Source organism: Mesorhizobium sp. M0514 (genome assembly GCF_040321145.1).
Classification (GTDB): Bacteria; Pseudomonadota; Alphaproteobacteria; order Rhizobiales; family Rhizobiaceae; genus Mesorhizobium.
Genome location: NZ_JAMYQZ010000035.1, coordinates 1 through 54670, shown reverse-complemented (window position 1 = coordinate 54670; position 54670 = coordinate 1). Strand labels below are relative to the sequence as shown.

Here is a 54670-nt window from a genome sequence, read left to right as displayed (position 1 = left end):
TGTCGATCACTTGATAGCCGCCAATATGGAAATTCCACACCGCCTCCGGCACAGGCGCAAAACTCTGTGTTTTATTAATTGAAATGCGCTCATCTTCCGCCGACCAACGCACATGCTCAACCTCGTTAGCCCCTTTGCCGTGATAGTTTGCTAGGCTCCGCCGAGGCAGATCATGAAGCAGATGTGCCTGCACCAAGGCCCACCCAAGCAGAGACAGCACCTCGAAATCTTTTGCCTTCTCGGCAAAAGGAATGCGTGGGAAATCAATGCGAAGAAACGCCGCATAATGCGACCGGTAAGCTGGCGCGTGCAGAACCGCATAGATGTAGCCGAGAATTTCTTCCGGCGAATAGTGGTGGTCGTACCCCCTGTCGAGGAAAGCGCGGAAATCGGGGGAGAGGTTCTCTGACTTGGTTCCAGTTACATCATACAGCCATAGCGGAAACGCGTAGTTCGCCTCGCTTGAGGCATCCGAGACGGTGCAATCATTCGCGGGCGTTTCGACGACGAGCGAGTGTCGCCAGCTGCCGGTTCCAATTTGACGAGAAACCAGCAATTGAAGATTTTGCTGCCAAGCCACATGGTCGAGCAGTTCCCTTCGGGGATAGTCCATGAACTCTGGACCAAAATAACATGGTCGGTCATCAAAGGGTCGAAAGGCGCAATCGATGATGGGACGTTCCGGATTTTCCGCTTTCTGTAATGATTCGCGTGCGTTTTTGAGCTGCCAGTCCCGGTTGTCTTTGAGGAAATACAGATCCCTGAGAACCTGATCTGATTTGCTTCTGTCGCACATATCTCGGACGCGAGACAGCATCTCTTGGCGATCAAACGCCACGGCGAAATGGTCCCTATGAGTTTGAAATCCTAGCACATTCCAGAGAAGATTTGCCTTTTATCGGATGCAGCGCTCAGGCTATCCGCGATCTGCCACCATTGCCCGTATTCTTCCCATCCAGTCCAGTCGACCGCTGAGAGCATGAAGTAGGAAGAGAACGGTTTAGGTCGCGACCATTCGATCGTGGAGATCTCTGCCTCGGCACACTCCTGATATTTGGACAGCCGGCTTCCCCAGATGTCCGTATGCCATACCCCTTGCTCAGCATCCTTCTTTTTAACTAACAGCGCGATCGCCACGCCTTCTGAATATCAAAGACGTTTTCATTCTCTTTGCCCTCTGGCACCAGCTCCTTGGGCTTAGTACTGCCGTGGAGATCGACCAAATATATCTGGTCGAAGCTGCGCAACAGACTTTGGCGCATACCGCGAAATGTCGGATTGTCCAACCATGAGTTATTGGTGATAATTCCGACGACCCCTTCTTCGACCTCGTCCATTTTCAACTGAGCAAACCGAATGAATTTGACATAGTCGTCATTCAGCCATTTCGGATTCTTTTCCCCCAGCGGCTTTTTCACATCACTAAAGACCGGATTTCCGTCCGCGTCCGTCTCCGTTTGCACACGACCGAAGGTGTATTTATAGCCGTCAATAGCAGTTGTGATCCACTTTCCCTTATTCTTTGAATGGCCTGCATAAGGCGGGTTGCCAAGGATCACGAGGATCGGCTTCTCCTTAACGGTCTGCGCTTCCCTCACCTCGTTCGACAGCTCCGGTAAGAAGGCGCTTTTTTGCGGCTCAACAGGCTCCAACGTGTTGGTTAAGAACACCTGTAGCCGTTCATTTTCTGTCAGCGGATGGCCTTTGTCCTTGAGATACTGCGAAAGCTTCAAATGGGCGATCGTATAGGGCGCGATTAGGTACTCAAATCCGTAGAGATTCTTGAGCATGTGCTCGCGCACCACAGCATCCGCCTTGCCTGTCTCCGGCCCGCCTATGTTGTCGAAGATGCGTTGCATCACTTCGAGCAGGAAAGTGCCCGTTCCTGCCGCAAAATCTAACACCGTCACCTTCTTGTGGTCGGCAAGTCCGTCGGCGATTTGAAACTGATTTTTTAGGATGTCGTCTACAGCCCGCACAATGAAGTTAACCACCGGTGGTGGCGTATAGTAAACGCCACGTGCCTTGCGTGTCTCCTTGTCATAGGCTCTCAGAAAGTCTTCATAGATGAACGGATCGCGCTCGAAGAGCCGGTGCTCTTCTTCGTCCCCGGCACGGATCTTGCGACTGATCGCCTTGCGCTGGCGGAACGACAGGTCTTCGCGAATGTTAGCTATGGCGAGGCCGTTGACGATCGATAGAATCTCGTCGACCACCCATTTCGCCTCATCATATTCGGTCTCCTGCATCTCCTCCAAGAATCGGACTAATTCGCGGATCAGTCGAAAAGATCCGGGAATGAAGCGGCGCACGTTGTCGAGCCGGATGATTTCGTCGTCGCTCGCGTTCAACTTTGCGAGAAGGAGACCGTAAGCAAGCATCTGCGCGAACGCGTCGGCGAACTCGGTAACTGTTAGCTCATGGAAGACCTGCTCGCGAAAAACGTCGTAGAGTCCATGTAGTCTCCCTTCTTTGTGCACTTTTGTCTGTCGAACCAGTTCCTCTGTCAGGTAGTCGCGAAGCAGCTTCGATCGGGTCGCTAGAGCGACCGCCAGTTGCTGTGCCCTTTGCAAACCCTGCGGGGGAGAGGAGAAGAATGCCGCGAGCAGCTTTGACACCGCTTCGGCCTTGTCCGGGTTAACTTGGATCGTGCGGCTTTCGATGTCGTTAGGAAAGGCCAGCGACTGGCGGTCTAGTATCTTGCCGGCACCGTCAATGCGGATGAAATGGAAATAGTCGGTGACGACGATATTGTCCGATAGCTTGCGATACTTGACGATTTGGTCGGACTTCAAAATCTTGTCCAGGTTTGCGCCAATCTCTTTCACCTCGACATATCCAAGGATCATGCCTTGCCGCTTCACTTTGAAATCTGGTGCGCCCTTGTCGGCGTCTCGTTTCGGCTCGTGTTGCACTTCAATGCCGGGCGCCATCGCGTCCACAGCGAATGTATTAAGAAAGTTTCAAGCGCGGCTCGCCCGGTATGTTCCGTTCCGCCATCGCGGTAGTTGGCCGCCAGCGCCTTTAAATACCTATCGAAACGAATGTCCATGCGCTCCCCCTATTCTAGCAATGAACCCGTAACTGATGTTCTAAGCAAGCGTCGACAAGAAATCGTTGGCCTTTCGTCCGCTCCGGCGGACCGCCTCTCCGCCCACCCTTTCTTAATGTGTCTCCGCTACATCGAAACCTTGAAAAGAGGCGGAAAACGGAGAGACATCGGGGTGCGCTTTTCCGCGGCGACGACGGCCGGGCGGTTCTTGCCGCAGCGCTTGGCGCTGCGCATGAGGCCGTTGCTTGGCCGCATCGATGCGGTGCTGTTCACCGCCGACGAACGCGGCGAAGCCGGCCGCATGTCGCTGATCGCCTTTGCCATCCGCATCGTCAGCGCCGTCATCGCCTTCATCAGCCAGGTGCTGATGGCGCGCTGGATGGGCTCGTTCGAATACGGCATCTTCGTCCTCGTCTGGGTGACGATGGTCATCGTCGGCAACCTCGCCTGCCTCGGCTTCCACACCTCGGTCATCCGCTTCATCCCCGAATATCGCGAACGCAACATGCTGGCCGAGCTGCGCGGCATCGTGGTCGCCAGCCGCCTGTTCGTGCTGATTGCCTCGACGGCGATCGCCGGGCTTGGCGCACTGGGCGTCTGGCTGTGCGCGAACTGGATCGAGAGCTACTATGTGATGCCCTTCATCCTCGGCCTGTTCTGCCTGCCGATGATCGCCATGGGCGATCTGCTGCAAGGCCAGTCACGCGCCAATTCCTGGGCGTTGTTTGCGTTGTCGCCGACATATCTGGTGCGGCCGGTGCTGATCCTGGCGCTGATGGCGCTGATGCTGGCAATGGGCTATGCGCCCGACGCCAGGACAGCGATCTTCGCCTCGATCGCCGCCACCTACGCCACCACGCTCGGCCAGCTCATCGGCGTGACCACGCGCATGGGCAGGAATATCCCGGCCGGGCCGATGAAGGTGCATTTCGCCGAGTGGTTCATCGTCTCGCTGCCGATCTTCCTGGTCGAGAGCTTCTTCTTCCTGCTCACCAACGCCGACGTGCTGATGGTCGGCGCCTATCTCCAGCCCAATGACGTCGCCGTCTATTTCGCCACCGTCAAGACGCTGGCGCTGGTGCATTTCGTCTATTTCTCCGTCAAGGCCGGCGTTGCCCAGCGCTATGCGCAGTTCACCCATGGCGAGCCGGAAAAGCTCGCCGCCTTCGCCCGCGAGACCGTGTCGTGGACGTTCTGGCCGTCGCTGCTGATGGCGCTGCTGGTGCTGGCGCTCGGCGAACCGATGCTGGTGCTGTTCGGCCCCGAATTCACCGCCGGCTATCCGCTGCTGTTCCTGCTGGTGTTCGGCGTCGTGGCGCGCGCCGCCGTCGGCCCGTGCGAAAGCCTGTTGACGATGAGCGGCAACCAGAACATCTGCGCCGCCGTCTATGCCATGACGCTGGCCTTCAACATCGGCCTCAACGTGGTGCTGATCCCGCTCTTTGGCCTGTGGGGGGCGGCGATCGCCACCAGCCTCGCCATGGTCTTCGAGGCCAGCGCCCTGTCCTTCACCGTCTGGCGCAAGCTCGGCATCGTCATGCTGATCTTCGTGCCCGCTGCCGAGGGAGCCGCCTGATGGCCGCCATCCCGCTGATCGAGGAAACCAGCGGCGGTCCGGCCGGCGCCATGGTGTCCGGCCTTGCCGGCCTGGCGCGCGACGCCGATCCGGCGCATCTCGAGATCCTCGCCAACAACCGGCCGCTGCGCAAGCTGGCGATCTATCCGGCTTCGGCCGGCTTCGAACTGGTCGAGGAACTCGACTATCTGTGCACCCGCACGATCGAGCCCAACGTCTTCTTCAACCCGCGCTTTCTGGCGCCGGCCATGCCCCGGCTGGAAGATCGCGAGGTCAAGCTGGCGGTGATCCGCGACGGCGACGAATACCGCAACCGGCTGCGCCTGCTGGTGCCGTTCTCGGTCGAAAGGCCGGCCGTGCCGCTCGGCGTTCCGGTGATGCGCACCTGGTCGAGCCCGTTCGGCCCGATCGGCACACCGCTGGTCGACCACGACGACCCGATCGGCGTCGTCGAGGATTTCTTCGGCATGCTGTCGCGGCCGCATCTCAAGCTGCCGAAGGTCTTCGTGCTGCCCGACATGCCCCTCGACGGCCCATTGGCCAGCGTGCTGGCCACCGTTGCCGAGACGCGCGGCCTGACAATGGTCACCACCGGCAAGGCGGACCGGCCGGTGCTCGAAAGCACCCTCGACGGCGAGGCCTATTTGAAAGCATCGCTGCGCGCGCACCACTACCGCGAATTCCGCCGCCTGAAACGGCGCCTGGGGGATCTCGGCAGGCTGGAGCATGTCGTGGCGCGGGGACCGGACGAAATCCGCCACGCCATCGAAAGTTTCCTGACGCTGGAGGCGGCCGGCTGGAAGGGCCGCGAGCGCACCGCCATGGCCATCGACCGCTACCGCGCCGCCTTTGCCCGCGAAGCCGTGCACCGGCTGGCCGAGCACGACATGTGCCGCATCCATTCGCTGACGCTGGACGGCCGCACAATCGCCTGCCTGGTCGTCTTCGTCGAGGCCGGCGTCGCCTACACCTGGAAGACCGCCTATGACGAGACGCTGGCGACCTATTCGCCGGGCACGCTGCTGATGATCGAGGTGACCAGGCAGCATCTCGACGACCCCAACATCATGATGACCGATTCCTGCGCCGTGCCCGACCACCCGGTGATGAGCCGGCTGTGGAGCGAGCGCAAGCCGATGGGCTCGCTGGTGATCGGGCTGACGCCGGATGCCGACCGCCTCGCCCGCCAGGCCGCCTCGCAGCTGCATCTCTACCGCGAGACCCGCAACATGGCCCGCCTGCTGCGCAACCGCGTGAAGAGTTTGCTGGGACGGCGATAGCCACTGGATCAACGGCAAGACACCAGCTATGGGTCGGCGCGGCAATTTCGGCCGGCCTTCACGACAAGCCATCCTGATGATCAGAACCTTTTTGCGTCACGCCGGTCCCCGTGCGGCCTTTTCGCTGCTTGCACTGCTGCCTGTCCGCGCCTGGGCCGATAGCTGTCCCGAGGATTGCAGCGAGCCCGCGCCGTCCATCAACATCTACAGCCACACCGCCGCCAGCTATCTCAGCCCGGCCACGCTGGGTGCACTGCCGCGCGTCTATGTGCCGAACCGCTCCTCCAACAGCGTCACGGTGATCGACACCATGACACTCAAGGAAGTCGACAGGTTCCCGGTCGGCAGCAAACCGCAGCACGTCGTGCCGTCCTGGGACCTGAAGACGCTCTGGGTCGCCAACAATGGCACCGGCAAGAACGGCAGCCTGACGCCGATCGACCCGATGACCGGCAAGCCCGGCCCGCAGATCGCCGTGGACGATCCCTACAATTTGTATTTCATGCCGGGCGCGGCCATCGTCGTCGACGAAGCCCTGGAGCGGCTCGATTTCCGCGATCCTCACACCATGGCGCTGAAGTCGAGCCTGCCGACGCCCACTTGCCCCGGCATCAACCACGCCGAATTCTCGGCCGACGGCGCCTACGCGATTTTCACCTGCGAATACGGCAATGGCGGGTTGGCCAAGATCGACCTGAAGAACCAGAAGGTGCTTGGCCATCTCGACTTTTCGAAAATGGGCATGCCGCAGGACATCCGCCTCTCGCCCGACGGCAAGGTTTTTTACGTCGCCGACATGATGAATGACGGCGTGTTCCTCGTCGATGGCGACAGTTTCAAGGAAATCGGCTTCATCCCGACCGGCATCGGCGCCCATGGCTTCGTCGTCAGCCGCGACGGCAAGCGGCTCTATGTCTCGAACCGGGGCTCGCACAAGATGGAGCAGGGCCAGGCAAAGGGACCGGGCAGCGTGACGGTGATCGACTTCGCTACCCGCGCGGTCGTCACGCAATGGCCGATCCCCGGCGGCGGCAGCCCCGACATGGGCAATGTCAGCGCCGACGGCAAACAACTATGGCTGTCCGGCCGCTTCGACAGTGCCGCCTACATGATCGACACGACATCGGGCGCCGTGACCAAGTTTCGGGTTGGCTCAGAACCCCACGGCCTGACGGTCTGGCCGCAGCCGGGACGCTATTCGCAGGGCCATACGGGGAATATGCGCTAAGTCCGCGTTCGAGGCGCGCTCGAACGCAAGAGGTCGCAAAGGGCGACCGCTCGTCGGCCCGGAACGAGCAGGGGCTTTCCTTGGACACCGCGAAGCTGTAGCTCCACACACTGGTTTCGGATACCGCCAGAAGATGAACCTTCGCCGCATCGTCCTCATCGTCGCGCTTCTCAATCTTGCCTATTTCGGGATCGAGTTCGCTGTGGCGCTCGCCATTGGATCAGTGTCCCTGTTCGCCGACAGCATCGACTTTCTTGAAGATGCTTCCGTGAACCTCCTTATCCTGCTCGCACTTGGGTGGTCTGTGCGCTCCCGTGCGCGGGTGGGGATGGCATTGGCGCTCATCCTTCTCATGCCGGGTCTGGCAACGCTCTGGACGGCTTGGGAGAAGTTCAACGTGCCGGTGCCGCCGCAGCCCATCGCCTTGACCTTGGCGGGACTTGGCGCTCTCGCCGTCAACCTGTCCTGTGCCTACATGCTGGCCGCGCACCGGCATCGTGGCGGCAGCCTCACAAAGGCGGCCTTCCTGTCGGCCCGCAACGACGCCTTGGCCAACATCGCCATTATTGCCGCAGGGTTGGTCACGGCCTTGCTCTGGCATTCCGCGTGGCCCGATTTGGCGGTGGGATTGGGGATCGCGGTCATGAACGCCGACGCGGCCCGCGAAGTGTGGGAAGCTGCCCGTGAAGAACACCGTGCGGCGGCCTGAGAGCACGTAGAGCGGGGCTACCGGCCGCCGCTGATTGGCGCTATCGCTGTCATTCGCAGCAGCCGCCGCTGGGTCTTTGTCGAGGCACTGTTCGAACCCGGAGGGTTCGCAAGGGCGACCGCCCGTCGGCCGGTCAGGCCGCCCCATCGGAGCCCGTGAGCGAAGCGAACTGGCGTGAGATAAAAAATGGTGCCCCTAGCCGGAATCGAACCAGCACTCCTTGCGGAACTCGATTTTGAGTCGAGCGCGTCTACCAATTCCGCCATAGGGGCTCAGGCCCAAAGGCCTGGATGGGCGCGGACTATACGGTTGGAGGCGTGTTCGTCAACTGGCCAAATGCGCCGCCGTGCCCTGCTTGCGGCAAAAGCCCGCCTTTCTGTTTCGTGAAGCTCCTGCCATTGTGCGGCGCGGAAAATCTTTCTAGACAGACGCGCATCAAAGCGCGTTGCGTCTGGGCAACCTGCATCCAGGAGAGCCGATGCTTCGCGGACTTTACGACTGGACCTTGTCGCTGGCGGCCCGCAAATCCGCCGAATGGTGGCTGGCTTTCATCGCTTTCGTCGAAAGCTCGGTGTTTTTCATACCGGCCGACGTCTTGTACCTGCCCATGGCTTTGGCGCGGCCCGAACGCGCCTATCGCTACGCGCTGATCGCTACTGTCGCGTCGGTGCTGGGCGGCATTGCCGGCTGGCTGATCGGTTACTATGCCTACGACACGATAGCACGGCCGATGCTGGAGCACTTTGGCGGCCTTGACGCGTTCGAGAGGTGGCAGTCGGCCGGCACCGGGCTGATGCTGGTGCTGCTTGTCACATCGGGTGCCGCCCACCTGCCGCCGATCAAGGTGGTCACCATTCTGGCAGGCGCCCTCCACGTCAATCTTGTCGTCTTCATCGTCTCCGCCATCCTGGCGCGTGGCGCTCGTTTCCTGCTTCTGGCCTGGCTGCTGCGCCGCTATGGCGAGGAGATCAAGGAATTCATCGAGAAGCGTTTGGGATTGATCGTCGGCGCCCCCGCCGCCCTGATTTTGCTCTATATCGTCGTCAAATACGCCTTCTGACCGCCCAAGGCGGGCGGTGGGTCAGGACTATGCCGGCGGACGGCGAATTCAACGGACGAAACATGACAGCCACGATGACAGCCGATACCGGACGCCAGCGGACGCGCACCGCTTTGTTTCTCGCCGTGGCCATGGCCGCCACGGTCGGCTCCGCGCTCGCCTTCCAGCACATAGGCGGCTACATCCCCTGCCATCTCTGCCTGGAACAGCGCACGCCCTATTATATCGGCGCCCCGCTGATGCTCTTGGCAGTGATCGCCTCCATGCTCAGCGCACCGGCATGGCTGACGCGGGGGCTGCTTGCCGTCGGCGGCCTGCTGATGCTCTACGGGCTCTATCTCGGCGTCTATCATTCGGGCGTCGAATGGGCCTGGTGGCAGGGTCCGGCCGATTGCACGGCCGGCGCCGGCCCGGTCGATACCGGCGGCAAAGGCGTGCTCGACGCGCTCGACAAATTCGTGCCGCCATCCTGCGACAAGGCAGCCCTTCGTATCCTCGGCCTGTCGCTGGCCGGCTGGAACGCCATCGCCAGCTTCATCCTCGCCGCCGTCGCCTTCCGCGGCGCGCTGGCGCGCGAATAATCAAGTGCGAGGTCGCGCCATGCGGCCAGTCTCTTAAGTTGGCACCGCCCCTCATTGCCCTGCCGGGCATTTCTCCCCGTATAGTGACGGGGAGAAAGACGCAGTCATCAATGGTTTCGCCAATCCCGAACGCTGAAAGAAGGGCGCCAAATTTGCAGCCAATTCCCTTCTCCCCGTCACTATACGGGGAGAAGGTGGCGGCAGCCGGATGAGGGGCAGCACCTGACATCGGCGATTGCCCTGGCAAGGCCGATCGGGCCAATCCCTACGGCTCCAACTCCACATCCCAGTAGAGATAATCCATCCAGCTTTCATGCAGATGGTTGGGCGGGAACAGCCGGCCATTGTTGTGCAGGTCGTGCACGGTCGGCTGGTAGGGCTTCTGCAGCGGCCACATCTTGGCGTGCGCCGGCATCATGCCGCCCTTCCTCAGATTGCAGGGTGAACAGGCGGCCACGACATTCTCCCACGTCGTCGCCCCGCCGCGATGGCGCGGGATGACGTGGTCGAAGGTCAGATCCTCGGGCGTGCCGCAATATTGGCACTGGAAGCGGTCGCGCAGGAACACGTTGAAGCGGGTGAATGCCGGGTGCCTCGACGGCTTCACATAGGCCTTCAGGCTGACGACGCTGGGCAGCTTCATCGAAAAGGTCGGCGAAGACACCGCATGCTCGTATTCGGCGACGATGTTGACCCGGTCGAGGAACACCGCCTTGATGGCGTCCTGCCAGGACCAGAGCGACAAGGGGTAATAGCTGAGCGGACGGTAATCCGCATTCAGCACCAGCGCAGGAAGCCCATCCGGAGATACGGCAACCGTCACCTTGTTGACCTCCTCGTTCTAGAACCGATCGGCGCGGATACTGTAAGCCCGACATGACAGGGATGTGAAGCGGATTGTCACTCGTCAAAAGCGGCAAAAATGCAGGATTTTAACGCTTTTTTGCCGATTCAGGCCGGGGGTGCTGCGTCCCTGCCCCTGGTTTCGCGATAATAGGACCAGAAAAGCCGCGATGCGACACCTCGCCACGGGCTCCATGATTCGGCCAGAGCGATCAGTGTTTTCTCCGGCGGACGCGGCTCTATGCCGAGCGCGTGGCCAACCGCGCTCTGCAGCGCGACGTCGCGCGCGGGGAAAATATCGGGGTGGCCGGCGGCAAACAGGAGATAGACTTCCGCCGTCCACGGGCCGATGCCCGGCACCGCGATCATAGCCGCGATCGCCTCTTCGGCGTCGAGCGAACAGAGGTGATGCAGGTCGAGCCCGTCAACCACGGCCTGCGCAACCGCGATCAGACCGCGCTGCTTCGGCCGCGACAGCCCGGCCTCGCGAAACATGTCCTCGCCGGCGGCAAGGATCGCCTGCGGCGTCAGCGGAGCGACCAGTTTCACCAGCCGGCCGAAAATTGCATCGGCGCTCGCACGGGATACTTGTTGCGAAACGATAATGGAGGCCAGGCTTCGAAAGCCGGGCTCCGACAGCCGCAGCGGCACCTCTCCGGCCATGCCGCGCACCTTTTCCAGGCGCGGATCGATTGCGCAAAGCGCATCCAGCCCGCGCGCAATATCGTCCAGTGTCGCGATGCGTTGCATGTTTTCTTGTTCCTGAACCGGCCGCACGGTAGCAATTGGCAAAACCGCTGCACAACCCGATTGCCGCTTGTGAGATGACGCTCCTGACATTCCGCTTCGCGCCGAGCCCGAATGGCGAACTGCATCTCGGCCATGCCTATTCGGCACTGCTCAACCAGCAACTGGCGCGTGCGGCCGGCGGCCGCCTGCTGCTGCGCATCGAGGACATCGACACGATCCGCTGCACGCCTGAATTCGAGGCCGGCATCTTTCGCGACCTCGAATGGTTAGGTCTCGAATGGGAACAGCCGGTGCGGCGCCAGGCCGAGCATTTCACCGACTACCAGGCCGTGCTCGACCGGCTGGTCCGCGAAGAACTCGTCTACCCTGCCTTCATGAGCCGTGGCGAGATCAGGGCCTTCATCGCCGACAGCGAAAAGCGCGGCCGCGACTGGCCGCGCGACCCGGACGGCGTGCCGCTTTATCCCGGCGCCGACAAGGCGCTGCCGATCAGCGAACGCAACCGCCGCATCGCCGAAAATGCGCCCTTCGCCTGGCGCCTCGACGTTAAGGCGGCGCTGGCGCGCGTCGGCACGGATTTGTCCTGGCGCGAATTCACCAACGAGACGCTTTCGGCGACGCAGCGCGTCGAGGCGCGTCCGCAGGACTGGGGCGACGTCATTCTGGCGCGCCGCGACATACCGACCAGCTATCACCTGGCCGTCGTCGTCGACGACGCCCTGCAAGGTGTGAGCCATGTCGTGCGTGGCCGCGACCTCTATTCCGCGACCGGCATCCAGCGCCTGCTGCAGGAATTGCTCGGCCTCGGCCAGCCGCAGTATTTCCACCACCGTCTCATACTCGGACCGGATGGGCGCAAACTGTCGAAGAGTTTTGCTGATACCGGCCTTGCCGCGCTGAGGCAGGCAGGCATGTCGCCGGACGATGTCAGGCGGCTGGTCGGGCTATGACTAAAGCCGGGCCAGCCCCGCCTTGAGCAGCGCCAACGCGCCGATAAACGCGAAGGCGCCGCCCAGTCCCCAGGCAACCGCGAGCTTCAGATCTCTCAGGACGATGCCATGTTCGTTCGCGGCCATGACCGCGGCGAAAAAGCCGAGCGTGAACAGCAATGTGTTGCCGGTCGACCCAAAACCGTCCTCCTGCATGATGGCGTCGAGCGCTGAACCGAAGAAGAAGCCGAACACGGCCACACTGGCCACCGTCATCAACAGCCAGCTTGTATCGAGATGCAACAGCATGCGCGCTCCCTGTCGAAGCCAAAACGCCATGTCGCCGGATCGATCGACAGAAGTCGATTGCCCTGACGCCGCCCTTTGGATTCGGCCACCTCCTACATCAGGATGAGCTTATGTACCAATTGTTTCGCTTTGCTTGCCGGATTGAACCGCATTAGAGCAATTGCCGTATTTGTCTCTTCACCCAATCGAACCTCTCCACCGGAAACGGCTTCCCCGAAAATGCACAGTCTCAAGCGGTTCATCCCCGCCTCGTTTGTCGTCCTGTGGGCGACAGGTTTCATCGGCGCGCGCTACGCCATGCCCTGGGCGGAGCCCTTCACCTTTCTGGCGGCCCGCTTTGTCATCGCCGCCTTGCTGCTCGCCGGCCTGATGCTCGTGCTTGGCTCGAAGCGAGCCACAAGGGCAGAAGCGCTTCACGCCACGGTCGCCGGCATCCTCATGCATGGCATCTATCTCGGCGCGGTGTTCTGGGCGATCCACAGGGGCATGCCCGCCGGGCTTTCGGCGCTGATCGTCGGCCTGCAGCCACTGATCACCGCCGTGCTTGCCGGCCGATTCCTCGGCGAGGCCATCCTGCCGCGCCACTGGGCCGGCCTTGCCGTCGGCCTTGTGGGAGTGATCATCGTGCTGTGGCCGAAGCTCGGCGCTCTCGGCGGCGGCGTTACGCCCGAAACCCTGACGGCGTCGCTGGTCTCGGTGCTGGGCATGAGCGCCGGGACCATCTGGCAGAAGCGCTATGCCTCGGGTGGCGACCTGGTGGCGGCGACGATGTGGCAATATATCGGCGGCGGCTCGCTGATGATCCTGGCCTCGCTGGCCCTTGAGACCCACACGGTGATCATCAACGGCGAACTGATCTTCGCCATGGCCTGGCTGGTCCTGGTGCTGTCGATCGGCGCCATCTTCTTGCTGATGGTGATGATCCGCGACGGCGAGATGTCGAAGGTCGCGTCGCTGTTCTACCTGGTGCCGGCCGTCACCGCTGTCATCGCCTGGGCGCTGTTCGGCGAACAGCTCAGCCTCGTGCAGATCGTCGGCATGGCAATCGCGACGCTCGGCGTCGGGCTGGCCACGGCTCGGCCAGCCAAAGCCTAGCTGCCGACACGTGCGCGCGCTTCGAGAAAGCGGCTGATCGCCGCGTTGAGTTCGCCGCCGAGGATGAAGATCGCCGACAGCATATAGAGGAAAACCACGGCGATCATGATCGAGGCGAGGCCGGCATAGGTCGTCACATAGGACGAGAAATGGTCGAGGTAGGTCGCGAACATCGTCGAGCCGACAAGCCACGCAGCCAGAGTGAAGATGATGCCAGGCACCAGCGAGACAAAGCGGCGCTTGCCCGCCGGCAGCCAGTAGTGGACGGCAAACAAGCCACCGATAATGACAGTTGAGGCGATGACGTAACGCCACAGCGTGATTGTGCCCGTATAGGGTTTGATCCACTCGAAATGAGCTTCCGCCAGCCGCGCCAGCAAAGGCGCAAAGACCAGGAGCACGCTGATCGCCAGGAAACCGGCCGTCGCGATCAGCACGAAGAAAATGCTCTGCACCCGGCGGTAGATGATGCCGCGCGTTTCGGCGACGCGGTAGGCGCGGTTGAGCGAGGTGCGCAGCGCCTCGATGCCGTTGGAGGCGAAATAGGCCGCCAGAAGCACGCCGTAGGTCAAAAGATCGGTGCGCCGCACGGTCAGCACGTTGAGCACCTCGCGCGCGATAGGCTTGGCGATCTGTTCGGGCCAGGTGTCGAAGACCAGGTGCACGGCAGTATCGGCGAACGCCTGCGCACCGAGGAAGCTCGCCAGCGTGGTGGCGAAGATCAGGAACGGGAACAGCGCCATGAGCGAAGTGATCGCCAGATGGCTGGCCATGGCCCAGCCGTCATCGGTGTTGAAATGGCCAAGCGCGTCATAGAGCACGCGGCGCAGCACGACGACATTCCGCATCAAGAGCCGCGTTCCCTTCGATTGTCTCGACGCCGCGAATATGGGAAGGGATTGTGGCAAATGGCAACCCTTGCTCAAACCACGATGCCGCCTGCCAAAGAGTTGCGCACCATCATCGTCACCGGCGCCTCGTCCGGGATAGGCGCCCACTGCGCCCGTGCACTGAAGGCGGATGGCTGGCGCGTGTTTGCAACGGCGCGCAAGCCGGATGACATAGCCGCACTTGAAGCCGACGGCATCGAGGCCTTTTATCTCGACTACCGTGAGCCGGATTCCATCGCAGCACTTGCGGCATCGGTGCTGGAGCGGACAGGCGGACGCCTCGACGCCCTGTTCAACAACGGCGCCCATGCACAGCCCGGCGCCGTGGAAGACCTGCCGGTTGCGGCATTGCGCGAGCAGTTCGAGGCCAATTTCTTCGGCTGGCACGACCTCACCCGACGCATCGTACCGGTAATGCGTCGCCAGGGACATGGCCGCCTCGTTCATTGTTCCTCGATCCTTGGGCTAGCGCCGGTGCCTTTTCGCGGCGCCTACTCAGCCTCCAAGCACGCGCTCGAAGGCCTGATGCTGTGCATGCAGCAGGAACTCAGGGGCAGCGGCATCCATGTCTCGCTGATCGAACCGGGGCCGGTGACCTCGAAAATCGCCAGCAACGGGCTGTTCTGGTTCCTGAAGAACATCGACCACGAGAATTCCGTCCACCACCTCGCCTATGCCACGCAGCTGGCGCGGCTTCGGGCCGGCGGCAGCTCATCGCGGCTGAAAAAGGGGCCGGAGGTGGTCTATGCGGCCTTGCGCCATGCACTTCTGTCGCGGCGCCCGCGCCCGCACTATGTGGTAACAGTGCCGGCCAGGATTGGCGTGATGCTCAAGCGCATCCTGCCGGCATCGATGCTCTACCGCGTTCTGGCCAGATGCGCCTGACCGCAACAGAACTGGGAACAGATCATGGCAACCGTCATCAAAGTCCTCCTCGTCCTCGTCATGGTCGCCGTGGTGATCGTGCTTGTCCGCGGCCTCATCAACATGATGCGCGGCGGCTCCGGTGTGAGCTCGAACAAGCTGATGCAGGCGCGTGTGCTGTTGCAGGCGCTGGCGTTGGCACTGATCCTGCTGGTGGTGTACTTCACCCGCAAGTGACGGCCGTTCGGGAGGCGACGTGGTCAAGCTCAACAAGATCTACACCCGCACCGGCGATGACGGCACCACTGGCCTCGGCACCGGTGAACGCAGGCTGAAATCCGACCTGCGCGTCGATGCGTACGGCACCGTCGATGAAGCCAATGCCTGCATCGGCATCGCCCGCCTGCACACAGCGGCAAGTTATCCCGCCATCGACGCCATGCTGTCCCGCATCCAGAACGATTTGTTCGACCTCGGCGCCGATCTCGCCGTGCCCGACGACGGCAAGCCGCTTGGCTACGAGCCGCTGCGCATCATCGCCTCGCAGACCGACCGCGTCGAAAAGGATATCGACCATCTCAACAAGGATCTGCAGCCGCTCAAATCCTTCGTGCTCAATGGCGGCACGCCGGCGGCGGCAGCACTTCATCTTGCCCGCACCGTGGCGCGACGTGCCGAGCGGATCATGGTGGCGCTGGCGCAGGACCCGGCCGAACATGTCAATCGCGAGGGGCTGAAATACATAAACCGCGTCTCGGACTTTCTGTTCGTCGCCGCTCGTGCGGTCAATGACAACGGAAATGCCGACGTGTTATGGGTGCCCGGCAAGAACCGCTGAATTTTCGAAGGCGGGAAAGGGCTTGGGGCATGTTCATCCCGCTTTACGACTCCAACAGGTTGCGCCACATCCGGCTGCAATATGTGACGATCGGCCTGATCGCGGCCAACGTGTTGGTCTTTCTCATCACCACGATCGGCGGCGAAAATTTCAACAACGCAGCCGTGCTCGGCTTCGGCTTCATTCCTTCGGTTGTCCACGACACGGCAGAACTCTCGCCCCAATTCGTCGTCATTCCGGAGAGCCTGAGTTACCTCACCTATGCCTTCCTGCATGCCGATATCTTTCATCTCGGCGGCAATATGCTGTTCCTGTGGGTGTTCGGCGATAATGTCGAGGACGCACTCGGCCACATCCGCTACCTCATCTTCTACCTGCTTTGCGCCATCGCCGGCGCCTTCTTCCAGGGGCTCGTCGCCTGGAGTTCAGAGGTGCCGCTGATCGGCGCCTCCGGCGCCATTGCCGGCGTCGTCGCCGCCTATCTGGTCCTCTACCCCCGGGTGAAAGTGTGGGTGCTGGTCTTTGCCCGCATTCCGCTGCGTATCCCGGCCTTCATCCCGCTGATCCTGTGGATCGGCTTCCAAGTGGTGATGTTTGCCGCCGGCGGCGAAAACCAGATATCCTGGGCCTGCCATATTGGCGGCATCATTGCCGGTGGCGTGCTGGTGCTCATCATGCGCAGCCGCGGCGTGCCGCTGCTCGCCGGTGACGACGGCGAGCCGGAACCCGCCGATCAGCCAGCCGCTTCTACTGGCCCGGCGCCAGCCGGTCCCGCTCCCGTGCAACCTGAGACGCGTTGGGGCCGGGGTGGCGCTTCCGGTCACAAGTGAACCGATTTGGGTGGTTTGGCCGCTGCCGTGGCATATTGACGTGTTGCGTCGCCACAACTACGGAGAGCGCCACCGCTAGGCGGCAGAAGACCAGAATTCGTCCGGCCAGGATTCCGTTTGGCCGCAATTCAGTCAGGAATGTCGGCTTTCGACAACTCTGCGGAGGCGCACGCTGCTATAGCGCGCCCGGATATCTCAGGAGAGGTGACAGGCAAATGAAGATCCTTGTGCCCGTGAAGCGGGTTGTGGATGCGAACGTCAAGGTTCGCGTCAAGGCTGATGGTTCGGCGGTTGAACTCGCCAATGTCAAGATGGCGATGAACCCGTTCGACGAGATCGCGGTGGAAGAGGCACTCCGGCTGAAGGAAGCCGGCAAGGCCGAAGAGATCATCGTCGTTTCGATCGGCCCGCAGCAGGCGCAGGAAACGCTCCGCACCGCGCTCGCCATGGGCGCCGACCGCGCCATCCTGGTCAAGACAGATGAACAGACCGAGCCGCTCGGCGTCGCCAAGGTGCTGAAGGGCGTCGTCGACGCCGAGCAGCCCGGCCTCGTGATCCTCGGCAAGCAGGCGATCGATGATGACTCGAACCAGACCGGCCAGATGCTGGCCGCCCTGCTCGGCTGGGCACAGGGCACCTTCGCCTCCAAGGTCGTGCTCGACGGCGACAAGGCCAAGGTGACGCGCGAAGTCGATGGCGGCCTGCAGACGGTGGAACTGAAGATGCCGGCGATCATCACCGCCGATCTTCGCCTCAACCAGCCGCGCTACGCCTCGCTGCCCAACATCATGAAGGCCAAGAAGAAGCCGCTCGACGAAAAGAGCCCGGCCGATTACGGCGCCGACGTCAAGCCGCGCCTGAAGGTGCTCAAGACCGAGGAGCCCAGCGGCCGCAAGGCGGGCGTGAAGGTCAAGAGCGTCGCCGAACTGGTCGACAAGCTGAAGAACGAAGCCGGCGTGCTCTGAGACTGGAAGGAACAGATAAAATGACCATTCTCCTCATCGCAGAACACGACAACGCAACTCTTTCCGACCAGACCGCCAAAGCGCTCTCGGCGGCGCTGCAGATCGGTTCGGACGTGCATGTGCTGGTCGCCGGCAAAGGCGCCAAAGGCGCTGCCGACGCCGCCGCCAAGCTCAAGGGCGTGAGCAAGGTGCTGCTGGCCGAGGCCGACGAACTGGCCGAGCGCCTCGCCGAACCGCTCGCCGCACTCGTTGTCTCGCTGGCCGGCGCCTACGACACCATAATCGGGCCGGCGACCTCGTCGGGCAAGAACGTCGCGCCGCGCGTGGCGGCCCTGCTCGATGTCGCGCAAGTCTCCGAGATCATCGAAGTGGTTTCACCAGACACGTTCAAGCGGCCGATCTATGCTGGCAATGCGATCCAGACGGTGCAGTCTACCGACGCCAAGAGGGTCATCACTGTGCGCACCGCCTCCTTCCAGGCTGCCCCCGAGGGCGGCTCGGCAGCTGTCGAGACGGTCAAGGCCGCGGCCAATCCCGGCCTCTCCACTTTCGTCGAGAACAAACTCTCGGAAACCGACCGTCCGGAGCTGACCTCGGCAAAGATCATCATTTCGGGCGGCCGCGCGCTCGGCTCCTCGGAAAAGTTCCAGGAAGTCATCCTGCCGGTCGCCGACAAGCTCGGTGCAGCCGTCGGCGCCTCGCGCGCTGCCGTCGACGCCGGCTACGCCCCGAATGACTGGCAGGTCGGCCAGACCGGCAAGGTCGTGGCGCCGGACCTCTATATTGCCGTCGGCATTTCCGGCGCCATCCAGCACCTTGCTGGCATGAAGGATTCGAAGGTCATCGTCGCCATCAACAAGGACGAAGAGGCGCCGATCTTCCAGGTTGCCGATTACGGCCTGGTCGGCGACCTGTTCGTCATCCTGCCGGAACTGCAAAAGGCGCTTTGACGCTCTCTGCCAAAGCGTATTAAATTGTGAAAGGGTGGGGTAGACGAAGCTGCCCCACCCTTTTAGTTTGCACTGCACAAAAAGCAGGCCGCAAAGGCCTTTTCGACGGGATCGCTGCAAATGGCCAAGATCGAGACGATCGGCATCATCGGCGCCGGCCAGATGGGCGGCGGCATCGCGCATGTATCAGCACTTTCGGGTTTCAAGGTGCTGATCTACGACGTCTCGCCCGACCGTATCGAGAAGGGCATTGCCACGGTCAGCGGCAACATGGCCCGTCAGGTCGGCTCCGGCAAGCTTGAGGAAAAGCTGCGTAACGAAGCGATGGCGCGCATTTCCGCAGCCCCCACCATGGCTGATCTCGCCGGTGCCGATCTGGTTATCGAGGCGGCGACCGAGGACGAGACGGTCAAGCGCAAGATTTACGCGCAGCTCTGTCCCCAGCTCAACCCGGAAGCCATTCTGGCGACCAACACCTCGTCGATTTCGATCACCCGGCTTGCGGCGCAGACCGACCGTCCCGAGCGTTTTATCGGCATACATTTCATGAACCCCGTGCCGCTGATGAAGCTGGTCGAACTGGTGCGCGGCATCGCTACCGAGGATCAGACCTTCGAGGCGGCCAAGGCCTATGTGAAACAGCTCGACAAGACCATCACCGTCTCTGAAGATTTTCCGGCCTTCATCGTCAACCGCATTCTGTTGCCGATGATCAACGAGGCGATCTACACGCTCTATGAGGGGGTCGGCTCGGTCGATGCCATCGACACCGCCATGCGGCTCGGCGCCAACCATCCGATGGGACCGCTGCAGCTCGCCGATTTCATCGGCCTCGACACCTGCCTGTCGATTATGCAGGTGCTGCATGACGGCCTGTCGGATTCGAAATATCGCCCCTGCCCGCTGCTGGTGAAATATGTCGAGGCCGGCTGGCTCGGCCGCAAGACCGGGCGCGGCTTCTACGACTATCGCGGCGAGCATCCGGTTCCGACGCGCTAACCACCAGAACGAAAGTTCCGTGCTCCCTCAGGACGCCGCTGCAAGCGGCGGCTCTGCTTGGCCTCTTGACCCGGTATCGTCAGGCGCCACGGAAACACAGCCGCGGCCCGCGGCCTTGGCCGCATAGCAGGCAGCATCGGCCCGGGCGATGATCTCGTCGACTTCACCGCTGTTGCTGTGGATTGGCGCCAGCCCGATGCTGGCATCGATCGCATGCGGCCGGCCGTCCCAGCTGAACTGCAGGCCGCGGATGGCGTCGATGACCGAGCGTGCGGCAATCCTGGCGCCGGCGCTCGGCCCGGCTTTCAGGATGACCGCGAATTCGTCGCCGCCGAGGCGGGCCACGATATCCTCCGGCCCAAGCGCACCGCGAATGGCCTCGGCAACCCGCTTCAGCAAGGCGTCGCCGGCGGCGTGCCCGCCAGTGTCGTTGACCAGCTTGAAATGGTCTAGATCGATGAACATGAAATGATGTTCGCCCGCCGGCCTGGCTGTGCCGGCCTTGCGGCTCCGGTCGACCAGTTCCTCCATGGTGCGGATAAAGCTCGAACGGTTGGCAAGGCCAGTCAGCGCATCATGCGCGGCGGCATAGGCGAGCTGGCGCTGCAAGGCGCGCGCATCGGTGAAGTCCTGGAAGACAATGACAAGACCGCAGAACTCCTGGCGGTCGTTCATGATCGGCGACACCACCTGGCGGATGCTGCAGCGTGTGTCGTCGCGACGGATGAGGACGGCGCGACTGTTCTGGTCGACAGGGCTGGCGCTGCCGAGCGCCGGCCGCGTCATGCCGATCCTTTGCCCGGTTTCTTCGTCCACCGCCCAGTAGACATGGCCAAGCGTCTTGCCGAGCGCCTCTGCGCCAACAACGCCGGTGAGCTTTTCGGCGACAGGGTTCATGAAGGTGATGCGGTTTGCGGCATCGGTGCAGATGACGGCGTCGCCGATCGACTGCAGCGTCACCCTCAGCCGCTCCTTCTCGTCGGCCAGCATTGCCGCCGATACGATGAGGCTTTCCTCGGTTTGCTTGCGCTGGGTGATGTCGGTCAGGCTGCCGATGGCCCTGACCAGCCGTCCGTCCTTGTCGCGTTCGAGCGTCTTGCCGCGGTCGAGGATCCAGACCCAGTGGCCATCCTTGTGGCGCATCCGGAACTCGGCTTCGAAGAACGGTGTCCTGCCCTCCAGATGGGCACGATCGGCTTCGGCGACGTTTTCGCGATCGTCGGGGTGGATCATCGCCAGCCAGCGGTCGGGGTCGCCGTCCAGTTCGCCATCGGCATAGCCCAGCATCTTCACCCAGGTGGCGGAGTAGGTGGTGCCGCCCTTCCGCATATCAAGATCCCAGACGCCTTGTCCGGCGCTGGCCAGGGCAAAATTCCAGCGCGTTTCGGCCTCGGCTATGCGCGCCTCGGATTGCTTGCGCGCATCGATATCCTCGATCTGGGAGACCAGGTAGAGCGGGCTCCCGCTCTTCTCGTCGCGAATGACGGAACCGGCAAGATGGGCCCATACCGGCGTGCCGTCCTTCCTGAGGTAGCGCTTTTCGAAGTGGAAGGCGTTGACGGTGCCCGCCCGCATGCCGTCCATCGTCTCACGGCCGATCTGCACATCGTCGGGATGGGTGATCTGGAAGAAGGTCAGCGCCTCGATCTCCTGCTTGCTATAGCCGAGCATGGCGGCGAAGGCCGGGTTGGTTTCATGGATGCGGCCGTCGAGGCCGACAATGGCGATGCCGATCGCCGAATCCTCCATGGCGCGGCGGAAACGCTGCTCGCTTTCGGCGATCTGCCGGCGGTCGTCCAGTATCCGGTAAATGAACAGGGCGGCGAGAATCAGCGCAACGGCGGCGACCGGCACCGATATCTGCAGGCAGAGTTTCAGCACTTCGGCGCTGACATCGAGCCGCGACAGCAGGAGCGCGACCACGGCAGCGCAAAGCCCTCCGGCCGCAAGCACCAAAGCCACGTGACTGTCAGCCCGCAGGCTTTTTCGCTCTCGTCGCATCACTGTGCATGCCACCCCATGCGCAACACATTTCTGCAAAAAACACTGGATGATCGATTTTAAGGAAAGGTTGCGCCGGAGCCACCGGCAACACGGTGAACCCGCAAACCGGCATGATTAAGGATCGGTGATTATTGGGCGATCTTGAACGGCCCGGTCACCAGCGCACGAAGGACCGTCCCCCGAGCGCGCCCAGACCGGCGAGGACGGCGATGGCGAGCGTATACCAGGTGGCGACGAAAAGCGGCGAATCGTCGAAGCAGTGCGCGGCGTAGAAGGTCGCCGCCAGGCCGCCGGCGAGCAGTCCCGCGACCGCCCCGGCCAACACCGGCCGCGTCGGCGCTCCATAGCGCAGCATCCACAGGAAGACGGCAAGCGGGCCGATTCCGATCAGCGGGATGAAGCCCATGCAGATCATCATGTTGGAGCCGACCATGCGCGTGCTCCACATCGGCTCCGGCACCATGAACAGTTCGAGAGCCACCGCCACGGCCACCAGCAGCGGCGCCGCCAGCATCCAGGCCGCGGCTCTTGCCGTCGAAGCGCCCGGCGTCGACAACGCCCGGACCAGGCCAAAGGCGGTGACGGCGAGCACGATGGTGAACACGAACTTCGCCAGGAACCGCATCGTGTGCATGGCGGTCATGATGTCGGGACGCGGGCCGATGGTGAGAAAGAAGACCAGAGCCGCGATCACCGCCGCGGCTGCCGCCGCCATCAACCAGGCCGAGCGCAGCGGCATCGCCTTGCTGCTTGTGTCGGCGTCGAGTGCCTTGATGAGATCCTCCGTCCTCATGTCACTGCCGCCCGAAGCGCCCCTGCCCAAATCGCTTGGCGATCGCGGCAAGCCCGCGATGCAGCGACACCCGCACCGCCGTCTCGCTGACGCCGAGCCTGGCCGCCGTCTCGCCGATGGAGCGGCCGTCGACCGAGATCGAAGAAACGACGGAACGCTGCGCAGCCGGCAGTCCGTCCAGCGCCCGGTTGATGTCGCGTTCGCTGACGGTCTCGGTTTCCGGCTCGGCAAAGGTCTCGGCGATCTCGTCGATCTCGATTTCGATGCGCCGTCCGCGCCGCCGGAAAGCATCGATCAGCTTGAAGCGGGCTATCGCATAGATCCATGGCAACACCGGCGCGTCCTGGCGCCAGGTATGCCGTTTCACATGAATGGCCAGCAAGGTTTCCTGCACGACATCCTCGGGATCGACCCCGCCCTGTACGATCTTGCGCCTCGCAAAGCCGCGAACCAGCGCGGCGATCCGGTGCAAAAAGTCGGCGTAGGCCCTTTCATCTCCCGCGATCGCGGCCCGCATCAGCCGGGAAAGCTCGGCCTCATCCTTGCCGCTCACAAGAGTTCACTCCCCGATCTTCGCGCCTCGGCACCGATTTGTTACGTGTCCGGCGAAATGATGTCCAAGCCAAAGTGCCGCAAAATCACGAAAGTTTGCGGGAGCGGCGACCGATTGAAGCAGCCGAGCAATGTTGACTACTGCTGTCAGGTATCGATAGGTGCAGCCTGCGAAACCAGAACCACCGAGATTGAGGATGACGCCATGAGATACACGCTCTCCACCCTAGCGGGGGCCACAGCGCTGGCCGTGAGCATGATCGCCGGGCCGGCGATGGCCGCGGATGCCGGCATCATCGTCTACAACGCCCAGCATGAGAGCCTGGCCAAGGAATGGGTCGAAGGTTTCACCAAGGAAACCGGCATCAAGGTCACGCTGCGCAATGGCGGCGACAGCGATTTCTCCAACCAGATCGCCGCCGAGGGCGCTTCTTCGCCGGCCGACGTGTTCCTGACCGAAAACTCGCCGGCCATGACCCTGGTCGAAGCGGCGGGCCTTTTCGCGCCGGTCGACGCCGACACGCTGGCGCAAGTCCCGGCCGAATTCCAGCCGAGCAGCGGCAAATGGGTGGGTGTCGCGGCGCGCAGCACCGTCTTTGCCTACAACAAGACCAAGCTCACGGCCGAAAAGCTGCCCAAATCGATGCTCGATCTCGCCGATCCCGCCTGGAAAGGCCGCTGGGCAGCCTCGCCTTCCGGCGCCGATTTTCAGGCCATCGTCAGCGCGCTGCTCGAGCTCAAGGGCGAAGCCGCAACCGCCGACTGGCTGAAGGCCATGAAGGAGAATTTCACCGCCTACAAGGGCAACGGCACGGTGATGAAGGCGGTCAATGCCGGCGAGATCGAAGGCGGAATCATTTACCACTATTACTATTTCGGCGATCAGGCAAAGACCGGCGAAAACAGCAAGAACGTCGAACTGCATTATTTCAAGAACCAGGATCCCGGCGCTTTCGTCTCGATCTCCGGCGGCGGCGTGCTCGCCTCGAGCAAACACCCGAAGGAAGCTCAGGCGTTCCTCAAATGGGTGACCGGCAAAGGCGGCCAGGACGTGCTGAAGACCGGCACGTCCTTCGAATACGCTATCGGCAAGGACGCGCAGTCCAATCCCAGGCTGGTGCCGCTGGCCGATCTGCAGGCACCGAAGGTCGATCCGGCGACACTGAACTCCAAGAAGGTGACGGACCTGATGACGGCAGCCGGCTTGCTTTAGTCCGCGTTCGTCCTAAAAGGGCAACGATTGCGCTCCTGCCGGACTTTCCGCAGGAGCGCTCTGTTTTCGAGATGGCATTGTCCATGACGACACATTGCGTTTCCGGCCGCGCCTGCGGCGCCCCCGCCCCGGCGGCAGTGGCGCGGGTGAGGTGATGCAGTCTGTCGTCGATCTCGCACGTTCAGGCCAGGCAGCCAAGCGGTCCCGCCGGCAGGCCATGTCCTGGATCGCGCTTGCTGCCATAATCGTCTCGCTGCTGTCGCTGCTACCGCTGGCCTTCATCATCTGGACCGGCGTGCAGACGGGCTGGGACACTGCTTCGGCCCTGGTCTTCCGGCCGCGCGTCGGTGAACTCCTGGTCAACACCGTGCTTCTGGTGGCGCTCACCGTACCGATCGCCACCGTGCTGTCGGTGGCGCTGGCATGGCTGACCGAGCGCAGCGACCTGCCCGGCGCCCGCCTCTGGGCCTGGCTGTCGGTAGCGCCGCTTGCCATCCCCGCCTTCGTGCACTCTTATGCCTGGATTACCCTGGCGCCGGGACTGCATGGCCTGTGGGCCGGCGTGCTGGTGTCGGTACTTGCCTATTTCCCATTCCTCTATTTGCCACTAGCGGCCGCATTGCGCCGGCTGGATCCTGCCCTGGAAGATGCGGCCGCAGCGCTTGGCCTCGGACCATGGCGGGTGTTTTGGCGTGTCGTGCTGCCGCAGCTGAGACTGGCCATTTGCGGCGGAGCGCTGCTGGTCGGCCTGCATCTGCTGGCCGAATACGGCCTCTACGTCTTCATCCGTTTCGACACTTTCACCACGGCGATCGTCGACCAGTTCCAGTCGACCTTCAACGGTCCCGCCGCCAACATGCTGGCTGGCGTCCTGGTGACTTGCTGCTTCGTGCTGCTCGCGCTGGAGGTGCTGGTGCGCGGCGAGGAACGCTATGCCCGCGTAGGCTCGGGTGCCGCGCGCCGCCAGCAGCGCACCAGGCTCGGTCGCGCCACCCTGCCCTGCCTGGCTCTGCCTGCCGTCACCACGCTTCTCGCCATCGGCGTGCCCTTCGTCACCATCGGCCGCTGGCTGGTCGCCGGCGGCGTCGATGTCTGGCGCTTCGACGAGATCGGCCTGGCGCTTGGCCAAACGGTATTCCTGGCGCTCGCCGGCGCCGTGCTCGCCACTATCGCCGCCACACCTATGGCCTGGATCTCGATCCGCGCGCCGGGACCGCTGCAGCGGCTGCTCGAAGGCTGCAACTACATTGTCGGTTCGCTGCCCGGCGTGGTCATCGCGCTGGCCTTGGTCACCATTACCGTGCGCATCGCCATGCCGCTCTACCAGACGCTGTTCACAATCCTGGTCGCCTATGCCCTAATGTTCCTGCCGCGCGCCTTGATCAGCCTCAGAGCCTCGATCGCACAGGCGCCGGTCGAGCTCGAACGCGCCGCCGCCAGCCTTGGCCGGCCGCCGCTGAAGGCGCTTTGGTCGACAACGATTCGCCTGTCGGCGCCGGGGGCTGCGGCCGGCATGGCGCTGGTCGCGCTCGGCATCATGAACGAGCTGACCGCCACCCAGATGCTGGCGCCCAACGGCACGCGCACGCTGGCCATGGCGTTCTGGTCCTATAGCGGCGAGATCGACTATGCCTCCGCCGCCCCTTACGCCTTCATCATGGTGGCGATGTCGCTGCCGCTGACCTGGCTGCTCTATGTCCAGTCGAAACGGATGGCCGGGCGATGAGCTTTCTCGAAATCAGTGGCCTCACCAAGCACTACGGCCCGGTCGCAGCCCTTGCCGGCATCGAGCTCAGCGCCGCAAGCGGCAGTCGCACCGCGATCGTCGGCCCGTCCGGCTGCGGCAAGACCACCTTGCTGCGGCTGATCGCCGGCTTCGAGGCGCCCGACCAGGGCCGCGTCGTGCTTGACGGCGAGGTGCTGGCCAATGGCGGCCATGCGGTGCCGGCGCACCGCCGCGGCATAGGCCTGGTGGCGCAGGACGGCGCCCTGTTCCCGCATCTCAGCATCGCCGACAATATCGGCTTTGGCATGGCCCGCGGCGAGGATCAGCGCGCCGAGCGCATCGCCGAGCTCGCCTATACCGTCGGGCTGGACAAGGCGATCCTCAAGCGCCGCCCGCACCAGCTCTCCGGCGGCCAGCAGCAGCGCGTGGCGCTGGCCCGCGCCATGGCGATGAAGCCCAGGCTGATGCTTCTCGACGAGCCGTTCTCGGCGCTCGACACGGGGCTGCGCGCCTCGATGCGCAAGGCCGTGGCCGAACTGCTCGAAGCCGCCGGCATCACCACCATCCTGGTCACCCACGACCAGGCCGAGGCGCTGTCCTTCGCCAGCCAGGTCGCGGTGATGCGCGACGGAAAGTTCTCGCAGGTCGGCACGCCGCGTGAGCTCTATATGCAGCCGAAGGACCGCATGGTCGCCGAATTTCTTGGCGACGCCATCATCTTGCCGGCAAAGATTTCAGGCGGCTTCGCCACCTCCTCGCTCGGCCGCATCGCCGTCGACTCGAAGGAGCGGCGCGACATCGCCCGCATCATGCTGCGACCGGAGCAGGTGCAGGTAAAGCGCACGTCGCGCGAAGGCATGTCAGGTCCTGCGGGCACGATCTTCGCCGAGGTGACGGACTCGGAATTCGCCGGCTCGATGTGCACCATTGCGGTGCGGTTGTTGAACAACCCCGATCCGCCCGACGCCGCGGCAATAGGCAGCACGCCGCTGATCCTGCGCAAACCGGGTATCGACGCGCCTTCCGTCGGCGAGATCGTGCGCCTGACCGTCTCCGGCAAGGCGCATGTCTTCGCCTGAACTGCCGATGCGTCGGATTGGCGCGAGCGGCTGCGTCAATCGACTCGTTTCCCAGCATTGTCGAACCAATGCAGCTTCTCGGCCCCGGCCACGACGCGCAGTTGATCGCCGGGTTTGGCCGTGGCGCGGCCGGCCACACGCACGACGATGCGGTTGCCGCCGGCGGCACAGTGAAGAAAGCTTTCGGCTCCCACAGGTTCGACCGCCTCGACCGCCGCAGGCAGAATAAGCGCGCCGGACGGTGCCTCGGCACCGAAGGTGACGTCGGCATCCTCGGGACGGAAGCCAAGCGTGGCGGCCTTCGCAGGCGCAAAGTCAATCGCCTTGCCATCAGTCAGCGCTGGACCAGCCGATGCTTGCAAAAGAGGCAGAAGGTTCATCGGCGGTGCGCCGATGAAGGAAGCGACGAAGGTCGAGGCTGGCTTCTCGTAGATGTCGAGCGGCGCGCCCGTCTGCTCGACCAATCCGCCATTCATGACGACGAGAATATCGGCCAGCGTCATCGCCTCAAGCTGATCGTGGGTGACGTAGACCGAGGTGACACCGAGCGAGCGCTGCAAATTCTTGATTTCGACCCGCATCTGGCCGCGCAGTTTGGCGTCGAGGTTGGAAAGCGGCTCGTCGAACAGGAAGACTTTCGGATTGCGCACGATTGCGCGACCCATGGCCACGCGCTGGCGCTGGCCGCCGGAAAGCTCGCGCGGGCGCCGGTCGAGCAGCGCCGTGAGCTCCAGCACCTTGGCGGTCGAGCGAACCCTGCTGTCGATCTCGTCCTTGGGAGTACCCCGGTTGCGCAACCCGTAGGCCATGTTGTCGTAGACCTTCATATGCGGGTAGAGCGCATAGTTCTGGAACACCATGGCAATGTCTCGCTCGGTCGGGCCGATGCTGTTGACGATCTTGCCGTCGATGGCGACCGTACCGGAAGAAATGGTCTCCAGCCCTGCAATCATCCGCAACAGCGTGGACTTGCCGCAGCCGGACGGCCCAACCAGCACGCAAAGCTCCTTGTCGGGAATGGCGATCGAGACCCCCCTCACCGCCTCGACGCCGCCGGGATAGACTTTCTTCACATCCTTCAGATCGACGGTCGCCATCAGCTTCTCACTTTTCGGTATCGACCAGTCCGCGCACGAACCAGCGTTGCATCAGCACCACGATCAGGATCGGCGGCAGGATGGCCAGCATCGCGGTGACCATGACCAGATGCCATTGGGTATCGGCATCGGCGAAGGAAACCATCTTTCTAAGTGCGATGACGATGGTGTTCATGTCGTTGCTGTTGGTGACAAGCAGCGGCCACAGGTACTGCGTCCAGCCATAAATGAAGAGGATGACGAACAGCGCCGCGATGTTGGTGCGCGACAGCGGCAGCAGGATGTCGAAAAAGAAGCGCCATGGTCCGGCGCCGTCAACACGCGCCGCTTCCACCAACTCACCTGGAATGGTCATGAAGAACTGGCGAAACAGAAGCGTGGCGGTGGCCGAGGCGATCAGCGGAATGATCAGGCCGGCATAGGTGTCGATCATGCCAAGATCGACCATCACCTTGTAGGTCGGCAGGATGCGCACCTCGACGGGAAGCATCAGCGTGATGAAGATCAGCCAGAAGAAGACCATCCGAAGCGGAAAACGGAAGAACACGATCGCATAGGCCGAAAGGATCGAGATGAAAATCTTCCCCACCGCAATGCCGAGCGCCATGATCGTGGTGTTGAGCAGCAATCGGCCGACACTGACGCCGCCGATGCGGCCGACACCGCCAAACAGCGCCTCGCTGTAATTGTTCCAGACCTGGTCGCCGGGCAAAAGAGGCAATGGCGGCTTGAGGATGGTCTGCAGCGTCTGCGTGGAGGCAACGAAGGTGTAGTAGATCGGGAAAGCGACGATCAGGATGCCCAGGATGAGCACGGCGTGGGCGATGAGGGCGCGAAGCGGGGACTGACCAATCATCGCTCGCGCTCAACCGTAGTGGACTTTGCGTTCCACATAGCGGAACTGGATGGCCGTGAGTGAGATGACGATGACCATCAGGATGACCGACTGCGCGGCCGAATCGCCGAGGATCAAATTGACGAAACCGTCATTGTAGACCTTGTAGACCAGCGTCTCGGTGGCCTTGCCCGGCCCGCCGCCGGTGACCGCATGGACGATACCGAAAGTGTCGAACAGCGCATAGACCGTGTTGACGACCAGCAGGAAGAAGGTCGTCGGCGCGAGCAGCGGGAAAACGATGGTGCAGAAGCGCTTCGTCTCCCCGGCGCCGTCCATGGCCGCCGCCTCTATCAACGTCTTCGGCACTGCCTGCAGCCCGGCGACGAAGAACAGGAAATTGTAGCTGATCTGCTTCCAGGCAGCCGCAGACACCAGCAGGATCATGGCTTGGTTGCCGTTAAGCAAGGGATCCCAGGCGATGCCGAGACCTCTCAAGGCGTAGGCCAGCGAACCGATCGAGGGGTTGAACAGAAACAGCCACAACATGCCGGCAATCGCCGGCGCCACCGCATATGGCCAGATCAGCAGCGTGCGATAGAGGCCTTTGCCGCGCACCACCTTCTCGGCCATGACGGCAAGCAACAGGGCCACACCCATGGCGACGATCGCGGTCGCCAGAGAGAACACCAGCGTAACTTTGATCGAGTTGAGGTAGGCCGGGTCGGCCAGCACCTTGCGAAAATTGGCGAGCCCGACGAACTTGCTCTTCAGCCCGAACGGGTCTTCCCTGAGCATCGACTGGTAGAGCGCCTGCCCGGTCGGCCAGTAGAAAAAGATCAGCGTAATGGCGAGTTGCGGCGCCACCAGCAGGTAAGGCAGGGTCTTGTTGGGAAAGACGACGCGTGGAGACAGGGTGATTCCCTCGCTATTCAGGAAATCGTCCACGCGGGTCCGCGTGGACGAGGTTCAACTGACAAATCGCTTCAGTTTCCGATCGCTTCCTGAATCGCCTTGTTGCCGCGTGCGACCGCGTTGTCGAGCGCCTGCTGCGCAGTCTGCTGGCCGGCCAGCATCATCTCGAACTCCTCGTTCTCGATGTCGCGCACCTGCGGCAGGTTGACGAGGCGCACGCCCTTCGAGTTCTCGGTCGGCGCCTTGCCCAGCATCTGCAGGATCGGCGTCTCACGGCCCGGATTCTTGTCATAGAAGCCGGACTTCTTGGTCGCCTCATAGGCAGCGAGCGTCACCGGCAGATAACCCGACTTCTGGTGCAGATACTCCTGCACTTCGGTCTTGGACAGGTAGGAGAAGAACGCCGCGACGCCCTTGTATTCCTCGTCCGATTTGTTGCCGAACACCCACAGGCTGGCGCCGCCCGGCGTGGTGTTCTGGGGCGCGCCCTTGGCGTCACTATCATAGGGAAGCTGGCCGATGCCGTAGTTCATGCCCGACTTGACGATGTCACCGAGACCCCCCGACGATTCGGTGAAGATGCCGCATTCTCCGGCAAGAAAGATCTGCTTGGCTTCGGATGTACGGCCGCCATATTTGAAGGTGCCGTCCTTGGCCAGGTCGGCGAGCGCCTGGAAATGATTGACGAAGATCGGCGCATTGATCTTGAGCTCAACGTCGGTTCCGGCAAGTCCGTTCTGGTTGGTGCCATAGGAAACGTCGTTCCAGGCAGCGAAGGCCTCAAGGTGGATCCAGGTCAACCAGGTCGAGGTATAGCCGCAGGAAGCGGCGCCGCTCGCCTTGATCTTCTTGGCGGCTTCCCACACCTCGTTCCAGGTCTTTGGCGGATTGTTCACATCAAGCCCGGCCTTCTGGAAGATTTCCTTGTTGTAGTAGAGGATGGGCGACGAGGAATTATAGGGGAAGGACAGCATGGTCCCGTCCGGCTTCGAATAGTAGCCGACGATGCCGGGCAAATACTGGCTCTTGTCGAAGGTCACGCCGGCGCTGGTCAGCACATCGGCCACCGGCTTGATCGCACCTTCGGCGGCCATCATGACGCCAGTACCCACGTCGAACACCTGGATGATGTCGGGCGCTTGCCCCGCACGAAAGGCAGCGATGCCGGCATTCAGCGTTTCGGGATAGGTGCCCTTGAAAACAGGGAGAATTTCATAGTCGCTCTGGCTGGCATTGAAATCCTTGGCGATCTTGTCGACCACCTCGGCATTGGCGCCGGTCATTGCATGCCACCAACTGATCTGGGTGGCGGCGAAGGCGGAGGTGGTGGAAAGCAGGGTCAAGGTGGCGGCAACACCGGCCGCAAAGCCGAACAACTTCATGTTTCATCTCCCGTTTGTCATTGGCGAAAGGGGCGCTCCCGCGAACGCAATATGTGTCGCTGATGACAATCGGACAACGGATTTGTTGCTGTTTCGTGAATTTCATACCCGGCTAACTTCGCGCCCCCTCGCCTTGCAACGAGGACAGAGAGAAATGCCAAGCCGGCTCAGCGATAGAATGGGGCATGGTGGGCCTGCAAGGATCGCCGACCGCCCAGCGATGCGTGAAGGGCCCGCGTGACAGCGCCACGCACCTGCACCGTGCGGCCGCCAAACCGGCGCTCGGCCAGATCGAGATCGGCCGAGCGGCATCGCGCCAGGCGCTGCTGTAACCGTGCGTCTGGAATGAGACAGGATCGCCGCAACGTACAACCCGAAAAACCCGCTGTAGTTGTAGTTCGCATAACCGATTCTTCGTCAAGCGTGGCATACTAATCAAGTGGACGGCTTGATTGCTGTGGGAGAGCAGGTGGGGCGAGATGCTGACGGTCTATAATTGTATCGTGCATGAGCACGATCTGAGACTGGTCGCACTGGCAGCGCTCATTTGCGGTATTTCTTCCTTCTCGGCGGTCAACCTGCTTCGCCATGTCGACCGCTCGAGCGAGCGCAACCGCTATACCTGGCTGATGATAGCAGCCACTTCCACCGGCTTCGGTATCTGGGCGACGCACTTCATCGCAATGCTTGCCTTTTCTCCCGGAATCCCCAACGCCTACAATACGGAAATGTCGGCGCTTTCGCTCGCCGGTTCCGTCGCCCTGACCGCCGCGGGCATGTGGATCGCCACCTTGCGCCGGGGCATCGACTACCCTCTGGTCGGCGGCGCGGTCCTCGGCGCCGGTATCGCCGCCATGCACTATATCGGCATGGCCGCCTTCGAGGTCGAAGGGCGCATCGTCTGGAACCCGCTGCTGGTCGGCGTCTCGGTGCTGACAGGCGTCACCCTCGCCGCGCTGGCGCTGCTGGTCGTGTTGCGACGGCCGTCCATGCAGGCCACAATCGCCGCCGCCATCCTGTTGACGCTGGCGATCTGCAGCCTGCACTTCATCGCGATGGGCGCGGTGTCGATCTTCCCGGACTCCTCCATCGAGATATCGCAGTTCACGGTCGAACCGATGTCGCAGGCCTTCGCCGCCGCTGCAGTCAGCATGGCTATCCTGGTGCTTTCAGCCGCAGCATTGTGGATCGACCTTCGCTTCCGGCGTCACAAGCTCGAGGCCGAGCGCATGCACGGCCTCGCCAACGCCGCCGTCGAGGGGCTGATCGTCTGCGACGGCGCCCGCATCGTCAGCGCCAATGACAGCATCGCCGCGCTAACCGGCATTGCGCCGGAAGTGCTGAACGCGATGCTGCTTGGCGACCTCTTCGGCGAACGCACCGCGGCCGGCATGTCCGACTGCAGCGGACAGGCACAGGAAGCCGAACTCAGAGCCCATGACGGCGCCACCATCCCCGTCGAACTTATCGCAAGGAGCATCGACTATTGCGGCAAGCGGCACAGCGTTGTCGCCGTGCGCGACATCCGCGAACGCAGGAAGGCCGAGCAGGAGATCCTGCGCCTCGCCCATTTCGACCCGCTGACCGGGCTCCCCAACCGCCGCAGTTTCTCCGGCCGGCTCGAGGCCGAAATTGCCGCAATGGACCGCGGCGGCAAGGGCGGGCATCTTGCGCTGCTGCTGCTCGACCTCGACCGCTTCAAGGAAGTGAACGACCTGTTCGGGCATGGCGCCGGCGATGCCATGCTGCAGAAGGTGGCGCTATGCGCCTCCGCCGTGCTCCGCCACGGACAGATGCTGGCGCGTCTCGGCGGCGACGAGTTCGCCATCATCGCTCCGAACCTTCCCGATCCGCAGGCGGCCGGCCGCATCGCCGAGGCGGTGCTGGCTGCCATGCGCGAGGAAAACCGGCTGTCGGTCGGTGGCGGCCTGGTATCGGCCAGCATCGGCATTGCACTTTATCCGCTCGACGCCGATGAGCCGACAATCCTGGTCAGCCACGCCGACACCGCGCTCTATCGCGCCAAGGCCGAGGGCAAAGACACCTACCGTTACTTCGAGGCCTCGATGGGCGCCGAGGCGCGAGACCGGCGCGTGATGGAGCACGAACTGCGCCAGGCCATGGCGCGCGATGAGTTTCGCCTCGTCTACCAGCCACAAAAGGAGATCAGCAGCGGGCGGATGGTTGGGTTCGAAGCGCTGATCCGCTGGCATCATCCGCAGCGCGGCGACGTGTCGCCGGCGACCTTCATCCCGGTGGCCGAAGACAGCGGCGTCATCATCCAGATCGGCGAATGGGTGCTGGCGACGGCCTGCGCCGAGGCAGCGCGCTGGAAGAACCCTCTCACCGTCGCGGTCAATGTCTCGGCGGTGCAGCTCCACAATCCGAATTTCAGCCGCAAGGTGCATGAAGTCCTGCTCGGCTCCGGCCTGACGCCCGGCAGGCTCGAACTCGAGATCACCGAAACGGCGCTGGTCAAGGACATGCCGCGCGCGCTGGCGACCTTGCGCCAGGTGAAGGCGCTTGGCGTGCGTGTGGCGATGGACGATTTCGGCACCGGCTACTCCTCGCTGTCCAATCTCCGCGCCTTCCCCTTCGACAAGATCAAGATCGACGGCTCATTCATCAAATCAGTCGACAGCAACGGCCAGGTGGCAGCCATCGTGCGCGCCGTTCTGGGGCTTGGCCGCGGTCTCGGCCTGCCGGTTCTGGCCGAGGGCGTCGAGACGCTGGGCGAGCTGAAATTCCTCGACGCCGAGGCCTGCGAGATCGGCCAGGGCTACTATCTAGGCCGGCCGAGCCCGATCGAGGCGTTCAGCGAACTGACCGGCGTCGCGGCGCCGGCGGCACACGACGACGCCAGCGTCAAACAACGCGGCGGCAGCATCTTGATGCTGCCGCCGGCGGCGGCCCTGCGCTCATCCTAAGGGGCGAGTGCGGCCTCGACCAGGCGCTTGGCATCCGGTCCCGACCATTCGGCCGGTCCGTTCATATGCGCGATCAGGCAGCCTTCGCCGTCGATCAGCATGGTGACGGGGAGGCCTAGCGCCAAGCCACGCGTCTTGACGTCGTTGAACAGCGCCAGCGTCGAATCGCGGTAGTAGCCGAGCGACCCGATGCCGATTTCGGCTAGGAACTTCTTCGGCTTCACATCGTCGCCGGCATCGACATTGACCGCGACCACTTCGAAGGCATCGCTGCCCTTTTCCTTCTGCAGCGTATCGAGCGCCGGCATTTCGGCGCGGCAGGGCGCGCACCACGTCGCCCACAGGTTGAGCAGCACGGTCTTGCCGACATGATCGGCGATCGTCATCGGCTTGCCGTCTGGGCCGTTGAAGGCGAGGCTTTTCAGCGATTGCGGCGGATCGGCGGGCAGCAATGCCGCCACCTGGCCGGTGGCCGCGGCGGCAACCTTTTTGGCGCGGTCGCTCTTGGCGGCGCAGGCGACATCGTCCTTGCTGTTGCCCGCGCCGGCCGCAGGTGCGCTGCCGGTGGCTGCGTTGTTGCCAGACCCGCTCTCGCTGACATATACCGCGACCGCGCCGGCCAGCACGCCCGCCAGCAAAGCGGCGAGGATCAGGCGCGGGGCCGGGAAGTATCTGTTACCGTCTGCCATTTTCTAAGACTGCTCCGGAGCACGGGTTATAGCGATGAGCGACAAGAAGGCCAGCAACCAGATGTGGGGCGGACGTTTTGCCTCGGGTCCGGCCGCGATCATGGAAGCGATCAACGCGTCGATCTCGTTCGACCGCAAACTTTATGCGCAAGACATAAGAGGTTCGGTCGCCCACAGCGAGATGCTGGCTGAAACGGGCATTATTTCGGCGGCCGATCAAGAAAAGATCGCTCACGGGCTGAACACGATCCTGAAAGAGATCGAGGCCGGCACGTTCGAGTTCTCGACCCGGCTGGAAGACATTCACATGAACATCGAGGCCCGCCTCGCCGATCTGATCGGCCCGGCCGCCGGCCGCCTGCACACGGCGCGGTCACGCAACGACCAGGTGGCGGTGGATCTCCGGCTCTGGGTCAAGGACGAGTGCTTTCGCGTCGCCGAGGCGCTGAAGGGGCTGATCTCAGCCTTGGTCGACCGCGCCGAGGAGCATGCGGCGACCGTGATGCCCGGCTTCACCCACATGCAGGCGGCGCAGCCGGTGACCTTCGGCCACCATTGCATGGCCTATGTCGAGATGTTTTCGCGCGACCTGTCGCGCGTCCGCGACGCCATCGAGCGGATGGATGAAAGCCCGCTCGGCGCGGCAGCGCTTGCCGGCACCAGTTTTCCGATAGATCGCCACAAGACCGCCAAGGCGCTCGGCTTCCGCGAGCCGATGCGCAATTCCCTGGACAGCGTCTCCGACCGCGATTTCGCGCTGGAGTTTTTGAGCCTGGCGGCGATCTGCGCCACGCATCTATCGCGGCTCGCCGAAGAAATAATCATCTGGTCGACGCCGCAATTCGGCTTCGTAAGGCTGTCGGACAGTTTCTCCACCGGCTCCTCAATCATGCCGCAGAAGAAGAACCCGGACGCCGCCGAACTGGTGCGCGGGAAGACCGGCCGCGTCACCGGTCATCTCGTCGGGCTGCTGACGGTGATGAAGGGCATGCCGCTGACCTATGGCAAGGACATGCAGGAAGACAAGGAATCCGTCTTCGACGCCGCCGAGACGCTCGATCTGATGCTGGCGGCGATGACCGGCATGGTGCGCGACATGACGGTCAATGCCGCCGCCATGAAGAAGGCCGCCAGCTCGGGCCACGCGACCGCGACCGACCTCGCCGACTGGCTGGTGCGAACGCTGGGCCTGCCCTTCCGTGAGGCACACCATGTCACCGGCCGCGCGGTGGCGGTGGCCGAAGAGAAGAAGGTGAGCCTTGAAAAGCTGTCGCTGGAAGATCTGCAGTGGATCAACCCCGGCATCACGGCAGACATCTTCTCGGTTCTGGCGGTGCAGAACTCGGTGATGAGCCGCACCAGTTTCGGCGGCACGGCGCCGTCGGAGGTCAGGAAGCAGATCCGCAGCTGGAAAAAGCGCATCGCCAAGGCATGATGCCGGGGTGCAATGCGCCTAAAACTCGGTTAAAAGCGCAGCACATAAAGTTTCGGACGGATGGATCGATGACCGCAAGCAGGATTTTGGTGACGCTGACGCTGCTGACGGCGATGGCTGCCGTGACCGCTTGCGGCCGTAAGGCCGGTCTCGACACGCCCTATGAAGCGGCCGTCCAGGCCCGCGAGGACGCCGAGCGCGCCAAACAGCCGGTGCCGCCGGAGCCGGAAAAACCGGTCGTGGACAAGAAGTTCATCCTCGACCCGCTGATCTAGAGCCGATGAGACCGGCTTGGTCTTTCTGGCCAGGTCTCGTGCTCCAACTTCCGGAAACACTCTCGTGAACCATTTCGATTACCGCGACGGCGTGCTCCATGCCGAGAACGTGGCGATACCAGACATCGCCGCAAGCGTCGGCACGCCGTTCTATTGTTATTCGACGGCAACCTTGACGAGGCACTACCGGGTGTTCGCCGGGGCCTTTGCCGGGCTCGACACGCTGGTCTGTTACGCCTTGAAGGCGAATTCCAACCAGGCGGTGCTGCGAACGCTGGCAAAGCTCGGCGCCGGCGCCGACACCGTCTCGGAAGGCGAAATGCGCCGCGCGCTCGCCGCCGGCATCCCGGCCAGCAAGATCGTATTCTCGGGCGTCGGCAAGACCGCGCGCGAGATGGATTTTGCGCTCGAGGCCGGCATTCTCTGCTTCAATGTCGAATCCGAGCCGGAGCTGGAGTTGCTGTCGGCCCGCGCCACCGCGCTCGGCAAGGTGGCGCCGGTCTCGCTGCGCATCAACCCGGATGTCGACGCCAGGACGCACAGGAAGATCTCCACCGGAAAGGCCGAGAACAAGTTCGGCATTCCATGGCAAAGGGCGCGCCAGGTCTATGCCCGCGCGGCCGGTTTGCCGGGCACCAAGCCCATCGGCATCGATACCCATATCGGCAGCCAGATCACCGAGTTGCAGCCCTTTGACGATGCTTTCGCGCTTCTGGCGGAACTGGTCGGCGCGCTGCGCGCCGATGGCCACGCCGTCGAGCATGTCGATCTCGGCGGCGGCCTCGGCATCCCCTACCGCACCGACAACAGCCCGCCGCCTCTGCCCGATGCCTATGCCGAGATCGTCAGGAAGCACCTGACAAAGCTTGGAGTGAAGGTGATGTTCGAGCCGGGCCGGCTGATCGTTGGCAATGCCGGCATCCTGGTCTCGGAAGTGATCTTCGTGAAGGAAGGCGACGCCAAGAACTTCCTCGTCGTCGACGCCGCCATGAACGATCTGATCCGGCCGACGCTCTACGATGCCTTCCACGACATCAAGCCGGTGGTGCAGCCGCCGGCCGACACGCCGCGCATGGGGGTCGACGTCGTCGGCCCGGTCTGCGAGACCGGCGACTATCTCGGCCTCGACCGTGACCTGCCCCGGCTCAAGTCTGGCGACCTCATTGCCGTCACCACCGCCGGCGCCTATGGCGCGGTGCAATCCGGCACCTACAACACCCGCCTACTTGTGCCTGAGGTTCTGGTCGACGGCGACCGTTTCCATGTCGTACGCCGGCGCCAGACCTATGACGAGCTTATCGGCCTGGATTCGGTGCCCGACTGGCTTGCATAGGAGCCGCCACGGCGGCTGCGCTACAGCCGGTTTTGGATGAGCATCCTTGTGTCGGCGATCCTGTCCTCGTCGCGGCGGTAGAACGTCCATTGCTTGATGCGCTTGGGCCGCAGCAGGCCGGCCTGGGTAAGCACGCGCATATGTTCGGAGAGCGTCGCCTGCGTAATGCCGAGCTTCTCCGCGATCAGCAGCGCGCAAACGCCGTCCTCGACCAGATCGCCGTCTGCCTGGGCCGGGAAATGCGCCTGCGGATCCTTCAGCCAGTCGAGGATCTGCAGCCTGCGTTCATTGGCGATCGCCTTGAAGACATCAACCTCTTGCATTTAGCCATTTTGCCAAGTTACTAATTGCTGTCAATCCCAAGGAGATGGTCATGACGAACGGCAACACCGTCACGCGCGAACGCATTGCCGCGATGGAACCGCGCATCCGCCGCTATATCAGGCACACGCCGGTGCTGCGCGTCGACATGGCCGATTTCGACCGGCCGCCGCTGGCGGTCGACCTCAAGCTCGAATGCCTGCAGCATTCCGGTTCGTTCAAAGCGCGCGGCGCCTTCACCAATCTGCTCGAACGGCCGGTGCCTGCGGCCGGCGTGGTTGCGGCTTCGGGCGGCAATCATGGCGCCGCGGTCGCCTATGCCGCCATGCGGCTTGGCCACAAGGCGACGATCTTCGTTCCCGAAGTCAGCCCACCGGCCAAGCTGCAGCGCATCCGCGGCTACGGCGCCGAACTGATGGTCGGCGGCGCCCGCTATGCCGAGGCGCTGGCCGCCAGCGAGGCTTTTGCCGAAAAGACCGGCGCGTTGCAGATCCATGCCTTCAACCAGGAGGAAACATTGGTCGGCCAGGGCACGCTCGGCCTCGAAATCGAAACCGATCTGCCAGACATCGACACGCTGCTGGTCGCTGTCGGCGGCGGCGGCCTGATCGGCGGCATCGCCGCCTGGTTTGCCGGCCGCATCAGGATCATCGCCATCGAGCCCGAAGGCGCGCCGACGCTGCATCGCGCCTTCGAGGCCGGCCACCCCGTCGATGCGCCGGCCGAAGGCGTCGCCGCCGATTCGCTGGCGCCCAAACGCGTCGGCGAGATGATGTTCCCGATCGCCGAGGCCTTCGTCGAACGCTCCATCCTGGTCACCGACGACGCCATCATTGCCGCGCAGAAGGCGCTGTGGGAGCGGGTGCGGATCATCGCCGAGCCGGGCGGCGCAGCGGCCTTTGCGGCTCTCTTGTCCGGCCGCTACACACCGGCGCCGGGCGAGCGGATCGCCGTCCTTGTCTGCGGCTCGAATACCGATCCGGCGAAATTCTAAACCTTGCTTCGACTGAGTGGGACGCAAACCCGCCAAAGCTTTTCAAGTTTTCCGGAACCGCCTCGCCTTTGCCGTGTTTGCTGGTAAACTTCTGCTTGTTGAGTCCGGGCTATCCCGCCCGGGAGGAAGGGCCAATGACGGAACGCCCCATTTCCAGTGGCGATCGCAGCCTGGCTGGGCGGCTTGCCCTGAGCCGGCTGGCGACACGGGTCTCGATGACCGTCGAGCGCGGCTGGCCGCTGCTTCTGCCGCTGCTCATTGTCGCCAGCCTGTTTCTCAGCCTCTCCTGGCTCGGCCTTTTCCCCCGGCTGCCTGACATTGCGCGTATTATCCTGGTCACGGCGTTCGGTATTGCCACGCTGGCGGCGCTCTATCCGCTGCGTTTCTTCAAGCTTCCATCCGCCGCTGAAATCGACCGCCGTATCGAGGCCGCCAACCAGCTGCAGCACAGCCCGGTGCTGGTGCAGACCGACCGTCCCAGCGGCAAGGAAAGCATCTTTTCCCAAGCGTTGTGGCGCGAACACCAAAAGCGCATGGCCGACAAGCTCGGCAGCCTTGGCGCCGACCTGCCGCGTACCCGCGTGCCGGAGCGCGATCCGTGGGCATTGCGTGCCGTGGCGGCGCTGCTGTTGGTCACCGCTTTTGCCTTCTCCTTCGGACCGTCCGGCGGCAGGCTGTCCGATGGTTTCAGTGCCCATGCGGCGCGCGACATCGTACCGCCGCGCATCGATGCCTGGGTGACCCCGCCGGCCTATACCGGCAAGCCGCCCATCTTCTTGACCGCGCCAGTCATCGATGGCAACGCCAAGCAGGCGGTTGTCACCTTCACCGTGCCACAAGGCAGCGACGTCTCGCTGCGCGTGACCGGCGGCTCCGGCGAGGAAACGCTAAGCTTTGCCGACAAGGGCGGCAATGCTCGCGCCATCGACCCGTCGGGACCACAGGTGGCGGCCGTCAAAGCAGCGGCGGTCAACCCCGCGCCCCCCAAGCTGCGCCAGTTCACCGGCAAGCTGACCGCCGACGGCACGCTGACGCTGAAGTCGGGCGAAGCCGATCTCGGTCGCTGGGCCTTCGCGGTGATCCCCGACAAGCCGCCGACAATCCGCTTCGTCGGCGAGCCCAAGCGCGCCGTCAACGGCGCCTTCGAGCTCAACTACCAGATCGACGACGACTATGGCGCGGCCACCGCCAAGGCGGTTTTCACCTTGGCTGATCCGGCGGCGCCCGATGCGCATCCGCTCTACGGTCCGCCTGAATTGCCGCTGGCGTTGCCGCGCCGCGGCGGCAAGGCGAATGCCGCCAAGACCACCAAGGACCTCACCGAGCACGTCTGGGCCGGCGCCAGCATAAAACTGTCGCTCGTCGCCACCGACGATGCCGGACATACCGCGACCAGCGAAACCAAGACTATTGTGATGCCGGAGCGACCCTTCGCCAACCCGCTGGCGCGTGCGGTGATCGAGCAGCGCCGCCTGCTGGCGCTCGACGCCAACGCCAAGCCGCGCGTGCTCGACCTGATGGACGCCATCACGCTGCGGCCCGAGGACACGTTCGACAACATGTCGCATTACCTCGCCATCATGAGCGCCCGCAGCCGGCTGAAGATGTCGGACAGCGACGATCAGTTGCGCAACGAGGTTGCCTATCTCTGGGAAATCGCGCTCGGCATCGAGGAAGGCAATCTCTCGTCCGCCGAAAAGCGGCTCCGCCAGGCCCAGCAGGCGCTGCAGGACGCCATCAAGCGCGGCGCCAGCGACGAAGAGATCGAAAAGGCGATGAAGGAACTGCGCGAGGCGATGAACGAATTCCTGCAGGAATTCGCCGAGCGCGCCAAGCAGAACCCGAACGCGCCGCAGATGCAGCAGAATGGTCGCGAGCTGCGTCAGAGTGATATCGACCGCATGATGGACCAGATCGAGAACCTGGCGAAGTCGGGCGACCGCGACAAGGCGCAGGAGCTGCTGTCGCAGCTGGAAAACATGATGAACAACCTGCAGGCCGGCCGTCAGCAGCAGGGCGGCGAGCAGGACAGCGAGATGCGCCAGCAGATGGACAAGCTGGGCGAGATCATGCGCCGCCAGCAGGAGATGATGAACGACACCTACCGCATGGACCAGATGCAGCGCGGAGATAATCAGCAGCCCGGCGAAGGCAATGGCGACGACCCGGACCAGCCGGGCGTCGGCAAGGATCGCGATCCTCTCGCCCGGCCGAAGTCGATGACACCGCAGGAATTCGCCGATGCGATGAAGCAGTTGCAGGAAGGCCAGGGCCAGTTGCAGAGCGAACTCGACAAGCTGAAGAAGGGCCTGGAAGGCATGGGCATGCAACCCAATGAGGGGTTTGGCGACGCTGGCAAATCCATGGGCAATGCCGAAAAGTCGCTTGGCGAAGGCGAAGGCGACCAGGCAGTCGGCCACCAGGGTCGCGCGCTGGAAGCGCTGCGCAAGGGCGCCAAGGAGATGATGAAGCAGCTGCAGGCGATGCAGGGCGACCAGGGCGGCAGCCAGGAAGGCGGCCGCCAACAGGACGCCGGCCGCGATCCGCTGGGCCGACCGCGCGCCAGCCGCGGACCCGATTTCGGCGATTCGGTGAAGGTGCCCGACGAGATCGACGTGCAGCGCGCCCGCCAGATTCTCGAGGCGATTCGCAAGCGGCTCGGCAACGCGCTCAGCCCCGACATCGAGCGCAGCTACCTCGAGCGGCTGCTGGAGCTGAAGTAGCCTCCAAGGCAACATCCGTCGAACTGAATGGTATCAGCGCCATGCCGAAACTCGGTGCCGTCACGCCCATCCTGCGCATCTTCGACATCGCCAAGGCACGCGAATTCTATGTCGACTTTCTCGGCTTCAAGGTCGAGTTCGAGCACCGCTTCGACGACAATGCGCCGCTCTACATGGGTGTAATCCGCGACGGCTGTGTCCTGCATCTGAGCGAACATCATGGCGACGGCGCGCCGGGTATAGCCATGCGCATCAAGGTTGAGGACATCGCGGCATTGCACCGCGAACTGATCGGCAAGAGATACCGCTACGCCCGGCCGGGCCTCGAAACCACGTCGTGGCAGACCCGTGAAGTGTCGGTCGGCGACCCCTTCGGCAATCGCCTGCATTTCTACGAGGATGCAACAGACTAAGCCGGCCGGTTGACGAACGCCTCGCGGATCGCCTCCTGCATGCCGTCGATAGCTTCGCCTGAGGCATTTGGGCTGCGGTGCATCACCACATTCGAGGAATCGATATGGCCGAACCCGTCAGCGGCGGTGAGTTCACGACAGCCATCCGGAATATTGCTGTGCGAGATCGGCGCGATCGCCAGGCCAGAGGTGACGGCGAGCTTCAGGCCGCCGGTGGTGTCGCTGGTATAGGCGACACGGTAGGCCAGCCCACGCTGCTCAAGCGATTTGATGGCAAAGTCCTTGCACCAGCCGGCCCGGTTGTAGAGCGCGATCGGCACCGGCCGCTCCTCATGCATGTGATGCAGGCTCGATGTCACCCACACGGTCGGATCGTGCATCAGCACCTCGCCGCCGGAAGGATCCTGCCATTCGAACACCACGGCGAGGTCGAGTTCACCGGCCGCCAACGCTGCCAGCTGGGCGCCCGAATGTGCATAGCGCACGGTGACCTCGACCTTGGTGTGACGCTTCGAGAAGGCGCCGAGCGCGCGCGACAGGATGGCGTGACCATATTCCTCGGGAATGCCGATGCGCACAGGCCCGCCAAGCGGTGCCGCCGCCATCGATGCCGCCGTCTCGTCGAGCAGAGAGACGATGCGGCGGGCATTGACGATCAGCTCGCCGCCACGGCGCGTCAGCGCCACGCCGCGCGAGCCGCGTTCGAACAGGCTGTCGCCGACCAGCTCCTCGAGCTTCTTCATCTGCATCGACACCGCCGACTGGGTGCGCCCGGCCTGCTCCGCCGCCCGGGTGAAATTGCCCGCTTCGGCAATGGCGACGAAGGTGCGCAGGAGATCGCTGTCGAGGGCTGGCCGCATCGAATCCGTCATAAGCAAATTTGATCGCTGGTATCATTCCAATTCGTTTGCAACATGTCAGACGCCGCAGCATAGTCCGCTCACCCATTGGATGTGCCGCCGCGAAACCGGCTGCGGACCAATCAAAGAGTCCTCACTCATACCCGCTGCCCGAAACGGTGGCGGGTTCTTTTTACCCCATGGCCGGGCGGCTGCGGGCAGTAAGGCAAGGGCCGGCAGAACAACATGCGCAACCGGATCGTTCTCGGCATCATCAGCCTGTGCCTTGGCGTGCTGGTGTTCTCGCTCCAGGACCCGCTGGTCAAGGCGGTGTCGGCCGGCTATCCCGTGACCGAGGTGATGTGGATCCGCTCGATCGTCGCTTTGCCGATCCTGGTCGTTCTCGTTCGCGCCGATGTCGGCCTGCGGGCCATCGCCTCGAAGCGGTTTGGCCTGCTGACGATCCGCGCCTTCATCCAGTTCAGCTCCTATACCGTCTACTATCTGGCGATCGCCGCTCTGCCGCTGGCCGATGCGGTGGCGCTCTACTTCATGGCGCCGCTGTTCATCATGGCGATGGCCGGGCCCTATCTCGGCGAGCGTGTGTCATGGCAGGCGCTGGCCACCGTGCTGATCGGCATGCTGGGCGTGGTCGTGATGCTGCGCCCGGGCGCAGGCCTGTTCGACTGGGCGGCCCTGTTGTCGCTGGGCTCGGCGCTGCTCTACGGCTTTTCGCAGCTGATGGCGCGCAAGATCGGCGACACAGAATCCTCCACCGTCATGGCCTTCTACCAGAACGGCGCCTATCTGGTCGGGGCCGCTATGGTTGCCGGCACGTTCTGGCTTGCCGGCATAACCCACGCGGTCCATCCGAGCCTCGAATTCCTGGTGCGGCCGTGGGTCTGGCCGACGACACCGGATTTCCTCAAGATGGCCGCCTGCGGCTTCGTCGCTTCCGCGGGCATGATCCTTCTGTCGCAGGCCTATCGGCTGGCGCCAGCCAACCGCGTCGCCACCTTCGAATACACAGGGATCATCTGGTCGCCGTTGTGGGGCTTCCTGTTCTTCAACGAGGTGCCGCGCTCGACCACCGCCATCGGTGCGGCGCTGATCATCGGCGCCGGGCTGCTGGCGCTCAACACCGAGCGGCGCAGGAGCGCTGCGCCTGTCCTCGCCGCGTCTCAGGATGCCGCCTGAAGCGTGTCAGGCGAAGCAGGCGAGCGCCTGGTCGACCCGCGAGCGGATTTCGGCCAGCGTGAAAGGCTTTTGCACGACGTCGATAATGATGCCGTTCAATTCCTCGGCGCGCTCGCGCTGGTCGGCATAGCCGGTCATCAGCAGGATCTTCATGTCAGGGAAAAGCCTGGCTGCGGCGATCGCCATCTCGATGCCATCCATTTCCGGCATGCGGATATCGGAGACGACGAGGTCGTAACCGCCGCCTGCAGCACTGACCATCGCCAGCCCCTGCGCGCCGTCGGCGGCGATATCGATAGAGTGCCCGGCGCGTTCGAGCGCGCGGGCGGCGAGGGTGCGGACGGACTCATCGTCCTCGACGATCAGAAGCTTTGCCATGGGCCGGAATTTGGCGGGCAAAAGTTGACTTTTTCTGAAAATTTGAAGCGTCGGGGGCCTTTTCTCAGGCATCGCCTTTGACGACACCGACAAACGGCAGTTCGCGAAAAGCGTGGGCGACGTCCATGCCGTAGCCGACGACGAAGTAATCGGGACAGTCGAAGCCGACATAGTCGGCGTTCAGCTCCGTCTGGCGGCGCATGCGCTTGTCCAACAGCACCGCGATGGCGCAGCTTTTGGCGCCCCGCGACAGCATCAGGTTGCGGGTGAAGGACAGCGTCTTGCCGGATTCCAGGATATCGTCGATCAGCAGCACGTCGCGGCCGGCGACCTCATTGTCGATGTCGCGCAGCACCCTCACCTCGCCGCTGGTGGTGCCGGCGCCATAGCTGGAAATGAAGATGAACTCGACCTCCGGCGACAGCCCGACATCGTGCATGGCGCGGATCAAATCGGCGGCGAAGATGAACGAGCCCTTCAGCACCGAAATCACCAGCAGGTCGTGATAGTCGTGCTCGGCGATCTCCTTGGCGAGTTCGAGATTGCGCCGCGCGATCGCGGACGCCGAAAACAGGACCTCGATGTCCTTGCCGCGCACAACTGGCATCAACAACCTTTCCAGAGAAACCGACTAGCCGGCGAAGGTGACCGCCACGGCCTTGACGCCGTTTCTAGGCACATCGAGGCGGCTGGAAAAGCCGAATCTTTCGCCGGGCGCCAGAGAACGGTTGGATGTCCCCAGAGTATAGCGGGTGATGCGGCTGTCATTGCCGGTGACACGTATCTCCAGCGAAGGCAATTGTCCCGCCTTCAAACCGTCATTGACGGCCTCGCCGTCCACGAACAGCACCGGGGTGGGTCCCGAGGCGTCGACACGCGACGTGACGCCGGCAATGCTGAGTACGGCGCCCTCCGGCTGTTCGACTGACCAGAACGGCGTCTGGCGCACCAGCGCGTGGCCACCCGAGACCCAGAAGGCGGCAAGCGCCGCACCGATGCCGGCAATCCAGAAGATCGGCCCGCCACGCGATGCCGGCCGCCCGGCTGACGCATCTGATTTGCGCAGCATCTCCATGCCTTCCATCGACGGCGTCGCGATGTCGCGCGCCGGCGTCGGCATGGCTTCTACCCTTGGGATCGGCTGCGGCAGCACCTCATAATCCGCATCGACAATGTCGGTCGCCACAGGACGCGATTCCGGTGCGACACTTGTCCCGGTCATGATTTCGCCGGAAACCGGGCGCGCGGTTCGTTGCTCAGCCATCATGGCCCCGCTGTTGCCTGTTCGTTTCTTTTGCGTAAATGGAAATGGTTAACGCTTCCCACCGGAACCCTTGTGACGCACTCAAGAACAGCGAAAATTAACCGACGGTTAACCATGGCGGCCGATGGTCGTCGGACAGAAAGGGCTGGCACGCCGCCGCCCTCAGGTCGTCGCACGTGATCCGCTTCGAAAATGTCGGCCTCCGCTATGGCATGGGTCCGGAAATCCTCCGCGACATCTCCCTGCACATTCCGGAGAGCTCCTTCCAGTTCCTGAGCGGGCCCTCCGGCGCCGGCAAGACGACGCTGCTGCGCCTTCTGTTCATGTCGCTGAAGCCGACACGCGGGCTGATCACCATCTTCGGCAAGGACCGCTCGCGCATCTCGCGCGCTGAACTGCCGCATCTCAGGCGCCGCATCGGCGTGGTGTTCCAGGATTTCCGCCTGCTCGACCACATGACCACCTATGAGAATGTCGCTCTGCCGCTGCGCGTGCGCGGCCGCGAGGAAGCGAGCTACCGCACCGACGTCACCGAACTTTTGAAATGGGTTGGCCTGGGCGAGCGCATGCATGTGCTGCCGCCGGTCCTTTCGGGTGGCGAAAAGCAGCGCGCGGCAATCGCCCGGGCCTTGATCGAACAGCCCGAAATCCTGCTTGCCGACGAGCCGACCGGCAATGTCGACCCGCCACTGGCACGCCGGCTGCTCAGGCTGTTCATCGAGCTCAACCGGCTCGGCACCGCGGTGGTGATCGCCACTCACGATCTCGGCCTGATGGAACAGGTCGACGCGCGCCGCATGATCCTGGCCGGCGGAAGGCTGGATATTTATGACTGAAGTATCGGCCGAACAGCTGCATGAAGACGCCGCCGAACCGGCGACGACGACGCAGCGCGTCCAGCGCCGCATGGCGCCGATCGTGCCGGCGCAGAATATTGCCGGCCGCGCCTTGGTGCTGGTGATCGCCATCATGACCTTCCTGTCCAGCCTGACTTTCGGCGCCGTCACGCTGGTGCGCGACACTGCCTCGGTCTGGGAAAACCAGATCTCGCGCGAGGCGACGATTCAGATCAAACCGGTCGACGGCCTCGACATGGAGGCAGCCCTTGCCCAGGCCTCGCAGATCGTCGGCGAATTCCCCGGCGTGAAGGAAACCCGGATCATCGATCGCGACGCCACCGCGCGTCTGTTGGAGCCATGGCTGGGCTCGGGCCTGAATATCGACGAATTGCCGGTGCCGCGCCTGATCATCGTCACCATCGACGAGACCAGTCCGCCCGACTTTAGCGCCATCCGTGCGGCGCTCACGCCCAAGCTGCCGAGTGCTTCGCTCGACGATCACCGTACATGGGTCGACCGGCTGGTCGCCATGGCCCGCACCACGGTCACCATCGGCATCGCCGTGCTGGTCCTGATGCTGTCGGCGACGGTGCTGACCGTAGTGTTTGCGACGCGCGGCGCTATGGCGGGTAACGGCCATATCATCGAAGTGCTGCATTTCGTCGGCGCCGAGGCGCGCTTCATCGCGCGCGAATTCCGCTGGCATTTCCTGGTCACCGGGATGAAGGGCGCGGCCGCCGGCGGCGCAGCCGCGATCCTGGTTTTCATCGTCTTTTCCTGGTGGTCGTCGCGCAACATGGCAACGCCGCAGGCCGACCAGGCCACTGCTTTGTTCGGGAATTTCGCCATCGGATCGGCAGGCTATCTCGGTGTCGGCCTGATGGTGCTGGTGATCGGCGGACTGACGGCGGCGACCTCGCACGCCACAGTCGTCGCCTATCTCAGCGACATCGATGTCCGCCAGCCGGATGCGGGGTGAACCGTGAGGGCAGAAGCGAAAACAGTTCGGGGGCAAGGACAGGAATGGAAGGGACGATCACGGATCGAAAACCGACGTAACGCAATGTGCGCTTTTTTCCTTACCAAAAAGGCATTTCAGGATTAACCATAGGACGATGAACGCGCGGGAGTCGACCGGAACGGCTGGACAGATGCCAGTGGTGCGTTCGCGTGTGCGCACCGGGCTGGGCCGTTTGCGCACCGCCCTGCGTCTCGCCTCCCTCTGTCTACTGCTGCTGGTGGCCCTGTTTGCCGGTGGCTTCGGCTGGTTCGCCAGCAAGGTCAGCCACATGACGACTCCGGCCAACCCGGCCAAGGCCGATGCGATCATCGTCTTGACCGGCGGTCAGGCCCGCCTCGACGCAGCACTCGATCTGCTTGCCTCCGGCAAGGGCGAGCGGCTGCTGATCTCAGGCGTGCATCCCTCTGCCAGCCGCCGCCAATTGCAGGCTGCTACCGGCGGCGACAAGGCGCTGTTTTCCTGCTGTGTCGACATCGACCGCGCCGCGCTCGACACGATCGGCAATGCCGAGGAAAGCGCTAAATGGATGGAGAGCCACGCCTATGGCAGCGTCATCCTCGTCACCAACAATTACCACATGCCGCGCAGCCTGCTCGAGATGGGCCGCCTGCTGCATGGCGCCAGGCTTGAACCCTATCCGGTGGTCAACACTAATCTGGACAATGGCGACTGGCTGACCAAGCCAGAAGCGCTGCGCGTGCTTCTGACCGAATACAGCAAATACCTGCTGGCGCTGGCGCGCGGCGTCGTCCCGGTCCGCCAGACCGCCGACAGCGTCGCACTGGCCGAGGTTTCGACCGCCAAGGACTAAAGCAATTCCAGGAAAAGTGTGTAGCGGTTTTCCCGGGAAAAACACGTACGCTTTCCCTTGGGAATTGCGTCCAAACAGACGACTCTGACGGCGCTCGATTACCCCTTGGCCGTGCCGTCTTCCGCGCCACGCAGCCGCGCAATCTCCTGTTCGAGGCTTTCAATCCGCTTGTCGCGTTCGGCGAGTGCGGCCGCGACATCGGCGGCCTCGAATCGCTGCGGAATGTGTTGCGGGCAATTGGCATCCCAGGCCGAGACGGTGAACAGGATGACCTGCTCGGAGCGCGCCTTGTAGTCCTGCGGCATCAGCCTTGCCAGAAGCTCGGCATCGTCCTCGACGACCCGCGCCGTGCCCCAGATCTTGACGCGCTGGCGATGCGCATAGTCGATCAGGAACAGGAATGCTTGGTTGTTGTCGGCGAGATTCCCCTGCGTGATGAACTGCCTGTTCCCGGAGAAATCGGCAAAGCCGATGGTCTTCTCGTCCAGCACCTTGAGGAAGCCGGCTGGCCCGCCGCGATGCTGGATATAGGGCTGACCCTCGCCATTTGCCGTCGACAGGAAGACGCTGGTCTGCGCCGCGATGAAGTCGGCGAGGTCGGGCGTCATATGGGCGCGCCATCCGCCGCGCTCCTCGGCGCTGGCATAGCCCTTGCGCGAACCTTTGCGGGTCTGGATCGCCTTGACCGTCGGCGTGAAGGCGACATCGCTGGTGAAAGTATGAGCATTCATGGAAGCCTCCGCGAGGCCGAAACACGGCCATTGTACGCGAAGAGGTAGGTCCTTCCATGTTTTGGATGTAGATGGCATAGTTGCAAGCTATCCTTCCAATTTCCGGAAGACACTATGGATCGTCTCGAAGCCATGTCGCTGTTCGTCGCCGCGGTGGAAGCGGGCAGCCTTTCCGCTGCCGGCCGCCATTTCGGCATTCCACTGGCAACCGTCAGCCGCAAGGTTTCCGACCTCGAGAAGCACCTTCAGGCGCGCCTGCTGAACCGTTCGACCCGGCAGCTCACGCTGACCGATGCCGGCCAGGCCTATCTCGCCGCCTGCCGCCGCATCCTCGGCGAGGTCGGCGAAGCCGAACGCACCGCTGCCGGCGAATACAGCACGCCGACCGGCGACCTGTTCATCACCGCGCCGGTCGTCTTTGGTCGCCTGCACGTGCTGCCTGTCGTCACCGAATTCCTGGCGGCTTATCCTCAAGTCAACATTCGCCTGACGCTGGCTGACCGGATAACCCAACTGGCGGAGGAACATCTCGACCTTGCCATCCGCATCGGCGAGCTTGCGCCTTCGAGCCTCATTGCCATCCGCGTCGGCGCGATCCGTCGCGTCGTGTGCGCCAGCCCCGCCTATATCGCCGCGCATGGCATGCCGCGGACGCCGGACGATCTGGCCGCGCATGAATGCATCAGTTTCGAAGGGCCTGCAGCGCTCGCCAGCTGGAGCTTTGCCGGCGACAAGGGCGAACTGATCGTGCCGATCCGCTCACGGCTGCGCGTCAACACGGCGGAAGCTGCAATCGATGCCGCGATTGCAGGCGCCGGGATGACGCGGGTGCTCTCCTACCAGATCGCGGACGCACTACGTTCCGGCGTGCTCGTCCGGGTCTTGCAGGCCTTCGAGCCTTCGCCATGGCCGGTGAGCCTCGTCCATGCCGGCCAAAGCCTGCTGGCGGTGAAACTCAGGGCATTCCTCGATTTCGCCGCTCCGCGACTGAAGCAGCGGCTATTGCAGGCGACGTGGTGAGTTTGGGACTGGCTTGTGTCAGTGGCGAGCCGGCCTATGTCAGGCCATTGCGGCGTTTCCTTTTTGCCCGCGCTTGGTGTAACCAACGCACACCTCCTCAACGGGCCCTTCCCCGCATGCTCTATATCCGCTCGCTGGCGTTCAACTTCGTCTTCTATGTCAATCTGATCGTCCAGATGGTCCTCTGGACCCCTTATTATTTCCTCTCGCCACGCCATCGCGCCTGGTTCGTGCCGAAATTCTGGTCGCGCACCAGCCTGTGGCTCTACGACAAGATCGCCGGCACCAGGAGCGACATCACCGGCGTCGAGAACCTGCCGGAGGGCTCTTTCATCCTGGCGCCGAAACACCAGTCGTTTTGGGACGCGATCGCTTTCTTTCCGTTCCTCCACGACCCGCTTTATATCCTGAAGCGCGAGCTGACCTGGATCCCCTTCTTCGGCTGGTACATCCTGAAGATGCGGATGATCCCGGTTCACCGCGGCAGCCGCTCCAAGGCGTTGAAGCAGGTCGTTGCATCGACAAAGCAGGAGATGGGGCGCAATCCGCGCCAGCTGATTATCTACCCCGAAGGCACGCGCCGAGCGCCAGGCGACGAGCCGGCTTACAAATACGGAATTGTCGAGCTCTATACGCAGCTTGGCGTCCCGGTGGTACCGGTCGCCCATGTCGCCGGCCTCTATTGGCCTCGCCGCAAATTCTTGCGCTTTCCCGGCACCATCAAGGCCCGCTTCCTGCCGCCGATTCCGCCCGGGCTCGGCAAGGACGAATTCATGGACCGGCTGATCGGCCATACGGAAGCCGCCTGCGACCAGCTGCTGATCGAGGCATCGCAGGCTCCTAACCCGCCGCAAATGCCGCCGACGGCGGTCAAGCGGCTGGCCGAACTCGCCGCGGCCGCCAAAGCAATTCCAGGAAAAGTGTGAGCGGTTTTTTCCGTCCTGAATCGCGCCAAAACAAAAAAGACCAAAGCTTGATCTCTTCTGCGGGCCGGCTCAAGGCCACGCCGCCAGCGCCGTTGTCAGCACCAGCGTCGCCGCGAAGGCCAGATTGATGATCCGCGACGCCAGCGGCTGGCGCAGGGTGCGGGCGAAGGCCGCGCCGGCCAGCAGCCACAGCACATGGATGGCTACGATCATCAGGGTGGAGAACCGCCAGCCTGGCCGGGATGCCGAGAGCATCGGCGCCGGCTGCGGTCGCGGAGCCAGCAAGGACCGCAGCAATCGCCACATAGGCTTTCGGGTTGGCAACGGCGAGCAGGAAGCCGCCGAGGAAGGTCAGCAGAACCGCGCTGCTGTCACGCGCGGCCAGCGGCGGCGCTGTCGCTATTCTGTAGGCGAGGTAGAGAATATAGGCGGCGGAAGCGACCGCCAGCACTGGCGCTACGCCCGGCATCGAGGTGAGGATAGCCTTGATGCCGGTGGCCACCACCAGCAGCACCGCGACGGTGCCTAAAATGATCCCCGATGTGTAGTGAAGCGAATTGCGCAGGCCGAAGGCGGCCCCTATCGCCGTGACGCTGATCGTCGCCGGGCCAGGACTGCCCATGACGACGGTTGCCGCCAGCACCAGCGCCAGCAACTGCGGCCAGGGCTGCGCCTGCGAAAGAATGTCTGCGGCCATGCTGCCTCTTCTCCACAATAATGGAGAGCAGTGTGGCGAGGCGGACAGCCGTCGTCTTGAACGATCGTGCCGAAGCTGCGCGGCTAGGCGCTGGCCTTGTCCAGCGCCACGAGATCCTCCGCGCTGAGCTTCAGCGATGCGGCGCGCGCCAGGCTGTCGACCTGGTCCAGCGTCGTGGCGCTGGCGATCGGCGCGGTGATGCCGGGCTGCGCCATCACCCAGGCGAGTGCCACTTCCGCCTGCTTGGCCGAATGGCGCGCCGCGACGGTGTCGAGTGCGGCCAGAATGCGCATGCCGCGCGCATTGAGATAAGCCTTCACGCCGCCGCCGCGTTCACTTTTGCCGAGATCGGCCTCGCTACGGTATTTGCCGCTCAAAAACCCCTTGGCGAGGCTGAAATAGGTGATGACGCCGATATCCTCGGCCACGCACAGATCATGCAGCGGCCCGTCGAAGGATGAGCGGTCGTAGAGATTGTATTCCGGCTGCAGCACGCTGTAGCGCGGCAGCCCGCGCAGGCTGGCAACATCGAGCGCGGCGCGCAGCTGGCCGGCGTCGAGATTCGAGGCGCCGATATGGCGGACCTTGCCGGCAGCGAGCAGCTTCAGGTAGGCGCCGAGCGTCTCTTCATAAGGCGTGGTCGGGTCCGGCCAGTGCGACAAATAGAGGTCGATGACATCGGTCTGCAGCCGCTTGAGCGACGCCTCGACCGCCCTTTCGATATGGGCAGCGGACAAATCCTTCTTGCCTTGTCCCATATCCGAGCCGACTTTGGTGATGACGATGATCTTGTCACGGTTGCCGCGGCTTTTCATCCATTTGCCGATGATGGTCTCGGACTCGCCGCCCGCGTGGCCGGGCACCCAGCGCGAATAGGCATCGGCCGTATCGATAGCGTTGAGGCCGGCGTCGCCAAACCGGTCGAGCAGGTCGAAGGAGGTCTTCTCGTCCGCGGTCCAGCCGAAGACATTGCCGCCCAGGACCAGCGGCGCGATGGAAAGGTCGGTTTGACCGAGACGGCGTTTTTGCAAGACGGGGCTCCGTGGGCTGGCGGCGGGCGACCCGAATGCTTCGGGCCGCAGCTAAGCTAGGTCTCGCCGCGCCGAGGTCAAAGGCCTCAGCCAATTTTTCCAGCGGGCCAGCGCTTCACAAAGGCGCGAGCGCTTCGCCTGCAGGCTCGCCGTGGTCTACTGGCTCACGAGGCGATCCGCTTCGCCACCTCTTCCAGCCAGTGGTCGCTGATACCCAGCGCCGCGAGATGCTGCAGCGTGTTGAGCACATAGTCCTCGTTGTTTCCGGACTGGCCGACGGCGCCACGGATAACACCTGCCGCATGCGCGGGGTCGAGCCCGCCGGCATACTGCTCATGCTGGCGGTCGACGATATAGGCGACCGCTTTCACTCTCTCTCCCGCAGCCGCCCCATTCCCGTCGAGGCTGATATCGAGCACACGCTCGAGGTAGACGCTGGTCACCAATTCGCGCTCGCGCAGATAGGTCAGCACCTCATCGCGCAGCTCGCCGGGCACGCGAAAGGCCAGCCCGATGCAGGAGCCGCCACGGTCGAGGCCTAGCACCAGGCCCGGCCGCTGGCGCGTGCCGCGATGCACGAAGGAATAGACGCACAGCGACCGGCGGTAGCCGTAAAGCCGCGCGCGGCGGGTCTCCACATGCGCAAATCCCGGCCGCCAGATCAGCGAGCCGTAGCCAAAAACCCAAAAATCGCCCATATCGCCAAGCCTGATTGCACGAGAGTGACGCCGCCGCATCGGAATCGGTGCTCTTCTGTTCTTTTTGCTTGTTGCGTAAGCCACAGTCCACCCGCAACACGCCCGCGTTAATGAAAGCCGCAGCATGACGTCAAGTGACGAGCGTCCGTCGAAGTTTCGCCGCCGGCTGATGTGGCTCGCTGCCTTGGTCGTTATGCTGTTCGGCGTCTACAGCGCGGTCTGGTTCTATGTCGCCGGTCGCGTCAGCAGCGAAGCCGACAAGGCGGTGGCCTCGCTCAAGGACAAAGGCATCGAGGCCGGCTGCGCCAACCTCACCGTCAGCGGCTACCCCCTGAGTTTTGCCATCTCCTGTGACAATCTGGCTTACGAGGACGACGCCAGGAACGTTGCCGCCTCGGCAGGCAGCTTCAACTTCGTTGCAGAGCTCATCCGGCCTTTGTCGCCTGCCGCCGAGTTGCGTGGGCCGCTGCGCACCTCGGTGCCGGGGATGGCGCCGCTATGGATCGACTGGGACAATCTGCAGGCCAATGCCAAGCTCTCCTGGCCCTTGCCACGCAGCATTTCGCTGCAGGCCGAGAGCTTGTCCGGCCAGACCGATCCGGCCGACGACACCGACCCGGTTTCACTGTTCAGCGCCGGAACCGCGGCGGGCGAGTTGCGACCCGACGGCCAGGACATCGGCTACGTCGGCAGCTTCACCGATCTTGAGATCGACGCCGACGCGATCGGCGGGCGCGTGCTGCCGCCGCTCGACGGCAGCGGCG

Annotated in this window: 56 protein-coding genes, 1 tRNA gene and 1 pseudogene (1 of these 58 cut by a window edge); 33 read left to right on the top strand and 25 right to left on the bottom strand. The window is 63.4% G+C overall.

The window, feature by feature from the left end:
- The 3 genes in view from NKI61_RS16470 to NKI61_RS16460 are tightly spaced (at most 29 nt apart) and all read right to left on the bottom strand, a layout consistent with a single transcriptional unit that may run on beyond the window.
- On the bottom strand, positions 1–838 hold the 5' portion of the coding sequence (locus NKI61_RS16470) for a type ISP restriction/modification enzyme (RefSeq protein ID WP_156932450.1). 146 nt of this gene lie to the left of the window's left edge; 838 of the gene's 984 nt are visible here — the first part of the coding sequence; it begins with the start codon at positions 836–838; its stop codon lies beyond the left edge, outside the window.
- 29 nt (positions 839–867) lie between these two features.
- Complete coding sequence (locus NKI61_RS16465) at positions 868–1137, bottom strand: hypothetical protein (protein ID WP_023748473.1); 270 nt, start codon at positions 1135–1137, stop codon at positions 868–870.
- Entirely contained in the window at positions 1119–2933 is a 1815-nt protein-coding gene (locus tag NKI61_RS16460) for an N-6 DNA methylase (RefSeq protein ID WP_023748474.1), read from the bottom strand. The genes NKI61_RS16465 and NKI61_RS16460 overlap by 19 nt, the downstream gene beginning before the upstream one ends.
- Positions 2934–3224: 291 nt before the next feature.
- On the opposite strand from NKI61_RS16460, the gene NKI61_RS16455 reads away from it, so the two are divergent.
- The 4 genes from NKI61_RS16455 (at position 3225) to NKI61_RS16440 (ending at position 7845) form a co-directional block, all read left to right on the top strand.
- Positions 3225–4628, top strand: coding sequence for a lipopolysaccharide biosynthesis protein (locus tag NKI61_RS16455; RefSeq protein ID WP_023711750.1), 1404 nt, complete (start codon positions 3225–3227; stop codon positions 4626–4628).
- Positions 4628–5908 (top strand): GNAT family N-acetyltransferase, encoded by a 1281-nt coding sequence (locus NKI61_RS16450; RefSeq protein WP_352840078.1) that lies wholly within the window; start codon positions 4628–4630, stop codon positions 5906–5908. Before NKI61_RS16455 ends, NKI61_RS16450 begins: the two co-directional genes overlap by 1 nt.
- Before the next feature lie 76 nt (positions 5909–5984).
- A complete protein-coding gene (locus NKI61_RS16445; protein WP_352840077.1) occupies positions 5985–7136 on the top strand; it encodes a YVTN family beta-propeller repeat protein in 1152 nt (383 codons plus the stop codon).
- 133 nt (positions 7137–7269) lie between these two features.
- Positions 7270–7845, top strand: coding sequence for a cation efflux transmembrane domain-containing protein (locus NKI61_RS16440; RefSeq protein WP_023673757.1), 576 nt, complete (start codon positions 7270–7272; stop codon positions 7843–7845).
- A 187-nt stretch (positions 7846–8032) separates the two neighbouring features.
- Here the strand turns inward: NKI61_RS16440 and NKI61_RS16435 are convergent.
- A tRNA-Leu gene (locus NKI61_RS16435) sits at positions 8033–8117 on the bottom strand.
- Between the two features lie 206 nt (positions 8118–8323).
- Here NKI61_RS16435 and NKI61_RS16430 point away from each other — a divergent pair.
- Positions 8324–8905 (top strand): YqaA family protein, encoded by a 582-nt coding sequence (locus tag NKI61_RS16430; protein WP_352840076.1) that lies wholly within the window; start codon positions 8324–8326, stop codon positions 8903–8905.
- A 62-nt stretch (positions 8906–8967) separates the two neighbouring features.
- Entirely contained in the window at positions 8968–9486 is a 519-nt protein-coding gene (locus NKI61_RS16425; RefSeq protein WP_352840075.1) for a disulfide bond formation protein B, read from the top strand.
- A gap of 265 nt (positions 9487–9751) precedes the next feature.
- Here the strand turns inward: NKI61_RS16425 and NKI61_RS16420 are convergent, their stop codons facing one another.
- Together NKI61_RS16420 and NKI61_RS16415 are read right to left on the bottom strand one after the other, a co-directional pair.
- A complete protein-coding gene (locus NKI61_RS16420) occupies positions 9752–10309 on the bottom strand; it encodes an HNH endonuclease (protein WP_008874122.1) in 558 nt (185 codons plus the stop codon).
- 128 nt (positions 10310–10437) lie between these two features.
- Complete coding sequence (locus NKI61_RS16415) at positions 10438–11079, bottom strand: DNA-3-methyladenine glycosylase family protein (protein ID WP_023698697.1); 642 nt, start codon at positions 11077–11079, stop codon at positions 10438–10440.
- A gap of 74 nt (positions 11080–11153) precedes the next feature.
- Here NKI61_RS16415 and gluQRS point away from each other — a divergent pair, with 74 nt between their 5' ends.
- Positions 11154–12029: a tRNA glutamyl-Q(34) synthetase GluQRS gene (gene gluQRS / locus NKI61_RS16410; RefSeq protein ID WP_352840073.1), complete on the top strand. Its 876-nt coding sequence runs from the start codon at positions 11154–11156 to the stop codon at positions 12027–12029.
- Here the strand turns inward: gluQRS and NKI61_RS16405 are convergent, their stop codons facing one another.
- The gene (locus NKI61_RS16405) at positions 12030–12317 is read right to left on the bottom strand and encodes a hypothetical protein (RefSeq protein WP_023671677.1); all 288 of its coding nucleotides are present in this window, start codon (positions 12315–12317) and stop codon (positions 12030–12032) included.
- A gap of 219 nt (positions 12318–12536) precedes the next feature.
- Here NKI61_RS16405 and NKI61_RS16400 point away from each other — a divergent pair, with 219 nt between their 5' ends.
- Positions 12537–13412 carry a DMT family transporter gene (locus tag NKI61_RS16400; RefSeq protein ID WP_352840072.1) on the top strand — a complete coding sequence of 292 codons (876 nt, stop codon included), beginning with the start codon at positions 12537–12539 and terminating at the stop codon, positions 13410–13412.
- Here the strand turns inward: NKI61_RS16400 and NKI61_RS16395 are convergent.
- On the bottom strand, positions 13409–14260 hold the full coding sequence (locus NKI61_RS16395) for a YihY/virulence factor BrkB family protein (RefSeq protein WP_031246482.1): 852 nt from the start codon (positions 14258–14260) through the stop codon (positions 13409–13411). The two genes, NKI61_RS16400 and NKI61_RS16395, sit on opposite strands and share 4 nt — an antisense overlap.
- Positions 14261–14320: 60 nt before the next feature.
- Here NKI61_RS16395 and NKI61_RS16390 point away from each other — a divergent pair, with 60 nt between their 5' ends.
- The 7 genes from NKI61_RS16390 to NKI61_RS16360 all read left to right on the top strand — a co-directional run bounded on the left by NKI61_RS16390 (position 14321) and on the right by NKI61_RS16360 (position 19748).
- Entirely contained in the window at positions 14321–15187 is an 867-nt protein-coding gene (locus tag NKI61_RS16390; RefSeq protein ID WP_352840071.1) for an SDR family oxidoreductase, read from the top strand.
- A 24-nt stretch (positions 15188–15211) separates the two neighbouring features.
- Entirely contained in the window at positions 15212–15403 is a 192-nt protein-coding gene (locus NKI61_RS16385) for a twin transmembrane helix small protein (protein ID WP_023671673.1), read from the top strand.
- Between the two features lie 19 nt (positions 15404–15422).
- On the top strand, positions 15423–16004 hold the full coding sequence (locus tag NKI61_RS16380; RefSeq protein WP_023742873.1) for a cob(I)yrinic acid a,c-diamide adenosyltransferase: 582 nt from the start codon (positions 15423–15425) through the stop codon (positions 16002–16004).
- Positions 16005–16033: 29 nt separating this feature from the next.
- Positions 16034–16834, top strand: a complete 801-nt coding sequence (locus NKI61_RS16375; RefSeq protein WP_023742874.1) for a rhomboid family intramembrane serine protease — start codon at positions 16034–16036, stop codon at positions 16832–16834.
- A 215-nt stretch (positions 16835–17049) separates the two neighbouring features.
- Entirely contained in the window at positions 17050–17799 is a 750-nt protein-coding gene (locus NKI61_RS16370) for an electron transfer flavoprotein subunit beta/FixA family protein (protein ID WP_023671670.1), read from the top strand.
- A 20-nt stretch (positions 17800–17819) separates the two neighbouring features.
- Complete coding sequence (locus tag NKI61_RS16365) at positions 17820–18749, top strand: electron transfer flavoprotein subunit alpha/FixB family protein (protein ID WP_023671669.1); 930 nt, start codon at positions 17820–17822, stop codon at positions 18747–18749.
- Between the two features lie 120 nt (positions 18750–18869).
- A complete protein-coding gene (locus NKI61_RS16360) occupies positions 18870–19748 on the top strand; it encodes a 3-hydroxybutyryl-CoA dehydrogenase (RefSeq protein WP_023671668.1) in 879 nt (292 codons plus the stop codon).
- A 27-nt stretch (positions 19749–19775) separates the two neighbouring features.
- Here the strand turns inward: NKI61_RS16360 and NKI61_RS16355 are convergent, their stop codons facing one another.
- From NKI61_RS16355 to NKI61_RS16345, 3 genes are all read right to left on the bottom strand, one after another.
- The gene (locus tag NKI61_RS16355; RefSeq protein ID WP_023731059.1) at positions 19776–21710 is read right to left on the bottom strand and encodes a PAS domain S-box protein; all 1935 of its coding nucleotides are present in this window, start codon (positions 21708–21710) and stop codon (positions 19776–19778) included.
- Positions 21711–21906: 196 nt separating this feature from the next.
- Positions 21907–22545, bottom strand: coding sequence for an NrsF family protein (locus NKI61_RS16350; protein ID WP_352840070.1), 639 nt, complete (start codon positions 22543–22545; stop codon positions 21907–21909).
- A 1-nt stretch (position 22546) separates the two neighbouring features.
- A complete protein-coding gene (locus NKI61_RS16345) occupies positions 22547–23098 on the bottom strand; it encodes a sigma-70 family RNA polymerase sigma factor (RefSeq protein ID WP_023671665.1) in 552 nt (183 codons plus the stop codon).
- Between the two features lie 204 nt (positions 23099–23302).
- Here NKI61_RS16345 and NKI61_RS16340 point away from each other — a divergent pair, with 204 nt between their 5' ends.
- From NKI61_RS16340 to NKI61_RS16330, 3 genes are all read left to right on the top strand, one after another.
- On the top strand, positions 23303–24310 hold the full coding sequence (locus NKI61_RS16340) for an iron ABC transporter substrate-binding protein (RefSeq protein ID WP_352840069.1): 1008 nt from the start codon (positions 23303–23305) through the stop codon (positions 24308–24310).
- A 154-nt stretch (positions 24311–24464) separates the two neighbouring features.
- Entirely contained in the window at positions 24465–26036 is a 1572-nt protein-coding gene (locus NKI61_RS16335) for an ABC transporter permease (protein ID WP_352840068.1), read from the top strand.
- A complete protein-coding gene (locus NKI61_RS16330; protein ID WP_023694016.1) occupies positions 26033–27115 on the top strand; it encodes an ABC transporter ATP-binding protein in 1083 nt (360 codons plus the stop codon). The genes NKI61_RS16335 and NKI61_RS16330 overlap by 4 nt, the downstream gene beginning before the upstream one ends.
- A 35-nt stretch (positions 27116–27150) precedes the next feature.
- On the opposite strand, the gene NKI61_RS16325 is transcribed toward NKI61_RS16330, so the two are convergent.
- The 4 genes from NKI61_RS16325 to ugpB form a co-directional block, all read right to left on the bottom strand.
- Positions 27151–28212: a sn-glycerol-3-phosphate import ATP-binding protein UgpC gene (locus NKI61_RS16325; RefSeq protein ID WP_352840066.1), complete on the bottom strand. Its 1062-nt coding sequence runs from the start codon at positions 28210–28212 to the stop codon at positions 27151–27153.
- Between the two features lie 7 nt (positions 28213–28219).
- On the bottom strand, positions 28220–29068 hold the full coding sequence (ugpE, locus tag NKI61_RS16320) for a sn-glycerol-3-phosphate ABC transporter permease UgpE (RefSeq protein ID WP_023694018.1): 849 nt from the start codon (positions 29066–29068) through the stop codon (positions 28220–28222).
- A gap of 9 nt (positions 29069–29077) precedes the next feature.
- Positions 29078–29962 (bottom strand): sn-glycerol-3-phosphate ABC transporter permease UgpA, encoded by an 885-nt coding sequence (gene ugpA, locus NKI61_RS16315; protein WP_352840080.1) that lies wholly within the window; start codon positions 29960–29962, stop codon positions 29078–29080.
- A gap of 71 nt (positions 29963–30033) precedes the next feature.
- Positions 30034–31344 (bottom strand): sn-glycerol-3-phosphate ABC transporter substrate-binding protein UgpB, encoded by a 1311-nt coding sequence (gene ugpB / locus NKI61_RS16310; RefSeq protein WP_352840064.1) that lies wholly within the window; start codon positions 31342–31344, stop codon positions 30034–30036.
- A 185-nt stretch (positions 31345–31529) separates the two neighbouring features.
- On the opposite strand from ugpB, the gene NKI61_RS16305 reads away from it, so the two are divergent.
- Together NKI61_RS16305 and NKI61_RS16300 are read left to right on the top strand one after the other, a co-directional pair.
- On the top strand, positions 31530–31676 hold the full coding sequence (locus NKI61_RS16305) for a hypothetical protein (protein ID WP_023685332.1): 147 nt from the start codon (positions 31530–31532) through the stop codon (positions 31674–31676).
- A 147-nt stretch (positions 31677–31823) separates the two neighbouring features.
- Entirely contained in the window at positions 31824–34271 is a 2448-nt protein-coding gene (locus tag NKI61_RS16300; protein ID WP_352840063.1) for a bifunctional diguanylate cyclase/phosphodiesterase, read from the top strand.
- On the opposite strand, the gene tlpA is transcribed toward NKI61_RS16300, so the two are convergent.
- Entirely contained in the window at positions 34268–34960 is a 693-nt protein-coding gene (gene tlpA, locus NKI61_RS16295; RefSeq protein ID WP_023826258.1) for a thiol:disulfide interchange protein TlpA, read from the bottom strand. The genes NKI61_RS16300 and tlpA overlap by 4 nt on opposite strands.
- A 34-nt stretch (positions 34961–34994) precedes the next feature.
- On the opposite strand from tlpA, the gene argH reads away from it, so the two are divergent.
- The 3 genes from argH (at position 34995) to lysA (ending at position 38003) form a co-directional block, all read left to right on the top strand.
- Positions 34995–36395: an argininosuccinate lyase gene (argH, locus tag NKI61_RS16290; RefSeq protein ID WP_352840062.1), complete on the top strand. Its 1401-nt coding sequence runs from the start codon at positions 34995–34997 to the stop codon at positions 36393–36395.
- Between the two features lie 68 nt (positions 36396–36463).
- Positions 36464–36670 carry a hypothetical protein gene (locus tag NKI61_RS16285; protein ID WP_352840061.1) on the top strand — a complete coding sequence of 69 codons (207 nt, stop codon included), beginning with the start codon at positions 36464–36466 and terminating at the stop codon, positions 36668–36670.
- Between the two features lie 64 nt (positions 36671–36734).
- On the top strand, positions 36735–38003 hold the full coding sequence (gene lysA / locus NKI61_RS16280) for a diaminopimelate decarboxylase (RefSeq protein ID WP_023826255.1): 1269 nt from the start codon (positions 36735–36737) through the stop codon (positions 38001–38003).
- A gap of 20 nt (positions 38004–38023) precedes the next feature.
- Here the strand turns inward: lysA and NKI61_RS16275 are convergent, their stop codons facing one another.
- Positions 38024–38326: an ArsR/SmtB family transcription factor gene (locus NKI61_RS16275; RefSeq protein WP_023694025.1), complete on the bottom strand. Its 303-nt coding sequence runs from the start codon at positions 38324–38326 to the stop codon at positions 38024–38026.
- A gap of 50 nt (positions 38327–38376) precedes the next feature.
- Between NKI61_RS16275 and NKI61_RS16270 the strand changes: the two genes are divergently transcribed.
- The 3 genes from NKI61_RS16270 (at position 38377) to NKI61_RS16260 (ending at position 42454) form a co-directional block, all read left to right on the top strand.
- Positions 38377–39318, top strand: a complete 942-nt coding sequence (locus NKI61_RS16270) for a threonine/serine dehydratase (RefSeq protein ID WP_023743994.1) — start codon at positions 38377–38379, stop codon at positions 39316–39318.
- Between the two features lie 134 nt (positions 39319–39452).
- Entirely contained in the window at positions 39453–42041 is a 2589-nt protein-coding gene (locus NKI61_RS16265) for a TIGR02302 family protein (protein ID WP_352840059.1), read from the top strand.
- A 41-nt stretch (positions 42042–42082) separates the two neighbouring features.
- Positions 42083–42454, top strand: coding sequence for a glyoxalase superfamily protein (locus NKI61_RS16260; protein ID WP_023685340.1), 372 nt, complete (start codon positions 42083–42085; stop codon positions 42452–42454).
- Here the strand turns inward: NKI61_RS16260 and NKI61_RS16255 are convergent.
- Positions 42451–43314, bottom strand: coding sequence for a LysR family transcriptional regulator (locus NKI61_RS16255; RefSeq protein ID WP_023726969.1), 864 nt, complete (start codon positions 43312–43314; stop codon positions 42451–42453). The genes NKI61_RS16260 and NKI61_RS16255 overlap by 4 nt on opposite strands.
- Positions 43315–43539: 225 nt before the next feature.
- Between NKI61_RS16255 and NKI61_RS16250 the strand changes: the two genes are divergently transcribed.
- The gene (locus tag NKI61_RS16250; RefSeq protein WP_023822497.1) at positions 43540–44490 is read left to right on the top strand and encodes a DMT family transporter; all 951 of its coding nucleotides are present in this window, start codon (positions 43540–43542) and stop codon (positions 44488–44490) included.
- Positions 44491–44496: 6 nt separating this feature from the next.
- Here the strand turns inward: NKI61_RS16250 and NKI61_RS16245 are convergent, their stop codons facing one another.
- From NKI61_RS16245 to NKI61_RS16235, 3 genes are all read right to left on the bottom strand, one after another.
- Complete coding sequence (locus tag NKI61_RS16245; protein WP_023673316.1) at positions 44497–44868, bottom strand: response regulator; 372 nt, start codon at positions 44866–44868, stop codon at positions 44497–44499.
- 64 nt (positions 44869–44932) lie between these two features.
- On the bottom strand, positions 44933–45475 hold the full coding sequence (hpt, locus tag NKI61_RS16240) for a hypoxanthine phosphoribosyltransferase (RefSeq protein WP_023673315.1): 543 nt from the start codon (positions 45473–45475) through the stop codon (positions 44933–44935).
- A gap of 24 nt (positions 45476–45499) precedes the next feature.
- A complete protein-coding gene (locus NKI61_RS16235) occupies positions 45500–46135 on the bottom strand; it encodes a hypothetical protein (RefSeq protein WP_023735188.1) in 636 nt (211 codons plus the stop codon).
- A gap of 173 nt (positions 46136–46308) precedes the next feature.
- On the opposite strand from NKI61_RS16235, the gene ftsE reads away from it, so the two are divergent.
- The 3 genes from ftsE (at position 46309) to NKI61_RS16220 (ending at position 48803) form a co-directional block, all read left to right on the top strand.
- Positions 46309–46968 (top strand): cell division ATP-binding protein FtsE, encoded by a 660-nt coding sequence (gene ftsE / locus NKI61_RS16230; RefSeq protein WP_023685344.1) that lies wholly within the window; start codon positions 46309–46311, stop codon positions 46966–46968.
- The gene (locus NKI61_RS16225; RefSeq protein WP_352840058.1) at positions 46961–47950 is read left to right on the top strand and encodes a cell division protein FtsX; all 990 of its coding nucleotides are present in this window, start codon (positions 46961–46963) and stop codon (positions 47948–47950) included. The genes ftsE and NKI61_RS16225 overlap by 8 nt, the downstream gene beginning before the upstream one ends.
- Positions 47951–48122: 172 nt before the next feature.
- Positions 48123–48803: a YdcF family protein gene (locus tag NKI61_RS16220; protein WP_352840057.1), complete on the top strand. Its 681-nt coding sequence runs from the start codon at positions 48123–48125 to the stop codon at positions 48801–48803.
- 98 nt (positions 48804–48901) lie between these two features.
- Here the strand turns inward: NKI61_RS16220 and NKI61_RS16215 are convergent, their stop codons facing one another.
- The gene (locus tag NKI61_RS16215; protein WP_352840056.1) at positions 48902–49534 is read right to left on the bottom strand and encodes a pyridoxamine 5'-phosphate oxidase family protein; all 633 of its coding nucleotides are present in this window, start codon (positions 49532–49534) and stop codon (positions 48902–48904) included.
- Positions 49535–49648: 114 nt separating this feature from the next.
- Between NKI61_RS16215 and NKI61_RS16210 the strand changes: the two genes are divergently transcribed.
- Together NKI61_RS16210 and NKI61_RS16205 are read left to right on the top strand one after the other, a co-directional pair.
- Positions 49649–50554 (top strand): LysR family transcriptional regulator, encoded by a 906-nt coding sequence (locus NKI61_RS16210; protein ID WP_352840054.1) that lies wholly within the window; start codon positions 49649–49651, stop codon positions 50552–50554.
- A 116-nt stretch (positions 50555–50670) separates the two neighbouring features.
- The gene (locus NKI61_RS16205; protein WP_352840053.1) at positions 50671–51480 is read left to right on the top strand and encodes a lysophospholipid acyltransferase family protein; all 810 of its coding nucleotides are present in this window, start codon (positions 50671–50673) and stop codon (positions 51478–51480) included.
- Between the two features lie 69 nt (positions 51481–51549).
- On the opposite strand, the pseudogene NKI61_RS16200 reads toward NKI61_RS16205, so the two are convergent.
- From NKI61_RS16200 to NKI61_RS16190, 3 genes and pseudogenes are all read right to left on the bottom strand, one after another.
- Positions 51550–52177: pseudogene (locus NKI61_RS16200) on the bottom strand (LysE family translocator).
- A gap of 83 nt (positions 52178–52260) precedes the next feature.
- Positions 52261–53208 carry an aldo/keto reductase gene (locus NKI61_RS16195; RefSeq protein WP_352840051.1) on the bottom strand — a complete coding sequence of 316 codons (948 nt, stop codon included), beginning with the start codon at positions 53206–53208 and terminating at the stop codon, positions 52261–52263.
- A 164-nt stretch (positions 53209–53372) separates the two neighbouring features.
- A complete protein-coding gene (locus NKI61_RS16190) occupies positions 53373–53906 on the bottom strand; it encodes a gamma-glutamylcyclotransferase (protein ID WP_023673305.1) in 534 nt (177 codons plus the stop codon).
- Positions 53907–54030: 124 nt separating this feature from the next.
- Here NKI61_RS16190 and NKI61_RS16185 point away from each other — a divergent pair.
- Positions 54031–54670: DUF2125 domain-containing protein (locus NKI61_RS16185; protein WP_352840050.1), on the top strand; the 640-nt coding region annotated here is incomplete at its 3' end.

What these genes read in the sequence shown, in the direction of transcription:
- NKI61_RS16460 (WP_023748474.1), bottom strand. Translation starts at nt 2,933, where the DNA reads ATGGCGCCCGGCATTGAAGTGCAACACGAGCCGAAACGAGACGCCGAC.
- NKI61_RS16450 (WP_352840078.1), top strand. Translation starts at nt 4,628, where the DNA reads ATGGCCGCCATCCCGCTGATCGAGGAAACCAGCGGCGGTCCGGCCGGC.
- NKI61_RS16445 (WP_352840077.1), top strand. Translation starts at nt 5,985, where the DNA reads ATGATCAGAACCTTTTTGCGTCACGCCGGTCCCCGTGCGGCCTTTTCG.
- NKI61_RS16440 (WP_023673757.1), top strand. Translation starts at nt 7,270, where the DNA reads ATGAACCTTCGCCGCATCGTCCTCATCGTCGCGCTTCTCAATCTTGCC.
- NKI61_RS16430 (WP_352840076.1), top strand. Translation starts at nt 8,324, where the DNA reads ATGCTTCGCGGACTTTACGACTGGACCTTGTCGCTGGCGGCCCGCAAA.
- NKI61_RS16425 (WP_352840075.1), top strand. Translation starts at nt 8,968, where the DNA reads ATGACAGCCACGATGACAGCCGATACCGGACGCCAGCGGACGCGCACC.
- NKI61_RS16415 (WP_023698697.1), bottom strand. Translation starts at nt 11,079, where the DNA reads ATGCAACGCATCGCGACACTGGACGATATTGCGCGCGGGCTGGATGCG.
- gluQRS (WP_352840073.1), top strand. Translation starts at nt 11,154, where the DNA reads ATGACGCTCCTGACATTCCGCTTCGCGCCGAGCCCGAATGGCGAACTG.
- NKI61_RS16405 (WP_023671677.1), bottom strand. Translation starts at nt 12,317, where the DNA reads ATGCTGTTGCATCTCGATACAAGCTGGCTGTTGATGACGGTGGCCAGT.
- NKI61_RS16400 (WP_352840072.1), top strand. Translation starts at nt 12,537, where the DNA reads ATGCACAGTCTCAAGCGGTTCATCCCCGCCTCGTTTGTCGTCCTGTGG.
- NKI61_RS16395 (WP_031246482.1), bottom strand. Translation starts at nt 14,260, where the DNA reads ATGCGGAATGTCGTCGTGCTGCGCCGCGTGCTCTATGACGCGCTTGGC.
- NKI61_RS16390 (WP_352840071.1), top strand. Translation starts at nt 14,321, where the DNA reads ATGGCAACCCTTGCTCAAACCACGATGCCGCCTGCCAAAGAGTTGCGC.
- NKI61_RS16385 (WP_023671673.1), top strand. Translation starts at nt 15,212, where the DNA reads ATGGCAACCGTCATCAAAGTCCTCCTCGTCCTCGTCATGGTCGCCGTG.
- NKI61_RS16375 (WP_023742874.1), top strand. Translation starts at nt 16,034, where the DNA reads ATGTTCATCCCGCTTTACGACTCCAACAGGTTGCGCCACATCCGGCTG.
- NKI61_RS16370 (WP_023671670.1), top strand. Translation starts at nt 17,050, where the DNA reads ATGAAGATCCTTGTGCCCGTGAAGCGGGTTGTGGATGCGAACGTCAAG.
- NKI61_RS16365 (WP_023671669.1), top strand. Translation starts at nt 17,820, where the DNA reads ATGACCATTCTCCTCATCGCAGAACACGACAACGCAACTCTTTCCGAC.
- NKI61_RS16360 (WP_023671668.1), top strand. Translation starts at nt 18,870, where the DNA reads ATGGCCAAGATCGAGACGATCGGCATCATCGGCGCCGGCCAGATGGGC.
- NKI61_RS16350 (WP_352840070.1), bottom strand. Translation starts at nt 22,545, where the DNA reads ATGAGGACGGAGGATCTCATCAAGGCACTCGACGCCGACACAAGCAGC.
- NKI61_RS16340 (WP_352840069.1), top strand. Translation starts at nt 23,303, where the DNA reads ATGAGATACACGCTCTCCACCCTAGCGGGGGCCACAGCGCTGGCCGTG.
- NKI61_RS16335 (WP_352840068.1), top strand. Translation starts at nt 24,465, where the DNA reads ATGCAGTCTGTCGTCGATCTCGCACGTTCAGGCCAGGCAGCCAAGCGG.
- NKI61_RS16330 (WP_023694016.1), top strand. Translation starts at nt 26,033, where the DNA reads ATGAGCTTTCTCGAAATCAGTGGCCTCACCAAGCACTACGGCCCGGTC.
- NKI61_RS16325 (WP_352840066.1), bottom strand. Translation starts at nt 28,212, where the DNA reads ATGGCGACCGTCGATCTGAAGGATGTGAAGAAAGTCTATCCCGGCGGC.
- ugpE (WP_023694018.1), bottom strand. Translation starts at nt 29,068, where the DNA reads ATGATTGGTCAGTCCCCGCTTCGCGCCCTCATCGCCCACGCCGTGCTC.
- ugpB (WP_352840064.1), bottom strand. Translation starts at nt 31,344, where the DNA reads ATGAAGTTGTTCGGCTTTGCGGCCGGTGTTGCCGCCACCTTGACCCTG.
- NKI61_RS16305 (WP_023685332.1), top strand. Translation starts at nt 31,530, where the DNA reads ATGGTGGGCCTGCAAGGATCGCCGACCGCCCAGCGATGCGTGAAGGGC.
- NKI61_RS16300 (WP_352840063.1), top strand. Translation starts at nt 31,824, where the DNA reads ATGCTGACGGTCTATAATTGTATCGTGCATGAGCACGATCTGAGACTG.
- tlpA (WP_023826258.1), bottom strand. Translation starts at nt 34,960, where the DNA reads ATGGCAGACGGTAACAGATACTTCCCGGCCCCGCGCCTGATCCTCGCC.
- argH (WP_352840062.1), top strand. Translation starts at nt 34,995, where the DNA reads ATGAGCGACAAGAAGGCCAGCAACCAGATGTGGGGCGGACGTTTTGCC.
- NKI61_RS16285 (WP_352840061.1), top strand. Translation starts at nt 36,464, where the DNA reads ATGACCGCAAGCAGGATTTTGGTGACGCTGACGCTGCTGACGGCGATG.
- NKI61_RS16275 (WP_023694025.1), bottom strand. Translation starts at nt 38,326, where the DNA reads ATGCAAGAGGTTGATGTCTTCAAGGCGATCGCCAATGAACGCAGGCTG.
- NKI61_RS16270 (WP_023743994.1), top strand. Translation starts at nt 38,377, where the DNA reads ATGACGAACGGCAACACCGTCACGCGCGAACGCATTGCCGCGATGGAA.
- NKI61_RS16265 (WP_352840059.1), top strand. Translation starts at nt 39,453, where the DNA reads ATGACGGAACGCCCCATTTCCAGTGGCGATCGCAGCCTGGCTGGGCGG.
- NKI61_RS16260 (WP_023685340.1), top strand. Translation starts at nt 42,083, where the DNA reads ATGCCGAAACTCGGTGCCGTCACGCCCATCCTGCGCATCTTCGACATC.
- NKI61_RS16255 (WP_023726969.1), bottom strand. Translation starts at nt 43,314, where the DNA reads ATGCGGCCAGCCCTCGACAGCGATCTCCTGCGCACCTTCGTCGCCATT.
- NKI61_RS16250 (WP_023822497.1), top strand. Translation starts at nt 43,540, where the DNA reads ATGCGCAACCGGATCGTTCTCGGCATCATCAGCCTGTGCCTTGGCGTG.
- NKI61_RS16245 (WP_023673316.1), bottom strand. Translation starts at nt 44,868, where the DNA reads ATGGCAAAGCTTCTGATCGTCGAGGACGATGAGTCCGTCCGCACCCTC.
- hpt (WP_023673315.1), bottom strand. Translation starts at nt 45,475, where the DNA reads ATGCCAGTTGTGCGCGGCAAGGACATCGAGGTCCTGTTTTCGGCGTCC.
- NKI61_RS16235 (WP_023735188.1), bottom strand. Translation starts at nt 46,135, where the DNA reads ATGATGGCTGAGCAACGAACCGCGCGCCCGGTTTCCGGCGAAATCATG.
- NKI61_RS16225 (WP_352840058.1), top strand. Translation starts at nt 46,961, where the DNA reads ATGACTGAAGTATCGGCCGAACAGCTGCATGAAGACGCCGCCGAACCG.
- NKI61_RS16220 (WP_352840057.1), top strand. Translation starts at nt 48,123, where the DNA reads ATGCCAGTGGTGCGTTCGCGTGTGCGCACCGGGCTGGGCCGTTTGCGC.
- NKI61_RS16215 (WP_352840056.1), bottom strand. Translation starts at nt 49,534, where the DNA reads ATGAATGCTCATACTTTCACCAGCGATGTCGCCTTCACGCCGACGGTC.
- NKI61_RS16210 (WP_352840054.1), top strand. Translation starts at nt 49,649, where the DNA reads ATGGATCGTCTCGAAGCCATGTCGCTGTTCGTCGCCGCGGTGGAAGCG.
- NKI61_RS16205 (WP_352840053.1), top strand. Translation starts at nt 50,671, where the DNA reads ATGCTCTATATCCGCTCGCTGGCGTTCAACTTCGTCTTCTATGTCAAT.
- NKI61_RS16190 (WP_023673305.1), bottom strand. Translation starts at nt 53,906, where the DNA reads ATGGGCGATTTTTGGGTTTTTGGCTACGGCTCGCTGATCTGGCGGCCG.